This is a genomic window from Mycobacterium sp. NGS39, from assembly GCF_059812765.1.
The window spans coordinates 1-55,009 of the sequence record NZ_JCALDH010000003.1; the positions used below are offsets into that span (position 1 = coordinate 1).

Consider the following 55,009-nt stretch of genomic DNA (forward strand, 5'->3'; position numbering starts at 1 on the left):
ACCATCAACGTCCCGAACGCGGTGCTGGATCAACTGGACTACGGCAACGAGTGGCTCTTCGTCGGCTCCAATGCCGGACCTGTCCGTCTGTACTCATGGCGCGCGAACGTCTGGTATCCCTCGGTCGCGAAGGCGATGGAGAACGGCCTCAAGAAGAAGCCCCGTATCCACGACCTACGCCATACCTGTGCGTCGTGGATGATCGCGGCTGGCGTCCCGCTTCCGGTGATCCAACGTCACCTAGGACATGAATCCATCGAGACCACAGTCAACATCTACGGTCATTTGGACCGGGCCAGCGCGCAAGCGGCGGCTAACGCCATTGACGCGGCGCTCAGCAACGCCTAATCGCTAGTATGCGCCCGCGCGGTTGCACGCCAGAGAGCGTACTTCCCCGGTACGCCAGTCCCGGCGTACCGTCCGCGCATGGACAACCAAAACCTGCGCAAAACCGTCGATTACCGATTACACCGTCGAGCGCCCACTCCCGGCCGCAAGAGTTGAGCTATCGGAGCTGCTGCTTGAGCTGACACCCGAATGATCTGACCCCGAGTGAGGTCGGCATCGATCGTGACCCATACTTCGCGGCGTGAGGGAGCGGCTGCACGGCTGAGGGAGGCCACCTAGCGAGCTGCATCTATGACCTATCGACCCGGCCGCTACCCTTCGCGGATGCCGTCACGGCCAGTTCCCCTCGGTGGTAGAACGTGTCAATTGGAGCTTCTGAATCAGGATCGACCGTGACGAAGATGCGGTCTCCCCGGATATCCGTAACGACCGCGTCGTAGGACGATTCGCCGATACTTACACGAACTCGATCGCCACGCTTGTAGCTTCGCCTAGTCACCATGCGCTCACTCCCGTCAACGAGTACAAGTGTGCCCCGACCACGCCATCAACGCCATCCACCAGACGCTTGAGGGCGCTGCGCCACTTCTTGAAGGTTCGTAGTGTGAGCGGCTGGACCTGGCGGCACTGGTCGATCTCTTTGTCGTTACCGTGCGCGATCGCGTTTCTCGCTTCCATCAAACGCTGAACTGATTCCTGCCATTCCGTATAGCGCGCCGGATACGCCGATCGAAGTGACTGCGGCAGGTCTAATCCAATGCGCTTGAAGTCTTGGGTGAGGTTCGACCAATTGGGATTGCCTTTGTCGAGGAACCGTCCTTGAAGGAAGACGCCCCGGATAACGGCAACCAATCCCGAGCCGGGCGGTGCCAAGTTCTTCGTGATGTGGTCGATCGCCTCATCATGGAGGTCACGGCAGTAGCCCTGAAACTCTGCGGCTAACCGGGTAATGAGGGCGAAGTTCATATGCTCCGTTTGCCACTGACGCCCCGGCTTTCCCTGTGTAATCGTCCGGTGGCTTACGACCAGTCGATCGAGGGCGCTTTGCCTTGACGCTAGCCATGACGTCAGCGCCGAGGATGACATGCAGTCGTCATACCACAACACGTGGGCCGACGACGGATCGCCCTTCTTGAAGGAATGCTGTCAAATGGAGTGCCGGGGCAGGCAACAGAGGTATGTCACCTGCCCCGGCACCGTTGTCACCGTGCAAACCGCCACAAACCACGGCGAGGTAACGGCCTGCGCGCCAGCCGAAAGCGAAGCAGCGAAGCAAGATTATCTTTACGAAGCTGTTTGAGCAGACGGGCGTCACTACTCACGTTCTGCACGACTGCCCGGAGTAGGGGGTATCGAGTTTCTGCACCCGTAGGCGCAACGACTAGTGAATACAAATGCGTTACATTGATTGCGAAGTGATCGCTCCGCTCGGCGGTGTTGCTGGCGGGGTTGCCCCCGGTATCTCGCGTCTGCGACTCTCTCGTTCAGCTAGCTCTACCATCGTAGGGTGAAACCACGATCGTCGACGCAGGCAGAACTGCGTTAGGAATGCGCTCAGACGGAACGCATCCTCAAGATAGGTTTCGAAATATGATCGCGCTGACTCGTCGGTTCGAATTGAGGAGTCCTCTTGCGTGCGAAACTCCGTGTCTGCCGCATCCAAAAGCAGCTCCGCCATCGCGTTAAGCCGTAGACGGTTTTCCGGTGACAGGTCACTTAATGGCGGCGGTGCCATTTCGTCCTCATAGAAGTAGCTCCGTAGAAGGGGATAAGCGATGTATGCCTCACTAAGTGAGATCCACGCTTCCATCGACATGTTGCCGGTCGTCAAACGCAGCGCGGCCTGTGCTTTCGCGTTTTGACGACCTACAAGCCAGACACTCACCACCAAGGCAATGAACCCTGCGACCCCAACACATGCGTTGAGTACATCCATCTCGACGCCCCTCGATCCGCTCACGCCAACGCATCAAGCAAATAACAGGAGTTATCGTAAACGAGGTCGGGCTTCACGTATTGGGAAGCTAAGGGTGTCCATGCGGCTGCATTAGAGGCTTAGGTGAGCCGGGGCACCCAATGCCGTTTAACTGAATTCTTGCCGTCATGACAGCGGGGTGAAGGTCACGGTCCACTGGCCGTCGGTGTTGGACACGTGAAAGGTGGTGCGTCCGGTGGCGCGATATGTCGTAGTGCCGCTGACAGGGCCATCACCGCGAGCGCACTGGTTGACGACAACATCGCCGGGGCTGCCGTCGATTTGCACCGACACAACGATCAGGCAGTTGCTCGATGCCTGATAGCTGACGGTATAGCCGTGCGTCACCAGGTCGGCCGTTTTGACTTCGTCGCCGCTGCGGTGATGGTGACCGGGTAAGCTGGCACGGCAGTGGAAACGGTGGAGCTGAGGGGTGCCGGTTGCCCGACTGTACCGTGATAGTTCCTGTCGGTAATCGGTCCACAGGCGCCGACTGCAGCTACAGCTGCGCCTAACCCCGCCACCCCAAGCAACGGCTTATGGATTGTCGCGGCCGCCCTTCGCAATCTCATGGGACACCCTCTTTGTGCAGTCGTATCGCATCAGGGCTGGAAGGTTAGTCGGTGAAAGGCACTCGCCAATGCTGATCGACGGAAGTTAGATCATCCCGTTCGCGTTTTCTGAGCCGAGACAGGTGCCGAAGTCCCATTCACCGCGCCAATAATCTACAAACCGCGTGGCAAAGTCTTGGGTAGACCGGGGTCGACTGCTCGTCCACCTGGCGGGATAGACAAGTTTGTCGTCGGCTTCATCCCATTTTCTTGTAGCGAGAAAGCCGACCCCGGTCGGACCGCGACTCTGTTGCTGGATCCACTTAGCTGCAGAGTCGAATGAGCCGGCAACGGTTCTTACTTACGCGGGATAGGAAGACCGGACCGTTGCGGGTGCCGCGCCTGGGAATGGCAAGACCCGACGCGGATTCCTCTGTCCGCTTTGCCAGCGGACGGTAGAAGTGTCGTTAAGCCGACTCTTCGACCTCTTCGACCCGACCGTTAAGCAGCCAGTTGGCAGCGACCGACTCGGGAATCTCAGCGACGGCGTGAGGCCAGTACTGCACGCCGTCGGGAGCGACCAGGAACGGCGGCATCACCTTTACCCGCTTCAGCGGCTCGGGGGCTTTGGTGTCGTCCTGTGTGTCTTGCTCATCATCGTCACGGACACACCGGCCGCGCCTTCGTTTCGGTTCGTCTTCGGACTCGTCGACCGTGAACTCTAGAGTCATTGCGACGTCGGGAGATTCGAGATAGCCAGCACCGCAGCGGGGCGTTCGGCGGCCAGCACTAGGCGCTCTTCGAGCACTTATCGGATGAGGTTGCGGGTCAGGTCGTCGTTATTGGTGCCGGTGTGGATCGAATGTTCTCTCGCACAGGCACCTTGCCGAACTTCTGCGTGTCCAGCATCAGCCCCGTGCCGGCCGCAATCTGGGTGGTGACAACTACGTCGACACCGAAGATCCGATTAGCCTCGGCGTGCGAGGGGTCCGAGTCGCTGGTGATGAACACAGGAACCGTCCCGTGCTGTCCTTCAAGCGTCGAATGCCGCTCCACATCAGCGGGTTCAAGACGAGCAGGTCCGCTGTTGCCAGCGCTGAGCCAACGCGAAGCTGAGCAATCGACTTCTCGATGCTGTTGATGACCGTGACACCCGTCCCGTGTCGGCGCTGGCGTCGTGGGTCAAAATGCCGCTGGTCGACAGGACCACGTCGTCCCAGACTTGCGGTGCTGCGCCACTCGCGCACGGGAGTTTCCCACCTGACGTAGCGGGTATGGGGCGCATCGTGGATTCGGTCATCGATGTCGCCGCTGAGGACGACGCCGGCACGGATTCTCAGTCACGGCGACGCGCGTGGCGTCGTGCCGGATGGCTCGTCGGCTCACTTGTCGCCGTCGCCGCCTGCTCAGGCTACCTCGTACAAGCTGCGACCGGATACCTAATGGACCTTTCGGTCTTTCGGGATGCGGGTTCTGCCCTCAGCCACAATCTGCCGCTGTATCAAGGCTTCTCGAGCTCGTCGGGGTTTCCGTTCATCTACCCGCCGTTCGCGGCGGTCCTGTTCGCGCCGATGGCGGCCGTGCCGGCGACTGCGCTGCAGATCGGGTGGAGCGCGATCAACCTGCTCTTGGTGTGGTGGACGCTGCGCACCATCCTCAACCGCCTCGATGTCCCGTCGCACAATTGGACCGCGGTCGCCGCCCTCGGGCCGGCCCTCCTGCTGGAGCCGATTAGATCGAATTTTTCATTCGGCCAGATCAACATTGTGCTGATGGCCCTGGTCGTCGCCGACTGTCTCGGCGCGCTGCCTCGCCGACTTCGGGGCGCAGGCATAGGCATTGCGGCAGGCATCAAGATCACCCCGGCCGCGTTCGGCCTGCTGTTGCTGTTTCGGCGCGACGGTGCGGGGCTTGCCCGGGCGCTGGGCGCATTTGCCGCGACGGCAGTCATGGGTGTCGTCGCGAGCCCTGGAGACGCGAAATATTTCTGGGGAGTCGAGTTCTTCCGCACCGATCGTGGAGGCGGACCGGCAATTGACGGAAACCAGGCGGTCATTGGACTGATAGCAAGGTTTGGCTTCCACGGTGTCGCCATGGACGTGCTGTATGTGCTTGCCGTGGTGGCCGTCGCGGCCGCAGTGGTGTTTGCGGGACGGCGGTTCAGCCGGGCCGGACACCATGTCGTTGCCACCGGTGTCGTCGCGCTGGGCGCTCTGTTAGCAGCGCCGTTGGCGGTCACGCACCACTGGGTGTACATCGTGTTCTTGATACCGCTGGTGATCGCCCGGCAATACCGACGATGGCGACCGCTGCTGATCACCGCTCTTCTCGTCTTCGCGGCCGGTCCGCATTTCGCGCTGCCGGTTCACGTCCCGGGAGCAGAGACTGTCCTGCATCAAGCCATCGGTAACGCGCAAGCGATCACCGGTGTCGCATTGTTGATCGGCGCGGTGATTGCTGCGCGTGTCCTCCCGGCGGCCGAGGGCGCGATGGTGCCGCAAATCTCCGCGAGTGACGCCGCACTGTCTCGGACGTCGTGTGCGGCTTCAATGAGGTTCACCGGCCTCAGCGCTGACCTATCCCGCTCAGATTGCGAATCGCTTGAATTTCGGTGTCCTGATATGCCCGTCCATCGGGTCGAAGAAGGTCGTGAAACCACACTTTCGGAGGCGACGTGTACGGGTGATCCCACGAATCCCACGGGAAATACGTCTGGGTCTTACCGGCCACCAAGCCCCAGTTGAACGCACCGACGTTGTGTCGCTTGGCAATTGGCAAGATGCCCTCTACGGTGCTGCCCCTCGACCGAGCCAGATACTCGGTGCACAGGATCGGTCTGCCCAAAGGCGAGAGTTCAGCGATCCGCGCCTCGAAGGCCGACGGCTTGTCATAGCAGTGGAACGTGATCACGTCGGAGTTGTCCAGTTGAATCCCGCTGATTGTGCTGCGATTCCCTGCATCTCCCCAATTTCCTTGCCAGACAGCACTTGTCAACGGCTGAACAGGATCGACTGCGCGCGCCCACCGAAACACTTGGGGGAGTAGCGCCGCGACGAGCTCCTGCTTGTCTTTCCTCTCCACCTTGCGATACTCACGCGCGGGATTGTCGGGCTCATTCCACAGGTCCCAGCCCAAAACGCGATCATCGTTGCGGAATTGGCTCACCACACCCGTGACGTAGTCGCGCAGAACGCCGGCATAACGGCGGTCACCGAGGCGTTCGGCGCCGGGGCTCTGCACCCACCCGGAGTTCGTGACTCCAGGTGTCGGCGCTCGCTGTGGACCTGCCTTCGGGAATGGATCCCAGCAGGAGTCGAACAAGACAAAGAGTGGCTTGATGCGGTGGCTGGCCGCGATGCCGACGAACTGTGCGAGCCGGCTCTGAAAGGCTTGGGGCCCCTGAGCCCACAGCTGGTCGTGCAGGAAGACTCGAACGGAGTTGAAACCGGCTTGCCGAGCCAGGGCAAGCTCCCGGTTGATGCGTGCCGCGTCGTACGTGCCCGGCTGAAACATTTCCAGCTGATTGATGGCGGTTGCCGGGATGTAGTTCGCGCCGACAAGCCAACCTTGTGCTTGATACCAGCGGTCGGCGCGCTCACTCGACCACCGCCCTGGTTCGGCCGCGGCGCGGGGCATTCGCGCCAATGCCGCGCCTGCTGCGATGAGCAGGGGAAGCTTGATGGCCGTTCGACGGTGCACTTGGCAACAATAATTTTCCAAACGGTGCACTCAGGCCCGCGTACTGATTCGCAACCATTGAGGTTGGGAATCGTTATCGGCCGTAACGTCACTGACTCGGCGCGGCTCACTGCCGGTTGCACACAGGCGATAATCGCCGGGACTCATGCCGATCTGTCAGCGCCCACGACGCACGCGACACGGCGGCCGGAACTGATTGGCGTTCAGGTTCTTTCAGCTGAGCCACACACCGAGGGGAACGGCGCGATCCGACCGCCGCGGCAGCGCGGCGGGCTGATCACCGCCCATTGCTAGCGGATGTGCAGCCCGGTCAACGCCCGGGCCATGACGAGCCGCTGAATTTCGCTGGTTCCCTCGAAGATGGTGAATATCTTGGCGTCGCGGTGCATCCGCTCGACCGGGTAGTCGCGGGTATAGCCGTTGCCGCCGAGGATCTGGATCGCCTCGTCGGTGACGTACACGGCGGTCTCGCTGGCGTGCAGCTTGGCCATCGAACCCTCCGCCGACGAGAACGGCTTGTTGTTGCGGTGCATCCAGCCTGCCCGCCACACCAGCAGCCGCGAGGCGTCGATGCGCATCTTCATGTCGGCCAGCTTGAAAGCAATGGCCTGGAACTCGCCGATCTTGCGGCCGAATTGCTCACGCTGGCAGGCATAGTCGAGCGCATACTCGTAAGCCGCACGCGCGACGCCGAGCGCCATCGCGCCCACAACCGGACGGGTGCGTTCGAACGTCATCATCGCCGCGTGACTCGACGTGCGCTTGCCCTCGCGGGCCTTAGCGATTCGCCGCTCGAAGCGCTCGCGACCACCCAGAATCATGTTGCCGGGCAGCCGGACGTCGTCGAGGACCACCTCGGCGGTGTGTGACGCGCGAATGCCGTGCTTCTTGAACTTCTGGCCCTGCGACAGCCCCGGTGTGCCGGGCGGCACCAGAAACGTCGCTTGCCCGCGCGTGCCCAAATCGGGGTGCACCGAGGCCACGATCACATGCACATTGGCGATGCCGCCGTTGGTGGCCCACGTCTTGGTGCCGTTGAGCACCCACTCGTCGGCGCCCTCGTCGTAGCGTGCCCGGGTTCGCACGGCACCCACGTCGGATCCCGCGTTTGGCTCCGACGAACAGAATGCGGCAATCTTCGGGTCGCCGGGAGTGCCGAACATGTGCGGCAGCCACTCGCCGATCTGTTCGGGCGTGCCGCTGGCGGCCAGTGCCGCCGCGGCCAGGCCGGTACCCAGGATCGACAGGCCAATGCCCGCGTCGCCCCAGAACACCTCCTCGAAGACCGTCAGTAGGCCGAGCCCGCTGGGCTCGGCCGCCATCTCGGCGAACAACTCCGGGGTGTAGAGGCCGACCTTGGCGGCCTCCTGGATCAACGGCCACGGCGTTTCTTCGCGTTCATCCCACTCGGCGGCAGCGGGCCGGATCACTTCGGCGGCGAACTCGTGGACCCAGTCGCGCACGTGCGCGACGTCTTCGGGCACGTCGAGGCTAAAGGGCGTCTGCATGGTTGCTCTTCTCTTCTCAGGCCGCCACCGGCGGCCGGGCATGGGTCTGAATATCAGTCTCGCTGTTGTTGATCCGTCCGGCACCCCAGCACAGGGCTGCGACGACGCTCAGCGTGCAGGCCAGCACCACCAGGCAGCCCGCGGTCCACAGCCAGCCCGGCGCGCCGAGGTTGCGCTCACGTTGCAAGATCTTGGCTTCCTGCACGAAAGGCGTCGGCTTGCTCGGCGTGGCCAGTGGGGTGGAGACCGCCAGCCCTTCGGCCGGCTTGTCGATGCCCGAGTCCTGCGGCAGATAGATCGGGATGGCGGCCATCGTGCGGCCGTCCTGTACTCGCAGAAGCGTCTTCCAGCTGCCCCACACCGGGATGGGCTCGGTGGAGCGGTAATGACCCGGGCCGATGCGCTGCAAGTGGTCGACGATGATGCCGCGCTGGTTGGTCAGTCCGCCCTGCCACGACATGATCGAGACCCACTGCGGGTCGGCGCTGATCAGATCCGGCGGGTCGATCCGCATGTCGGCGGACACGGTGAGCTGTCCGGGCCTGGTCGGCTGGTTGGTCAATGTGATTGTGGCCGTGGCGTTTTCGGGCACGGTGTAGTGCAGGCCGTTGGCGGTCGCGGCGCCGATCGTCAGTACGGTCAGCGCTACGGTTCCGAGGGCGACCGCGCGGCGCGGCAACCGCCGGCCCGTCAGCACCATGCCGAGCATTCCGCCGCACATGCCGGCCAGCACGGCGACGGGCACGGCCATCGCCAGCGCCTCAGGCCACATCGACACCGGCCACGGGTAGGCGTACACGGCGTTGATCCACCACGACTCCAGCCACAGCCCCGCCGTGGCAGCGGCAAGCCCACCGATCGCGCCGAACAACAGTGGCCGTGCGAAAAGCGGTGTGAGAGCTAGCAATTCGATGACGATCGCCGGGCCGAGGTACAGCGGGAACCAACTGATCGGTGCACCGAGGATGGGACCGACCACCAGCGCCACGGCGCCGCGTATCACCACTGACAGCACTGCCGCGAGAATCGCCGCGCCGCGCCCGAAGCTGAGCCGTGCGGCCACCAGCGCCAGCGCGCCGGCCGCCGCAATCAGCATCGGCTGAAACACCAGCCGAAACTGTGGCACCCCGAAGTCGAATTCGATCTGAAACACCGACAGGCCGATGACCAGGCCGCCGAATCGGGTGTACTGGCGCATCCGCTGCCCGAAGGTGTCGTCGTCTGCGGTCGCGCCCGCAGCCTTACTCGCCTCGTATTCGAGAAGGAGAGAAGCCAGCGTCGACAGGCCGGCGCCGCCGATCATCATCAGATGCGTCGGGCCCCACAGTGTGACGTCCTGGCCGAACAGGCGGTGCCAGATGTCGTCGAGGGGAAACCCGATCAACGCGTACAGGCCGCACCCGGCGATCAGCAGCCCGCCGACCGGGGCGTACCAGTTGCGCGTGATGCGCACCGCCGCCGGCCCGGGTTTGTCATAGGGCAGCACCACGGCGAGCATGCCGCCGACGAACAACAAGAACAGGCCGATCAGGATGAAGTAGTGCGCAGGGTTGGCCAGCGGCCCCGGATCGCGGCCCTTGCCGATGTGCAGGCTCACATCCCAGATGAATCCGAACAGCGCGAAGATGATGTTCGCCGCGAACACCACGACCGGCAGCGCCACCCACGCCGGCCGGTTCAGCCGACGCGCGCACGCCTCGGCTGCGCGGTGCAGCCAGGTGATGCGCCGGGCACGGTGCAAATAGCCGATCCAGACCAGCGCCGCGGAGACCACCACAGCGGTGGCGGTCAGGCCGATCACTTGGTCAAGTGCCGCGCCGCCCCCTTCGGAGCCGGCGGCGGTGAAAGCCGTCATCGGTGCGCTCCCCATAACTCGTCGGTCGGGGCGGCGAAGCGTCCCCGCGTCGTCGAAAAGAGTAAACGTTTGTACACTCAAAGCGCAAATACGGCGCTACGGCATCTGTGCGTGGTGAAACACATGTTCACTGGTGTGACCACTGAGGCGCGAAGGTGCAGGTCTGTGCCATCCTCGGCGGAGGTCGTCAACGATTGCGGGCCCGGGCCCACCTGAGAGCAGCGAGGTGACACGCCGATGAGCACACCGGCCCAACTGATCGTGAAATGCCTAAAGAACGAAGGTGTTTCGGTAGTTTTCGGCATCCCCGGCGAAGAGAACATCCGGTTGGTGCAGGCGCTTGCCGACTCGTCGATCCGCTACGTGCTCACCCGCCATGAGCAGGGCGCAGCATTCATGGCCGAGATGTACGGCCGGGTCACGGGCCGTGCCGCGGTGGTGTCGACCACGCTGGGCCCAGGAGCGATCAACGCGCAGCTCGGCGTGGCCGATGCCAGCACCAACAGCACCCCGCTGGTCTTACTCTCCGCGCAGGTGGGCCACGACCGCGAGTACAAGGAATCCCACCAATACGTCGACTTGGTGGCGATGTTTCGTCCCATCACCCGCTGGGCCGATGCGGTCCCCACGCCGCGCGCCATCCCGGAAATGGTGCGCAAGGCGTTCAAGTTGGCCGAGACCGAGCGTCCCGCGGCGGTGTATCTGGCGGTGCCCGAACACATCGACGCGGACGACACCGACTACGACCTGTCCCCGCTGCCCCGCAACGTGGTCCGCCCCGACGCGCCTTCGCCGACCCAGGTGCAGCGCGCAGCCGCGGTGCTGCGCGACGCCAAACGCCCGATAGTGCTCGCGGGGCACGGCGCCGCGCGCGGGCAAGCCACCGCGGCGCTGATCCGGTTGGCCGACGAACTCGGGGTGCCGGTCGCGACCACCTTTCACGGAAAGGGCGTCATGCCCGACGACCATCCACACAGCATGGGTGCGATCGGGTTCATGGGCCACGACTACGCCAACTTCGGGTTCGACGCCGCCGACGCGGTCATCGCCGTGGGTTATGAGCTCCAGGAACTCGATCCGGCGCGAATCAACCCCACCGCCGACAAGGCCGTCATCCATGTGCACCGCTTCCCCGCCGAGGTCGACGCGCACTACTCGGTCGACGTCGGAATCATCGGCGACATCGGGGCCTCGTTGAACGCGCTCACCGACGAGATGGCCGGGCATCGCTACGATCGCGCCGACGCTCCGGTGGCCGGCCTGCTGGTCGACGAATTCGCCCGCGGCCAAGCGGATTGCCGTTTTCCGCTGGCGCCGCAACGCGTCGTCGCCGACACCCGGGCGGCGTTGGGCCGCGACGACGTGGTCCTCGTCGACACAGGCGCCGTCAAGATGTGGATGGCCCGGCTGTACCCCACCTACGCCAGCAACACCTGCCTGATCTCGAATGGACTGTCGGCCATGGGTTTTGCTCTTCCGGGCGCAATCGGCGTGAAGCTGGCCCGCCCGGACGCCAAGGTACTGGCCGTCGTTGGTGACGGCGCCTTCCTGATGAATTCCCAAGAAATCGAGACGGCCGTGCGCGAGCGCATTCCACTGGTCGTCCTCATCTGGGAGGACAGTGGGTACGGGCTCATCGAATGGAAGATGGACCTCGAGCTCGGCGACCACTACAACGTCAAGTTCACCAACCCGGACGTGATCGCATACGCAAAAGCGTTCGGCGCCAAGGGGTATCGGATCGGCAGCGCAGACGAGCTGCTGCCGACGCTCAAAGGTGCCCTCGACGACGACGCGGTGTCGATCATCGCCTGCCCGGTCGACTACGGCGAGAATCTACGGCTCACCGACCGGCTCGGCCAACTCGAGGAAACCCTGTAACGCGCTGCCGATCAGCGGTGCCCTTCTGCTACTGATCCGGCGGCGGTGCGGGCTCGCCGGCCGGCGCCGGCGCGGTGTCCGACGGCGCGGGTCCGTAGAGCAGATCGGCGGGAACTCCGTTGTGGAATTCGTGCCAAATCTCCCTCAGATAACTGAGCTGACCGTTCGGCTGTATCCCGTCCGGGTTTACGACGGGCGGCGTCGCGGCGACCGCATTCGGACACGACAGCACAGGCTGCGGTGTCATGGCGAGGCCCAGCGGATCACAAGGCGAGGCGGCCGCGTATCCCGGTCCGAACGATCCGGCGACGGCGAAGGCGCCCGCGATGACCCCCGGTATGACCAGTGCAGATGCTGCAGTCCGAAGCGAACTCGTCATAAGTGTGTCGCGCTTTCTTGCTGCCGGGGACCGACGGATTTGGTTGACCCTACTGCGTTGGCCGCTGCGCCGCCCCCCGACGGGCGGGATTAGCGTGGCATCGGCACGCGTTGCTTGCGCAAGATGGCCGGCGCAACCGGAGCGCCGGAACTGGACCGCCGCAACATAACCGTCGAAGAGGGTGCAGATGAAGTTCGGGATTTCCACATTCGTCAACGACGACAGCATTGACCCGGTATCGCTTGCCCGCGCCGTCGAGGAGCGCGGTTTCGCCTCGCTGGTGGTCGCCGAGCACACCCACATTCCGGCCAGCCGCGAGTCGGCCTATCCAGGCGGAGGCGAGTTGCCGTCTGTCTACTACCGGACACTGGACCCATTCGTCACGCTCGCCGCGGCGGCAGCTGTGACCTCCACCATCGAACTGTTCACCGGCGTTGCGCTGCTGATCCAGCGCGATCCCATCATCACCGCCAAGGAGGCCGCCAGCATTGACTTGATCTCCGGCGGCCGGTTCGTGTTCGGCGTCGGCGCCGGGTGGAACCTCGAAGAGATGCGCCATCACGGCACGGACCCGAAGACGCGCGGAGCATTGCTCGACGAACGCATCGAGGCGATCAAGGCGCTGTGGACCACTGAGCCCGCCGAATACCACGGCAAGTACGTCGATTTCGACGCTTCCTTCATTCGTCCGAAGCCGGTGCAGAAGCCGCACCCGCCGATCTTCATCGGAGGCGACTCCGACGCCACCGTCAAGCGGGTGGTCCGCCATGACGCGGGCTGGATATCGAACCCGCTGCCGGTGGACCGGCTCGCCAAGCGCATCGATCAGATGCGCCAGCTCGGTGGCCGCGACGTACCTCTGGCGATGTTCGGCACGCCCGTCGACCCCGGGTATTGGGCCTCCACCGACGAACTAGGGTTCGACCAGCTGGGCCTGCTGTTGCCCACCCGCCCGCACGACGAATCGCTGCGCTTGCTCGACGAATTCGCGGCACAGGTCGACCGTTACCGCCGCTGAGGGCCTGTGATAGACACAGCGCCATGTCCGCGGGCGACGGCGACCGGAGGCTGCTGACTCTGGGCCAGACATGCTGGCGCGTCGAGCGTGCGGAGCAGTTCGCGTTCATCGTGGACGCCGCCGACTACTTCCGGCACGTCAAGTCGGCGATGCTGCGGGCGCGGCACCGGATCATGCTGATCGGCTGGGACTTCGACGCCCGCACGGCTTTCGAGCGTGGCGCCAAGACATTGCCCGGCCCCAACCAGCTCGGCGCGTTCCTCTATTGGATGTTGTGGAAGCGACCGACCCTCGAGGTCTATCTCCTGAAATCCAACCTGCGCCTGCTTCCCGCCTTCGACGGCATCTGGTTCGGGCTCACCCCGGTGTCGTTCGTGAACCAAATCACCAGCAGGCGAATACATTTCGCCATTGACGGGGCCCGGCCCACCGGTGCCGTCCATCACCAGAAGATCGCTGTCGTCGACGATGCGGTGGCTTTCTGCGGCGGCATCGACCTCACGGTCGAACGATGGGACACCCGGGCGCACGAGCACGCAAACAGCGGCCGCCGGACGGTCGGACGTACTTATGGACCGCGACATGAGGTCGGCGCGGCGGTCGACGGTGCCGCGGCGCGGGCGCTCGGTGAGCTGGCCCGGAACCGCTGGCACGCCGCAACGGAGCAGGCCTTGGCGCCAGTGGAACCCAAACACGTCGCCTGGCCCACGAAGCTGACACCCATCCTGCGCGGCGTCGACGTCGGGATCGCGCGCACGCTGCCGGAACTCGACGGGCGCCCAGAGGTGCGGGAGGTAGAGACACTCAACCTCGAGGCCATCGCGGCAGCCCGCCACACCATCTATCTGGAGAACCAGTACCTGGCTGCCCGGCGCATCGTGGATGCGTTGGCCGCTCGTCTGAAAGAAGACGACGGCCCGGAGATCGTCATCGTCCTGCCCCGAAGAGGCAACAATCCCCTCGAGCGGGAAACGATGGACGGCGCGCGCCATCGACTCATTCAGGTGCTGTGGGACGCCGACGACCATCGCCGCTTGGGCATCTACTGGCCGGTGACAGACGGCGGCGCCCCGATCTACGTGCATTCCAAGGTGCTGGTGGTCGACGATCGGCTGCTGCGCATCGGGTCGTCCAACTTCAACAACCGGTCCATGGGCTTCGACAGCGAATGCGATGTGGCCATCGAGGCCCACCCGCACGCAGCCGAGCATGCCGACGTGCGCCGCCAGATCACCCGGGTGCGTGACGAGCTGTTGTCCGAACACCTGGCGACGACCATTGACGAATTCACCAGCGCGGCAGAGGAATTCGGGTCGTTGCTCAAGGCGATCGAGACGCTTCGCGGAGAGGGTCGAACGTTGCGGCCGTTCACCAAGCGCACCGTGGCCGGGGAAGCGAGCCCGCTGGCCGAAAACGAGCTGATGGACCCCGACCACGTACCGCGCTCGCTGACCAGAAGCGTGCAACGGTTCATCGCCGGGCTGCGGAGCAGCTGACTGGTCACCGGCGGACGGTCTGGGCGTCGAATCGCGTCTGAGGGGGTATGTCGGGCCAGACCCTCACGGGCAGACCTAGGCAGCATGGAGGCGCCATGGCATTGGAAGCGGGAACACACGAACAGGGTCCCGAGGCGTTCTCGGCGTCGAAGCTGGCGCGCAAGATCACCGGGCCGCTTCTTTTCCTGTTCATCCTCGGCGATGTCCTGGGCGCCGGCATCTACGCGTTGATCGGTGTGCTGGCGCAAAAGGTCAACGGCGTCGTGTGGGCCCCACTCGTCTTGGCACTTCTGCTCGCTCTGCTCACCGCCGGCTCGTATGCCGAACTCGTGACGAAATACCCGCGGGCAGGCGGCGCCGCAGTCTTCGCTGAGCGCGCTTTCAAGGTGCCGATCGTCTCGTTTCTGGTCGGCTTCTGCATGCTCGCGGCGGGGGTGACCAGTGCAGCGGGCCTTTCGCTGGCCTTCTCCGGCGAGTATCTAGCCACTTTCATCCACGTGCCGGCAATACCGGCCGCAGTCGTGTTCCTGGCGCTGGTTGGTTGTCTGAACGCCAGAGGGATCAGCGAATCCGTCAAGTCGAACGCGCTGATGACCGTCGTCGAATTCAGCGGTCTGCTCATCGTTGTCGCGGTCGCGGCCGTCATGCTCGGTGCAGGCGACGGCGACCTGACTCGGGCGGTGCAGTTGCCGCACGGAGCCAACCCGGCGGTTGCGATTCTCGGGGCCGCGATCGTTGCCTACTACTCGTTCGTCGGCTTCGAGACGTCAGCCAACGTCGTCGAAGAGATCCGCGACCCCAGCAGGGTGTATCCCCGGGCCTTGTTCGCGGCGCTCATCACCGCCGGGGTGGTCTACGTACTCGTGGGGCTCGCAAGCGTCATCGCGTTGCCGCCCGGTGAGCTCGCCGGGTCGTCGGGTCCGTTGCTGGCTGTCGTCGAGAAGTCTGGAGTGGCGATTCCAAGCTGGTTTTTCAGCCTCATCGCATTGATCGCGGTCGCCAACGGAGCGCTGTTGACGATGATCATGTCCAGTCGGCTGACCTACGGCATGGCCGAGCAAGGCCTGATGCCCGGAATCCTCGGCAAGGTGCTGCCGAAGCGGCGCACACCCTGGGCCGCGATCGTGACGACGACCGTGGCCGCCATGCTTCTGAGCTTGGTCGGCAACCTGGCAACCCTCGCCGAAACGGTGGTGCTGTTCTTGCTCTTCGTCTTCATCTCGACGAACCTTGCGGTGCTGGTGCTGCGGCGTGACACCGTCGAGCACGACCACTTCCGCGTGTGGACGGTGGTGCCGATTCTGGGTGTCGCATCGTGTGTGCTTCTGCTCACCCAGCAGAGCGCCAAGGTGTGGGGGTTCGCCGCCATCCTGCTTGCAGCGGGTGCGTTGCTTCACATCGTCGCCGGAAAAGTGAGCGATGGGGTCCGGAAAACCGCCGGCTGATGGCGGTACCGCTGGTATCGGCAACCTTGGTCGTGGGTAGTCTGCCCATGAGGGCAGTCACGCATGTGCGCCCGGAGGGAGACGTTCACCGATGAACGGCAACATGACCGCGACAGAGACGCCGCTACGCCCACCTCACGAGGATCTTCGCCTCGGACAGACGCCGTTGCCTCCGGAGCAGGACCCCTTCTACCAGCCGCCGAGCGGCTACCAGCACGTCGAACCGGGGACACTGCTGCGTTCGCGCGATGTCGAGCTCGGGTTCCTCGGTGTCATCCCGCAGGGGTTCACCGCGACACAGCTGCTCTACCGCAGCACCAACCTGCACGGCGAACCTGAAGTGGCGGTCACCACCGTGCTGGTCCCGCAGCAGCGCGACCCGGACGCGGGATGTCCGGTGCTGTCGTATCAGTGCGCGATCGACGCCGTGGCGTCGCGCTGCTTCCCGTCGTACGCGCTGCGCCACCGTGCGCGGCCCGTCGGCGCATTCGTCCAGTCGGAATTCCTGCTGATCGCCGCCGCTCTGGCCGAAGGGTGGGCGGTGTCGGTGCCCGACCATGAGGGGTGCCACGGGATGTGGGGGGCGCCGCGCGAACCGGGATACCGGATCCTCGACGGCCTGCGCGCTGCGCTGGACTGCGAGCGCCTCGGTCTGTCGTCGACGTCGCCGATCGGTCTGTGGGGCTATTCCGGTGGCGGTCTGGCGTCCGCGTGGGCCGCTGAGCTCCTCGCCGACTACGCCCCCGAACTCAACGTCGTCGGGGCGGTGCTGGGATCGCCGGTGGCCGACCCCGGCAGCGTGGCACGCCGGCTCAACCAGTCCTTCTTCGCCGGGCTGGCGGCGCTGATGATCTCAGCGCTCACCGACGTCTTCCCGGGCGCCCGGCGAGTGGTCGACGAGCACGCCACCGACGAGGGCAAACAATTGCTCGACGAACTGCGCACGATGACCACGGGTGGTGCCGTGTGGCGGCTGCGCCACACCGACATCGGTTCGTATGTCGACATGACCGCCGACGAGCTTTGGGATCTTCCCGAGGTCCGCCACATCTTCGAGGAAACCCGGCTGGGGAAGTCGGTGCCGAAGCCGCCCGTGCTCGTAGTGCAGGCCGTGCACGACCGCATCATCAGCGTCGACGACGTCGACCGCCTGGTCGACACCTATGTGCGGGACGGGGCAGCGGTGGTGTACCACCGCGACCGGTTCTGTGGACATCTGCTGCTGCACCCGATGTCGACGCCGATGGCGCTGCGCTGGCTGCGCGACCGGTTCACCGGACGACCGCTCAGTGAGCACCGCACCCGCACGGTGTGGCCGACGCTGCTCAATCCGTCGACCTACATCGGCATGGCGAAACTCGGTGTCATCACCGCGAAGGTGATCTTGGGTCGGCGCGTGGAACGGCGATCGGTCTCCGAGAGCTGAGCGGCGGTTACTTGCCGTTGCGCTCGCGGTGCTTGCAACCCGGCCAGCAGCACGGCCGGCGTTTGCCTTCCTCCAACTCTTCTTGAGTCCGGCGGATGCGGCGCTGGCGCGTCTTCTCCTGCTTGGCGTCCTCGACCCAGCAGATGAACTCGTTGCGGGCCAGTGGAGTGATGTCCTTCCAGGCGGCGAGGGCTGTGGCGTTGGCCGTCAAAGCTTCGCGCAGGTCGGCGGGCAGCTTGTGCACCACGCCACCAGGTACTTGTTGGCTGCTCACGACGACAGGCTAACCGGCGACCGGCCGGCGCTGCGGCACTGGCACAATCACCGCATGGTCGAGCGTTGGACCAAAGAGCGCCGTCTGGAGCACACTCGTTCGCTGCTGCTCGACTCCGCCGAAGATGTGTTTGCCGAAAAAGGTTACGCACCAGCGACTCTCGACGACATCGCCTACGCTGCCGGGTACACCAAGGGCGCCATCTACAAGCACTTCGCCACCAAGGAGGACCTCTTCCTGGCGGTGAGCGACCGGTATTGGCGACGCTACTTCGACAATTTCGCCGAGGTCATATCGGCGGCGAAGCAGCTCGGGGCGCGTGAGCTCGACGACATCGCCGCGAGGTGGCGTCAGCTGAGCCGTGACCGCGGAGCCGAACACGCCGCGCTGGGACACGAATTCACTCTCTATCTGCTGCGCAATCCCGAGGCGCGGGACAGGGTGGCGGCCAAGCGGTCAGAGGTCGTCGAGGCGCTGACCGAGTACATCGTCGAGGGCATCGACCGGCTGGGCGGAACGCTGCTGATTCCGGCGTCGACGTTCGCCCAGGTACTGATCGCCACCAGCGACTCCGTCGTCTTGGGCAGCGAGCTCGACGACATCGACCTCTATCGGCCTGCCGTACAGATGTACGTGTCGGTGATCAAGCTTCCATGAGCGCAGCGGTGACGATCGCCTACGACAGCGCACTGCGCGACCGCATCGCATCGCATCTGGCACGTCATGAGCGTCGAACCGTGACGGACCCCAGCAAGCGGCGGGCGGCGGTGGCGGTGGTGCTCGTCGACTCCGATGTGGGCGAGGACCGGGTCGATCCCGCGCCGGTGGACGACTGGATCGCCGGGCGGCCGATGGAACCGAGCTTGGACGGCCGCATGGTCGACGTGTCAGGTGGTGCTGCTTTTCTGTTGTGTCGCAGGACATCTCGGCTCTCGTCTCATGCCGCCCAGTGGGCGCTGCCCGGTGGTCGCCTCGATCCGGGCGAAACTGTGGTCGACGCGGCGTTGCGGGAACTGGACGAAGAGGTAGGGGTGACGTTGCCCCGGTCGGCTGTGCTCGGACTGCTCGACGATTACCCGACGCGCTCCGGTTACGTCATCACCCCGGTGGTGATCTGGGGCGGCGGGCGGCTCGAGCTCCACCCGGCGCCCGACGAGGTGGTTGCGGTGTACCGCGTCGGGCTGCACCAACTTCAGCGCGACGATTCGCCACGGTTCATCACGATTCCGCAGAGCCCGCGCCCGGTCGTGCAGATTCCGTTGGGAAACGACCTCATTCACGCGCCGACGGGTGCGGTGTTGCTGCAATTTCGGTGGTTGTGTCTGGAAGGTCGGCACGACCGCGTCGACGAACTCGAGCAGCCCGTGTTCGCCTGGAAGTAGCGACCGGTCTGCAACTGGCTCATAAGGTGGACCGATGGCTGGCGGGGAACAACGCGCGGGCATCGACCTGACGAACCTGGATCAACCGCTGAGTCCCGATGCCGGGGCGACCAAGCGCGACCTCGTCGACTATCTGGATGCGGTGGCCGACCGGATGTTGCCTGTGCTGGCCGACCGGCCGCTGACCGTGCTGAGGGTGCTGCGCGGTCGCGCGCCGTTCATGCAGAAGAACGTGCCCAAGTACACCCCCGAGTGGCTGCGCACAGTGTCGATGTGGGCCGAGGCGTCTCATCGGGAAGTCCGCTACCCGGTCTGCGACGACAAACGAACGCTGTTGTGGCTGGCCAACCAGCGCGCGGTCGAATACCACCCGACACTCGGGTTGGCCGACAACATCTACCGCCCGACGCATCTGGTGCTCGACATCGATCCGCCGGCTGGCGCGGACTTCGCCGCCGCGGTCGCGGCCGCCCAGCTGGTGCAGCAGGCGCTCACGGACTGCGGCCTCGCCGGTGCGGTGAAGACCAGTGGCGCCAAGGGAATTCACGTGTTCGTGCCTGTGGACGACAGCGCTGCCGTCGACGACGTCGCGGCGGCCACCCGCGCCCTCGCGGCCCGTGCCGAAGCGCTCGATCCGTCCACTGCGACAACGGCTTTCATTGTGGAGGACCGTGCAGGCAAAGTGTTCATCGACTCCACGCGTGCCGGTGGTGCGACGGTCGTCGCCGCCTACAGTCCACGCCTGCGGCCAGGTATCCCGGTGTCGTTCCCGGTCGCCTGGTCGCAGCTGAGCCAAATCAGGCCCACCGACTTCACACTTCATACCGCCGTTGGCGCGCTTTCCGGTCGCGACCCGTGGGCGGAGGCGATGCCCGCCCCGCAGCGCCTGCCATCCGATCTCATCGAGCAGGGGCGCACCATTCCGGTGGCCCGGGTGGCCGCCATGCATGAAGGCAAACGGCGCGCCCGGGCACGGCGGGCCGGCGGCAGTTGATCAGGCGGGGATCCGCTGGGGGTGTCGAGTCAGAAACAGCAGCGCCGCCGCCGCGACGGCCGCACTGACCACCATGGCGACCGCCATCGGAATCGCGGTGTGGGCGCCGCCGATTCCGACCAGAGGCGCCACCACCGCCGCGCATCCAAACTGTAAGGCCCCCAACACAGCTGAGCCGGAACCCGCCGCGTGGCGCACCTCATCGAGCGCGAGCGACGTCGCGTTGGCCACCACCAGTCCCAAGCTCGCCACTGTGCACCACAGCAATGCCAGCGTGGCCCACAGCACCGGCCCGACGACCGCGTCGACCAGAAGCAGGACCGAGAATAGTGCGAGTAGCCCGACACCGATGTGCAGCAACCGGCGCTGGCCGAACCGGCTGACGATCCGCGCGTTGACCGCATTCATGACCACCAGGCCCACCGCGTTGGAGGCGAAGGCGAACGAGTAGCCGACGACGGGCAGGCCGAGCACGTTCTGTAGCACGAACGGCGACGCCGAGATGTAGGCGAACATCACCGTGAAGCCGAACGCGAATGTCATTGTATAGCCGACGTATCGGCGGTTGGTCAGCACCGAGCGGGCGTCGCGCAACATCGCCAGCGGGCCGCCGGTGCTCCGGCGCTCCGGCGGATGCGTCTCGGTGAGTACGACGCTCACGCCGGCGAACATCAGGACGGCCAGGCCGGTGAGGATCCAAAACACACCGCGCCAGCCGATCAGGTCCATAAGCGATCCACCGATCAGCGGTGCGATTACCGGTGCGGCTCCGTTGATGATCATCATGAGACTGAACACCCGCGCGGCTGCGGCACCGCGCGCCCGATCCGCCACGACCGCCCGGCTGAGCACTACGCCGGCCGCACCGCTGAAGCCCTGCAAGAAGCGAAAAGCGGTCAGGAATGCGATGTTAGGCGCGAGCGCACACGCCGCGCTTGCCAGCACGCAGACTGCGGTGCCGGCCAGCATGAGCGGGCGCCGGCCGAAGCGATCCGACAGCGGGCCGATGAAAAGCTGCCCAAGGGCCAGACCGACCATAAACGTGGTCAGGGTCAACTGAATCGCCGACGCAGTGGTTCCGAACTGCTTGGCCATCACGGGAAAGGCCGGCAGGTACATGTCGATGGACAACGGTGCGACGGCAGTCAGTAAGGCAAGCACGCCAAGCCAACTCAGCGGCACGGCGGGCGACCGCTTGTCTTCCTTGTCTGTCTTGTCGACGGCAATGGAGCTCATAGGGATCCTGACAACGTAGATTTACATATGAAGTTATATGTATTGTAGGTGATGTGCCGAGTGTCCGAAAAGCGGTCCCCGTTCAGGCTGCTCGCGAAGTGGCGGCGGCTGTGCGAACGGTCGTGTGGTCGCTGCGCCGTTTCGGCGAACGACAGGTCGGGCTCGAGCCGTTGCCTCAGTCGGAATTCGAGGTCATCCGCACGGTGGCGGACCATCCAGGAATCACCATTTCAGACGTTGCTCGCATGCTCGGCCTGCAGCAGAGCAACGTGAGCACCACGGTGCGGCGGCTCGTCGAGCGCGGCTTGATCGACCGCACCGCCGATACGCGTGACCGCCGTTCGGCCCGGTTGCGGCTCACCGCAAAAGCGGTGCGGCACAAGCGGATGATCGAAGACGCGTGGGTCGCCGATATCCGCGCGCAGCTGGCCCAGATGACCGACGAGGAAGCCGCGTTACTGGTCGACGCAGCGCCGTTGTTCAAGCGGCTCGCGTCGATGTCGCAGCCCTGACGCGCGTCTTGTGGCTCAGCCGTCTTCGGCTTCGCCGACGCCCTCTGGTGGGGGAGTGGAATAGGCGGGGGACGCCGATGGCGGCTGTTGGGAGCTTTGCTCCGTTTGGTCGACGGACGTGGCTTGGGGAGGTTGATCGTCCTGGCTGGGCTGTTCCGCGGTGGTCATGTGTTCTCCGTTCGATGGTCTCCGCGTCGCCTACCCGGATCGTCGGCGCGGAAAACGCATGCCGTCGGCGCGCGCCCGCAGTGGCGACAGCAGGGCTTGGAGGCCGTATTCGAAAACGGCGTCATAGTCGGTCGGCGACCTGAGTGCCTCGACCAGCGACTGGTCGGGCCAGTCGGATGGCCACAGCGACGGGTCCTCTTCCTCGTGGGCGGGACGGCGGATCGTCGAGAACTGCATCAGCGCCGACGAAATCACGTGCACCTGCACCGCTCGCAACACCAGCGCGGCATCGGCTCCGTGGACGCCGAGTTCGGCCAGCTGGGCCGCCAGCGTCTTCTGGATCGGCAGGAACAGCAGCGGAGTGCGATCACGCTCGTGTGCGATCGCAAGCAGATGCTGCCGTTCGATCAATGCCCTCCGCTGCGAGCGGGCAAGGGACGCAATTCTTTCCACCGGTGTATCGCCATCGACGGCGAGGTCCGCCATTTCACTCAGCAGCCGGTCGACCAGCCTGTCGAACAATGTGTCGCGGCCTCCGACATGCCAGTAGATCGAGGTGACCGCGACGCCGAGTTGTTCGGCGAGCGCGCGCATCGTGAACGCCTCGACCCCTTCCCGCTCGATCAGTCGCGCCGCGGCATCGAGGATCATCTCTGCGCTGATGACCTCCTGCGGGCGTGAGGTTTTGGCGCTGTTACGGATCCTGCGCTGCCGAACCGCCATGTGTCTCACCCCCTGTGATGCGTTGTGCCTCGGGCACCTTCCGGTGGCGATTTCGGTGCGCAAACGTGCGCTGAGCGCCGTTTTGCGCACCGAAATCGCTCAGTCAGCGCTCTGTAACGGTGTTACAGTGAGCCACTGTAGCGGCTGGCACGGCATGTGTAGGGAGCAATCGTGTTCGACCTCAAAATCACTGGTGGCACCGTGGTGGACGGCACGGGTGCGGCGCGGTTCGGCGCCGACGTGGGCGTCAAGGGCGGCAAGATCGTCGAGGTTCGCCGCCGCGGACCGGCCGATCCGCCGCTGGAGGGTGAGGCGGCCGAGACCATCGACGCGACCGGAAAGATCGTCGCGCCCGGCTTCGTCGACATCCACACCCACTACGACGGCCAGGTCAGCTGGGACGATCTTCTCGAGCCGTCGAGCACCCACGGGGTCACCACCGTTGTCGCCGGTAACTGCGGTGTGGGCTTTGCGCCGGTTCGGCCCGGCACCGAGGAATGGCTCATCGAACTCATGGAAGGTGTCGAGGACATCCCGGGATCGGCGCTGTCCGAAGGGATTACGTGGGGCTGGGAAAGCTACGCGGAGTACCTCGACGTGATCGGCAGCCGCAAGCTCGCCATCGACATCGGAAGCCAGATCGCGCACGGCACCGTTCGCGCCTACGCGATGGGCGAGCGGGGCGCCCGCAATGAGCCGGCCACTCCGGAGGACATCGCGACGATGAGCCGGCTGGTGCAAGAGGCGGTGGAGGCCGGAGCGCTGGGGTTTTCGTCGTCGCGCACGCTCGCTCACCGCGCGATGGACGGGGAACCCGTGCCCGGGACGTTCGCGGCCGAGGACGAGCTGTTTGCTCTCGGCCGAGCGATGGCAGCAGGCGGCGGAGCGGTGTTCGAACTGGCGCCGCAGGGCGCGGCCGGGGAGGACATCATCGCGCCGAAGAAGGAACTCGAATGGATGCAGCGGCTCGGCGCTGAGATCGACTGCGCGTTGAGCTTCGCGCTGACCCAAGTGGACGCCGACCCCAACCTCTGGCGTGAGCAGCTCGACATCTCGGCCGCGGCACACGAGAAAGGCAGCCGCTTGCACCCGCAGGTCGCGGCGCGCCCCTTCGGGATGCTGCTGGGCTTTCCCGGTCATCACGCCTTCACCCACCGCCCGACGTATCGTCGGCTGAAGGCCCAATGCAGCCGTGAGGAACTCGCCGCCCGGCTCGCCGAGCCGGCCGTGCGCGCGGCGATCCTCGCGGAAGACGATCTGCCGGCCGATCCAAATGTGTTGTTCGACGGCATGTTTGCGTTCGCGCAGCATTCGGTGGAAAGGCTGTACGCGATCGGCGAGCCGCCCGATTACGAGCCGACACCAGACCGTACCGTCGCTGCGATCGCTCGGGAGCGCGGCGAGGATCCGCTGACGACGATGTACGACTTGATGTTGGAGAACAATGCCGGCGCGATGCTGCTGCTGCCGCTCTACAACTATGCGGAGGGCAACCACGACGCAATCCGCGAAATGCTCACCCATCCCGCCGGTGTCTGCGGGCTGTCCGACGGCGGCGCTCACTGCAGCATGATCTGTGACGCCTCGTATCCGACGTTTCTACTGACGCATTGGGCGCGCGACCGTCGGCGCGGCGACAAGCTGCCGCTGGAGTACGTGATCCGCAAGCAATCTCATGACACCGCGCAATTGTTCGGTCTCACCGACCGCGGAGTGATCGCGACCGGAAAGAAGGCCGACCTCAACGTGATCGACATGGACGCGCTGACCCTTCACGCGCCGCGGATGGCCTACGACCTGCCCGCCGGTGGTCACCGGCTCGTCCAGGGCGCTTCCGGTTACACCGCAACGATTGTCAGCGGTGCGGTGACGCGGCGCGACGGCGTCGACACCGGTGCGCGGCCCGGTCGGCTGGTGCGCGGCGCGCGCTGACGCAGCACTCTAAGCGTGCAGCTTCGCCAGCAATTCGTGACAGCGCTGTGCCCGCTCGGAGTCTTGAGCCATGACTTCTTCGAAGAAGGACGCCACGTCGTCCAGCCCCGCGTTCTTCGCGTCGCGCACGTACTGGCCGTAGTCGTGGCCGGCCTTCAGCGAGTGGTATTGAACGGAAATCAGATCGAAACTGACGTCGTCGAAACCGGTTTCTCCCGTAGCCACAATTCCTCCTGAGCAATTAGTCGTCACCTATAGGTCAGCGGCTACCCGGCAGCGCCGGCCATAAACGACGGAACCGGATCGCGTCGTTTCGCCGCCGACGCCGGCGGGTATCAACCGCGGCAGGGTCGTCGCGAATCGAGGGGCCGGGTTTCTGGCCGGATTATGAAGTAACCGCGGGGCAATCACAAACGTCAGGAGGCGCGCATGCGCGCGATGGTCTACCGCGGGCCGTACAAGGTGCGCGTTGTCGAGAAGGACGTGCCGCCGATCGAGCACCCCAACGACGCGATCGTGCGCGTCACCCTTGCCGCGATCTGCGGATCTGACCTGCACCTCTATCACGGCATGATGCCCGACACGCGGGTCGGCATGACATTCGGGCACGAATTCATCGGTGTGGTCGAACAGGTCGGTCCGTCCGTGCAGAACCTCAAGCCCGGCGATCGTGTCATGGTGCCGTTCAACATCTACTGCGGGTCTTGTTACTTCTGCGTACGCGGCCTGTACTCCAACTGTCACAACGTGAACCCGAACGCCACCGCTGTCGGTGGCATCTACGGCTACTCGCACACCTGTGGCGGTTATGACGGCGGGCAGGCGGAATACGTGCGCGTCCCGTTCGCCGACGTGGGGCCGTCTGTGATCCCGGACTGGCTGGCCGACGAGGACGCGTTGATGTGTACCGATGCGCTCGCGACCGGCTACTTCGGCGCGCAATTGGGCGACATCGTCGAGGGCGACACGGTCGTGGTTTTCGGTGCTGGGCGGTCGGGCTGTACGCCGCGAAGTCGAGCTGGTTGATGGGCGCCGGCCGAGTCATCGTGATCGACCACCTGGAATACCGGCTGGAGAAGGCGCGACAGTTCGCCCAAGCGGAGACCATCAATTTCGCCGACTGTGCCGACATCGTCGTCGAGATGAAGAAGCAAACCGACCATCTGGGCGCCGACGTGGCGATCGACGCCGTCGGCGCGGAAGCCGACGGCAACTTCCTGCAGCACGTGCTGGCAGCCAAGTTGAAGGTGCAGGGCGGCTCACCGATTGCGCTGAATTGGGCGATCGATTCTGTGCGCAAAGGTGGAACGGTGTCGGTGATGGGCGCATATGGCCCCATCTTCAGTGCCGTGAAGTTCGGTGACGCCATGAACAAGGGCCTGACATTGCGGACGAACCAGTGTCCGGTGAAGCGTCAGTGGCCGCGGCTTCTCTCGCATATCAGAAACGGCTATCTGAAGCCGAATGACATTGTCACACACCGTATTCCGCTCGAGCACATTGCGGAGGGCTACCACATCTTCTCCGCCAAGCTCGACGGCTGCATCAAGCCGGTCATCACCACCAACGCAGCTTGAGAAGGGACACCCGCCATGGCCTATACCGCAGAAGGGCCCCCGCGGCCCAACAGCGACGATTTGCGTGCACGGATCCCGGGGTGGGGCGTAGACCTGGACCCCAGCGATCGACCGTCGGTGCCGAAACTCAGATACGACCCGTCAGCGACCGGAGCGCATTGGGACTTTCCCGAACGCCAGCCCGAGAAGTGGCCACGGGAACGCTCGAACGAGCACAAGTTCCTCACCCCCGTCTTCGGTACGTCTACGCCGCCGACCGGCCTTTCCGGCAAGATTCGGCGTGTTGCTTACAAAATACAGCGAGGCCCGTGCGGCGCACTGGTTGCTGCTGATCGCCGCAGACCGGGTGAATTCCGTTGAGGCTCAACTTGTTTCGCTACTGACCGGCCACCCTGACAACCCGATCACGGAAACGGGTGTCAAGAGCGAGTTCACCCATCACGGGCTCACGTCGCGGTTCGGAACCAACCGGGTGGACCGCAACCACATGTGGATAGACCCGATCCTGATCGGCGGGCCGTACATCCTCGCGGCGGTGGGGGCCGGCGCGGCACTACGGCGGATACGTCGACTCCGCCGCAGCCACTAGCCCCTAGAGGATGTCGACGATCTGGTTCTTCAAATCCTCGGCCGCAGTTCCGAAGACCGCTTGCACGCTGCTCCCCACCTCCACCACCCCGGCCGCTCCGAGACTGCGCAAGCGGGCACGGTCCACCTTGGTCGGGTCGCAGACCTCCATCCGCAGCCGGGTGATGCAGGCGTCGACGTTCACCACGTTCTCGCGGCCGCCGAACGCGGCAATGACCTGCTCGGCCGTGCTGGGGGGCGTGGCGTTCACCGACGTCGCCGAGTCGCGGCCCTCGCTGAGGTTCGCGTCTTGCTCGGCCTGGAACTCGGCGTCGGGCTCGCACCCCGGAGTCCGCAAGTTCCACTTCGTGATCGCGAACCGAAACAGAGCGTAGTAGACGGCGGTGAACACCACGCCAACGACGACGAGCACCGGGATGTTCTTCGCGGCCGGCGCCGTGCCGTAGAGCAACAGGTCGATCAAACCCGCCGAGAACGAGAAACCGAGATGAATGTCGAGCAGGTACGCGACGGCCAGCGACACTCCGGTGAGAACGGCGTGGATGAGATAGAGCGGGAACGCGACGAACATGAACGCGAACTCCAGCGGCTCCGTCACCCCGGTGAGGAATGCGGTGAGCGCCGCCGCGGACAGGATGCCGACGGCAACCTTGCGCCGGCGTTTGTCGGCGACGTGGATCATGGCCAGGGCGGCGCCGGGCAGCCCGAACATCAGCACCGGATAGAAGCCCGAGGTCAATATCCCGGCGGTCGGGTCGCCGGCAGCGAACCTGGTGAGTTCGCCGGTGGCGACAGTTCCGTCGTGCGGATAGCTGCCGTAGATGAACCAGACGTACGAGTTCAGGATGTGGTGCAGGCCGAACGGGATCAACATCCGGTTGGCGAACCCGTAGACGAATGCGCCCAGCGCGCCCGAGCCGCCGATGAACGCCCCGAGGCCTTTGAGCCCGGCGTCGAACAGCGGGTAGAAGTAGCTCATCGCGAACGCGATCACCAGGCTTGCCAGCGACACCACGATCGGCACGAACCGGCGCCCGCCGAAGAACCCGAGATATGACGGCAGCGCGATCGTGTGATAGCGGTCGAACAGCGCGGCCGTCAGCAGCCCGACCACGATGCCGCCGAAGACGCTGTAGTTGATCTGAGCCTGTTCGCCTGCCTTGTCGAGAACGCCGGCGAGCACGATCGGCGACATGGTCTTGAACACGGCCTGCATCACCAGGTAGCCGACGACGGCGGCCAGCGCGGTCGACCCGTCGGCCTTCCGTGCGAAGCCAATTGCGACGCCGACCGCGAAAAGCAGCGGCAGATTGGTGAACAGGGCCCCGCCGGCGGCGCTCATCGCACTGAAAAACGATCCGATCACTGGGGAATGGATCCGGCCGAGCAGATCGTCCTGGCCGAGCCGCAGCAGGATACCGGCCGCGGGCAGAACGGCGATCGGCAACATCAAGCTCTTGCCCAGCCGCTGCAACTGCGCGAACCCGGGCACCCGAAGACCCGACTTCGCCGGTGGCTCTTGCGCTTTGGTCATGTCGCTCATCATCTGCACCTTCCCGCGCACGGCTGTCAGCCCGGCACAGCTCAGCGGAAGCTTAGACCAGGAGTTCTCGAGGTCCTGCCGGCTTCCGGCACGGTGCACGTCGGCGACTATCTATCCTCCTGATGTGACTGAGACGGCCGTCGCCGCGCCCATCGGGGGCCGCGTGGTTGCGCTTGCCGACGTGCCGGATCCGGTCTTCTCAGCAGGAATGGTGGGCTACGGCGTTGCCATCGACCCGCCCCGAAGGATCATCCACGCAGTAGCACCGGTGGCCGGAAAGATCGTGAAGCTGCTGCCGCACGCCTTCGTCGTGGTGACGGCCGATGCAGGAGGCATCCTCGTCCATCTCGGCCTCGACACGGTCCGGTTGAACGGCGAGGGTTTCACCGTGCATGTGAGGCAGGGCGACGACGTCGCGGCGGGCCAGCTCGTCGCCACTTACGACGTGCCGGCGGTGCGATCCAAGGGGCTCAATCCCGTGGTGCCTGTGGTGGTGATGGATGAACGCGAGTCCGGCAACGTCATCCCTGCCGTTTCGGCCGGTACTGAAATCACAGCCGGCGCAGCACTTTTCACAGCGGTGAAATAGATGGAAGCTCGTCGCTGGTGTCGCGCAGCAGGATCAAGACACTCACCACCCGTCAGCGCGATGTGGCCGGCGACCATACTTCAGCACCACCCGCACGCGACCGCGTTGCCGAACAAGGCTGCCGCACAACGGCTTCGGCGTGCCGGCTACTACCGCGAGGCATACCGCGCGAAGCCGTCCTGGCAAGGGTTGTGACACGCGGCATGTTGATCACCGCTGACACCGTGCTGACCGGCTGGAGTTTGTTGCGGCCCGGGTGGATCGAGGTCGACGGCGGCACAGTGGCTGCGCTCGGTGCCGGGGCGCCGCCGCGACCTGCCGACCGTGACCTGGGCGCAGTCACGGTGGTGCCCGGGTTCGTCGACACCCACGTGCATGGCGGCGGCGGCGCGCACTTTTCCGCCGCATCGCCTGCCGGCACCGCCGTCGCCGCGCAACTGCACCGCCGGCACGGCACCACGACGCTGGTGGCCTCGCTTGTCACTGCGGGTCCGGCACAGCTGCTTCGCCAGGTCGAGGCGCTGGCCGAGGACGTCCGGCAAGGCACGATCGCCGGGATCCACCTGGAAGGCCCATGGCTGGCCGCCGAGCGGTGCGGTGCCCACGAGCCGTCCCTGATCCGCGACCCGGACCCACGCGAACTCGATCGGCTACTCGCCGCGGGTGACGGGACGATCAGGATGATCACCCTGGCGCCGGAGCGACCCGGTGCGCTGGCGGCGATCCGTCGCATCGTCGACGCCGGCGTCGTCGCCGCGGTCGGGCACACCGAGGCGACTTACGAACAGACGCGGGCGGCGATCGACGCGGGCGCGACGGTGGGGACACATCTGTTCAACGCGATGCGCCCGATCAACCATCGAGAGCCCGGGCCTGTGATTGCGCTGCTCGAAGATGCCCGTGTGACAGTCGAATTGATCACCGACGGTGTGCACATCGACCCTGCCTTGTACCGGCATGTGTTCCGAAGCGCCGGCCCCGACCGGGTGTCGTTGGTCACCGACGCGATCGCCGCGGCCGGAATGCCCGACGGCGCTTACCGACTCGGGCCGGTGGCGGTGGACGTCGTGGACGGCGTGGCCCGAGTCGCGGGCACCCACACCATCGCCGGCGGCACTGCCACCATGGACCAGGTGTTCAGATTCGCGGTGGCGCACAGCGGATTACCCCGTGACGAGGCGTTGATGTCAGCGGTGCGGCAGGCCTCGGTCAACCCCGCTCGCGCACTGGGCCTGCCGTGCACCGGGTTGGCGGTCGGAGCGAGCGCCGACCTGGTGGTGCTCGGCCCAGAGATGGACATCGACGGCGTCATGCGCCAGGGCCGAATGTTGGCTTAAGCCACGGCGCGCGCCCGGAAGCGTGGATCAACCCCACACTCGGCACGCCACTACTCGTCAGTGAGCAGAAACTCGACCAGCACCCGGCTCATCGACGGAATCGCCTCGCGCGCAATCACTTCGTAGCCGTGGGTGCTCAGCGTCGGCAGGCTCAGCAACCCTGCGCGCGGCGTGATGCCTTGGGCTTTCGCGTGCGATGCGTCGGACTCGAACGCACCCAGGGTGGCGGCCTGGGGTGACAAGCCCAATTCCCCGGCAATGTCCATCAATCGGTCAGCGACGTCCTTGTCGTAGACACAGAGCGCATCGCCGTACGCGACGATCGGGCCGCCGCCGACGCTGGTGGTGTATTCGGCTTCCGTCGGGCCTACCTCCAGCGCCAGCGTGAGGTCGCCGGGAAGGGTCCGACTCGCGTAGGAGCCACCCACGCCGCCGATTTCTTCGTTGGTTGTGAACACAAGGTAGGCATCGCGTTTCGGGCGCTGTCCGCGTTGCCGGATCATCTGCGCCACCTGCAGCAGTGCCGTTATCGCCGCCCGGTCGTCCATGAAATAGCAACCGAGGTAATCGCCGACCTCCACCAACGTGCGCTTGCTTCGATCCACGCACACCCTGGTCCCGGGCCGCACGCCGGCTTCGGTGAGTTCCTCCGGCGTGCGCCCGGTGAAGACGTACACATGCGGCCAGTCCAGTGACTTGTCTCCGCCGTCCGGCTTGGTCTGCCAGATCCGCTGGCTCTCTGTGGTCGTGTGCTCCGAACCCAGCGCCAAGACGCCGATCAGCTTCTGCTGGTTGCCGAGGACCGCGACCGGACCCAGCCCGAAGTTGCCCGGGTACATCGTGCCCAGCGGCGTCAGGTGCAGGGTGCCGTCCGGCTCCACCCGCTTGACCACCATCGACAGCTCGTCCATGTGTGCCATCACCCGAGTGGCCGGTGCATTTTGCGCGTCACTGCGAATGAGCCCGATGAGGTTTCCCGCTTCGTCTACCCAGGTTTCGTCGACCAAGGGTTGCAATTCGCGGCGGCAGATGTCGCGGACCTCGTCCTCCTGCCCGCACGGACCGTACGTGTAGAGCAGCTCTTGCAACAGCTCCCGCCGAAACCCGTCTGTCATACCGCTTTCTGCGCGATCACCCATGCGTGCACGATGTCATGCTGTCCTAATCGTCGTCGGCGTCGGGCGGATACGGCATGCCGAATTCGTCGGCCAGCAGGCTTTGCACGATGATCATCGCCGCCTGCGAACCTGCCGCGATGGCGCCGGCCACGTACGGCTGCTCGGTGCAGACGTCACCGGCTGCGAACACCGAGCCGGCGCTGGTGCGATGCAGTGAATCCACTCCGATGGTGTCTGGCGCAAGCGGGCCGGGCGTGCAGGTGGCGCCGAGCTGTTCGGCGAGCTGGGAGTGCTGCCGCAGCGGCGCCTCCACCAGCAGGCCGTCTCGTTCCAGGCGAGTGCCGTCGGCGAACGCGATCGCGGTCAGCTGCCCGTCGTGCCCGATCAGTTCGACGACCCGCCGCTCCTCGATGGTGATCTTGGCCGCGTCCAGTAGCCGGCGTTCCTCAGGGCCGAGTTTCGGCGGCCCGTCGGTGAGCAGCACGACGTCTTCGCTCCACCCCCGCAGCATCAGGGCCGCATGCACGGCCTCTTCGCCGGCCGCCAGCGAAGCCAGCCGCTTGTCGCGCATCTCCCAGCCGTGGCAGAACGGGCACTGGAACACCGACTTGCCCCACATGTCGGCCAACCCGGGCAGCTCTGGGGGGCAATAACGCATGCCGGTGGTCAGCAGCACGCGTTTCCCGTGGACCAGTTCGCCGTCGTCGAGTTCGAGGTCGAAACCGTCGTCGACGGGAGCGCCTCGGATGACCCGGCCGTCGCGGATCTCCACGCTGGGGTAGGCGGACAGTTCTCGCCGGCCGAGTGCGTACAGCTCTGCAGGTGGACGTCCGTCATGGCCGAGCAGCCCACCGACGCCCTGCGATGCCAAGTTGCTCTGCTCGCCGGCGTCGATAAGCAATGTGCGACGACGGGCTCGGCCCAGCACCAGCGCCCCACTCAACCCGGCCGCGCCGCCGCCCACCACGATGCACTCCCAAACCATGAGGGGTCTAATTGCGCGTGGCGGCGGAGCTCAAACCTCTGTCCGACAGTTGTGAGACGATCCGAGATGCGCATCGCCAGGATCTATGACCCTATGCAACCCGGCGACGGTGTGCGGGTGCTCGTCGACCGGCTCTGGCCACGCGGCGTCCGCAAAGACGATCCGCGGATTGACCGCTGGATCAGAGACGCCGCGCCGTCGTCGGAGCTACGTCGTTGGTACCACCACGATCCCGCTCGCTACGACGGGTTCGTCGCCCGCTACGAACACGAGCTTGCGCAGCCGCCCGCCCAGCACGCGCTCGATGAGCTCCGAAACCTCGCCGACGCGGGGCCGGTTACGCTGCTCACGTCCGCAAAGGATGTCGAGCACAGCCATCTCGTGGTGCTCGCACGATTGCTGGAAAGGACTTCATGACCGCACCCTGGGCGGTCGCCGTGGCGGCGATTTTCGTCTGGCTCGGCATGGTGCTGGCGATCTCGTTCCTGGAGGCGCCGTTGAAGTTCCGGGCGCCCGGGGTCACGCTCAAGATCGGGCTGGGCATTGGTCGGCTGGTGTTTCGTGCGCTCAACGGCACCGAAGTCGTGCTGGCCGCGGTGGTGCTGGTGGCGCTGGCGTTCAAGTCGCCGCCGCTGGCGATGCTCGTTGCCGTGTTCGTCGCGGTCGCTGCGCTGGCTGCGCAGCTGGTGGGCGTCCGCAGGTACTTGACGCGGCGGTCTGACGCCGTGCTGGCGGGGGAGGACGGGCAAGGTGGGCGCTCGCGCGCGCACTACGTTTACGTCGGGTTCGAAGGGATCAAGGTGATCGCGTTGCTGGTGTCCGGCATCCTGTTGCTGGCCGCGTGACGCCGACGAGGAGGAACGATGGAATCGTTGTCATTGACGGCAGTCGCCGACGAACAGCTGGCCCGGGCGCGCCAGTCCAACAGCGGGCGGTCGGCCCAGACCATCTACGGGGGCCACGAACACTTTCTGCGGCAGACGGTGATGGCGATTCTGGGCGGCCACGAGATGGCCGAGCACAACAGTCCCGGCGAGGCAACGTTGCAGGTGCTGCAGGGCGAAGTGAAGGTGACCGCTGGCGACGACTCCTGGCAGGGCGCCATCGGCGACTTTCTGGTCGTCCCGCCCGTCCGGCACAGTCTGCAGGCCGTCGAGGATTCGGTCGTGCTCCTGACCGTGCGCGCTGACAGCCGGGAACGGATTCAGTAGCGGTAGTCGGCCAGCTGTGTGCCGCCGATGCGCTCGTCGCCGTCCACGAGGACGAGCGCCGGCACCATCTCGCTGGTCACCAGCCCGTGCTCGCCCGTGAAGCTGTCGATCACGTCGAAGCTGCGGGCGATGCGGTCTGGGGTGTCGACGACGACGGTGGTCACCGGAACGCGCCGACTCACCTGAAACAGCTTGTCGCCATGGGGTTTTCGCGAACCGTGAAATCCCCAGACGCCGCGCAGCACCGTCGCGCCGCTGGCCGCTCCGCCCGCGCGGAGTTCACGGACCAGCGCGCGGTGTACCGGCGCGCCGCGGTGAAGTGCCGCAGACGACGTGTAGACCGTCAGCTTCTGCCACAGCGGCCTGCCGTGGCCGTCGGTCGTCGGCAACGGTTCAGGGCGAGCCAGCAGCGTGCCGTCGCGTTTGCATACGCGAACGCGCTCGACGGTGAACAGCGGATGGCGCACCATCGCGGTGAGCCGAGGCAGCACGTCGGCGATGGCGTCGGCGCTGCCGACCGCGATGACCATCATCGGCACGTCGACGTTGCGGCTGAAGAAGCGGGCACGCCGGCGCTCGCCGCGCACGGTGCCGTCGACGCCGAGGAACGCCGACGCGCCGGCCAGTCCTCCGCGGTAGAGCATGTCGCAGATCGCGATGTATGCCGGCACGCCGTCCACGCGTTCTTGACGGCCGACGTAAACCGTGAGCTTCGCGGCATCAGTGGCCGGCGGCGGCGGTTCCGTGAGGCTGGTGAGTAGCCGGGCCCGCTCCAGCGTGATCAGCCCGGTCGGCGTCAGCTCCACTACGTCGTCGACAAGCGCTGAGATCTTCTCGCGTGCGTCCACCGCCGCCACCGCCACCGGCGGGTCCTCCGACAGGCTCAGCCACTCGTCGCTGCGCAGCTGTTTGCGCGGGCCGAACGACGCGACGCCGCGCAGCATCACGCTGGTGGCAACGGCTCGCTCGGCGTACAGCGCCAGCAGCTGCTCGGCCAGAAACCGGCCGTCGACGCGTTGGCGCTCGCCGAAGTAGGCGGTCAGCTTCAACGCGTCGCTCACAGCCGGCCCGCGATCCATTGGCCTGCCACCGCCGCGGCGACGCCGAGCACCATGCTGACGACGATGTTGGCCGCGGCCGGCCAAATCTGCCGCTCCTCGGCGAGCCGCTGAGTTTCCAGCATCCAGGTCGAGAACGTGGTGTAGGAGCCGACGAAGGCGGTGCCGGCCAGAAGCGAGACGTGATGGCTCAGCGTCAAACCCGAGAGCAGACCGAGCAGCATGGCGCCGGTGAGGTTGACCGTCAGCGTGCCGAACGGAAACGGCTTGACGACCCTCCGGGCGACCGCGCGGTCGACCAGGAAGCGCAGAACGGCGCCGGCGCCGCCGAGCAGCACGACGCCCGTCCACACTGCGACCGTCATGCCCGAACCCGCACCCGGCGCACCAGGGCGGTGGCCACGTAGACCGCGAGCAGCCCCGCCGCGATGCTGGCGCCGGTGTAGCCGGCCGCCAAGCCGTAACGGTGGTCTTCGAGCATGCGCAGGGTCTCCACTTGCATGGTCGAGAACGTGGTCAGCCCGCCGCACAGGCCGGTGCCCAGAAGCGGCCGCCGGTAGCTCGACAGCGGCAGGCGTTCCAGCAGCCGGGTGGTGAAGTAGCCCAATAGGAATGCGCCGACGATGTTGACGACGAACGTCGGCCACGGCCACTGCCCGGGGCGTGGATCGGCCAGCGCCGTGAGACCGGCGCGGGCCAGGGTGCCGAGTGCTCCTCCGGCGAACACGGCCAGCAGCTCGCGTCGGTCGAAGGCCATGGGGCAAAGTATCCACGACCGCTCGACGAGGTCCGCGGTTCTGCGCTGTCGCCGCTGGAGCAGAATCGCACCCATGGCGGCCAATCCCCGTGCCGGTCAGCCGGCGCAACCCGAGGACCTCATCGATGTGGCGCATGTGGTGACCGCGTACTACACCATCGAGCCCGATCCGGACAATGTGGCCCAGCAAGTGGTGTTCGGCACCTCGGGGCACCGCGGATCGAGCCTTGACGGCGCGTTCAACGAGGCGCACATTCTGGCCACCTCTCAGGCGATCGCCGAGTACCGGGCCGCGCAGGGCACCACCGGCCCGCTGTTCATCGGTCGAGACACCCATGCGCTCTCTGAGCCGGCGTGGGTGTCGGCTTTGGAGGTTCTCGCCGCCAATGATGTTGCGCTGATGATCGATTCGGCCGACCGCTACACGCCGACACCGGCGGTCAGTCACGCGATCCTCACCTACAACCGCGGACGGTCGGACGGTCTGGCCGACGGGATCGTCGTCACCCCGTCTCACAACCCGCCTCGCGACGGGGGGTTCAAGTACAACCCGCCCAACGGCGGCCCTGCCGACACCGACGCCACTGGGGCGATTGCCAAGCGCGCCAACGAGATTCTGCGTGGCGGCCTGGACGAGGTGAAGCGCGTACCGCTGGCCCGCGCGCTGAAGTCCGTGCAGCGGCATGACTATCTGGACGCCTATGTGGACGACCTGCCCAATGTCGTTGACCTGCATGCCATTCGCGCCGAGGGCATCCGCATCGGCGCCGATCCGCTCGGTGGTGCGAGCGTGGACTACTGGGCGGCGATCGCCGAGCGGCACAACCTCGACTTGACGGTGGTCAATCCGCTGGTCGATGCGACGTGGCGGTTCATGACGCTCGATACCGACGGCAAGATCCGGATGGATTGCAGTTCGCCGAACGCGATGGCTGGGCTGATCGCCAATCGCGACAGGTACCAGATCGCGACTGGAAACGACGCGGACGCAGACCGGCACGGCATCGTGACGCCGGACGGCGGCCTGCTCAACCCGAATCACTACCTGGCGGTGGCGATCGACTACCTCTACAGCTACCGAAGGTCGTGGCCGTCGTCGACCGCAGTCGGCAAGACGGTGGTGAGCAGTTCGATCATCGACCGCGTGGTGGCCGGGTTGGGCCGCAAGCTCATCGAGGTTCCGGTCGGATTCAAGTGGTTCGTCGACGGATTGATCGGCGGCAGCATCGGTTTTGGAGGCGAAGAAAGCGCGGGCGCGTCGTTCCTGCGGATGGACGGTACGGTGTGGACCACCGATAAGGACGGCATCATTCTGGCGCTGCTGGCATCGGAGATCTTGGCGGTCACCGGGAAGACACCGTCGCAGCGGTATGCGGAACTGGCCGAAAAGTACGGTGCGCCAACGTATGCGCGTACCGATGCGCCAGCCGACCGGGAGCAGAAGGCGCGGCTGTCGAAGCTGTCGGCTGATGAGGTGACGGCGACCGAGCTGGCGGGGGAGAAGATCACGGCCAAGCTGACCACCGCGCCGGGCAACGGCGCTCCGCTGGGCGGGCTGAAGGTGACGACGGCCAACGCGTGGTTCGCCGCGCGGCCGTCGGGAACCGAGGACGTGTACAAGATCTACGCGGAGTCGTTTCGCGGGCCGGACCATTTGCGTGAGGTGCAGGAGGCCGCGCGCGAGGTGGTGGCGAAGGCGCTGTCGTGAGTGCGACGCCTGCGGAGGGCGAGTGTCGGACCCAGCCTCGACTGCCCCCTGAGGTCTGGATCCTCATCACCGCCAACGCGGTGATCGCCCTCGGCTACGGCGTGGTGTCGCCGGTGTTGCCGCAGTACGCGCGCAACTTCGGGGTGAGTATCAGCGCGGCGACCTTCGTGATCACCGCGTTCGCGGCGATGCGGCTGTGCTTCGCTCCGGTCAGCGGTCTGCTGGTGCAACGGCTCGGCGAGCGGCGCATCTACGTCAGCGGGATTCTGATCGTCGCGCTGTCGACCGGTGCCTGCGCGTTCGCTGAAACATATTGGCAGCTCTTGGTTTTCCGATCGCTCGGCGGGGTCGGGTCGACGATGTTCTTCGTGTCGTCGCTGGGATTGATGATCCGCGTCAGTCCCGAGGATGCACGTGGCCGGGTGGCGGGCATGTTCTCGTCGGCGTTTCTCGTCGGGTCGGTGGCCGGGCCGGTGCTGGGCAGTTTGACGGCGGGACTTGGGCTGTCGGCACCCTTCGTGATCTACGGCATCGCGTTGGTGATCGCGGCGGCGGTGGTGTTCTTCAGCTTGCGGCACTCGTCGCTGGCCGCACCGGAGCGCCAGACGGAGCCGGACGTGACGTTGCGGGAGGCCCTGCGGCAGAAGGCATATCGCGCGGCTTTGGTATCGAACTTCGCGACTGGGTGGTCGGTCTTCGGCTTGCGCATGGCGCTGGTGCCGCTGTTCGTGTCCGAGGTGCTGGCGCACGGTGCGGGGATGGCAGGGCTGGCATTGGCGACGTTCGCCGTGGGCAATGTGTCGGCGGTGATTCCCAGCGGCTATTTGTCCGACCGGGTGGGCCGGCGGACACTGCTGATAGTCGGGCTGTCGGTGTCGGGGATCGCGACAGGCATGGTCGGGTGGGCGTCGTCGTTGCCGCTGTTTCTGGCCGGCGCCTATGTTGCCGGCGCGGCGGCGGGCATGTTTAGTTCGCCGCAGCAGGCCGCCGTCGCGGACATCATCGGCAGCAAGTCGCGGGCGGGAACCGCGCTGGCGACGTTTCAGATGATGGCCGACCTCGGGTCCATCACCGGCTCGCTGGCCGTGGGGCAGATCGCGCAGCATGTGTCGTTCGGCGCGGCGTTCGCGATCAGCGGGGTCATCCTGCTGATCGCTGCCGCAGGCTGGGTGTTGGCGCCCGAGACGCGCGGGCATCGGCCGGCAGCGCCGACACCGGCGCGGGCACTGGGTCCGGAGGCCGGCGGCGAAGTGCCCTGACGCGGCGTTCTCAAGGCAACAAGGAGATGCGCGGCGATCAGGAGCCGGCCGTAGGGCGTCGGCCCGCGCGCTGGCCTCTTAGCTGCGACTTTGAGCAGCCTTCGCTGGTGGTGTAGCTTCGATGGGCACGTGTCTCGGGGCTATGGCGCAGCTGGTAGCGCACCACACTGGCAGTGTGGGGGTCAGGGGTTCGAGTCCCCTTAGCTCCACCATGACGGGCTTACTCGAAACGCCGGAAGAAAAAACACCGGCCAGAGTGAGTGAGTCCGTCTTAGTGAATGGATTCGTACCACCGTCACGTTCCGCCTTCGGCTGTTTTTCATCGGACGGTCTGCTAATCGAGGCTCGCCTCGCCTCGTGTAGCTCCGCGAATAGTGGTGTCAGCTCGCCCTCAGCCACTTCGCAGTCGTCGATGTAGAACTTCTGAAAGAAGGTCTGGTTAAGGTTCCTCCGTACCGTGTCGCTGCCATCGCTATAGAGACGGTGTGGGTCGGCGACGAGACGAAGTGCGTCACGAAGCACGCCGGCGCCAATGGACATTTCCTCGGTCGTGTTGGTCAGTCCCGCCTCGATGCGGGCGCGTTCGAGCTTGATTTCATTCAATTTGGCCCGAATTTTTGCAGTTGGAAGGCTGCCATCGGCCGCGAGGTCAATCAGGCGTGATTCTTTCTCGTCCAGTTGTTTAAGACGTCGGCTCAATGTGGCGTGCAGGTCGCGGACGCTACCCTCGGCATCGGCGAGGGCGTCGTCAAGCTGTTGGTGTACTTGATCGGTGAAGTCGTTCGGCAGGTGAAGGGTTGCATAGTGGTCAATGATGGCCTGTTCGACTCGAGCAGCGGCCAGATGCGGTAGGTCGCACAGTCCTTCCTGCCTTGCCCGACAAAGGAAGTAGCCGTACCGCCTTCCGCCTCTGCCCGTCGCTACGGTGTAGATAAGCCGTGCACTGCGTCCCTTTTTGTGGCACCGTTGGCAGAACAAGGCACCTTTGAGGTAGTGCTGCAAGACTCTGTCACGCTGTCCGCGGGCACTCCTGGCGTCAAGGACTTCTTGGACGCGGTCGAAGAGGTCCTGATCGACGATTGCTTGGTGCCGCCCCGGATATATATCTCCTTTGTAGACAACGTATCCGGCGTAATACGGATCGCGGAGCATCCTGTGCAACTGGCTTTCGGATATTGGTTTTCCGGTTGGCCAGCGTGTTGTCGGCTTGCTGGTCAGGCCGAGGTCGGCCATCGTGGCAGCCAGCCGGTCGATCGAGTACTCGCCGGTTGCGTATAGCTCCCAGGCCTTGCGGACCAGCGGCGCGCGGTGTGGGTCGATGCTGACGGTGTTGATCTGTCGTCCTTCGACTTCGGCGCGAGTGTTGAGGTAACCAATGCGTGCGCGGCCGATAGTTCCACCGTTGATGGCCTTGTGTTGCATCTTGATTCGGATGTCTTCGCCGCTGAGCTTGTTCTGAACGTCGTTGAAGATGTCGGTTACGGCTTCCATCATGTCGGCGTACACGCCGTCGCCGAAGTCCTCCCGAGCGGATACCAGCCGGACGCCGAGCTTGTCGAGCAAGCGTTTCGTAATTGCGGCGTCGACATAGTTGCGGAAGGCGCGCGAGCGGGCATACACGATGACCGACTTGACTTCTCGGTTCTCTCGCAAGAACGTGAGCATCTCTTGAAACACCTGCCGTCGCTCAATTGTCGACGCTGACACGCCCGGCTCGATGAACTCCTTCACGACCGCCGCGCCCATGGATGCTGCCTTGCGGAGGCCGACCTCTCGTTGCGTCGCGATCGAATTACCCTCGGGGTCGATATCAACCGCAGTGTCCATCTGACGCTTGCTTGAAACGCGAAGATAGAGGACCGCCTTGCCCACCGTTTCGGTCTTGGTGGCCGGATATGTCACTGGTTCAGCGTTTGGCTTCATGCTGGCCGCTCCTCGTGATTTCCCGGAACGTTGGGACGGTCGCCCAGGCCTACGCCCCATCTACCGGCGACAGCCGCAAAATGCGCCTCAATGTCCCGTAGTGCTCCCTCGGGCAGCTGGCGATACTTCGCGCGAAGGTAGGGCCCGATGGAGGGCAGCTCGCGGCTCGGTATCCATCCAACGACCGCGAACAGGTCAACCGCAGGAATGCCGAGGACTTCCCCAATAGCCTTGAGGCTCTCGGCTTTTGGCGTGGGAATCAAGCCTTGCTCGATACGCCACACTGTTCCCGGGTCGACAAGTGCTCGCCGTGCGACTTCATTGACGCTGAGGCCTGCCTCCGCCCGCTTCTTCGAGAGCAGACTTACTAATTGCCGCGTTTGTTCTGGCGTCATAGGAATTGTCTCCTTTGCTATATCCAATTGTACAATGAATCGTTGAATTAATTCAATGACAGGACACAATTCCACAACATTGAAAACCGTGCAGAGCCTTGGCTTACGCGGGTAATCGCTCACGAATATTGTTACGGCCATTTCAGTCGGACCGCTACCCATTTGAATTGAAAATCCAAACACCGCCTGCCGGGTCGGCGACCACGTAGATGTCGCCGGACAGCTCCATGTCGCGTGCCAGTGCTTCAATGTCGAAACGCACGTATGGGTGCAGCGACTCGGGCAGCTTGGCCAGTTCCTGGGTGTAGCCGAGATCATCGGCGAACTGTTCGACGTAGTGCTGCACGGAGTCGTAGTGCCCGAGGTAGACGTCTTCGAAGTCGTCCCAGCGGTCGGGGCTGCCTTCGTGGACGTCTGCCCAGGCGGAAAAGGCGTAGCCGTGTTCCTGGATGCCACGGGCAAGGCGGGCGACAAGGTCGATCGGGTCGTGTTCGTGGATGCGGCAGCGGCCGAAGTGGTCGTAGTCGAAGATGGCGTATTCCTCGGCATGCGGCTCGCGCGATTGCGCCAGCATGGCGTCGATGTCGGCCTTGATGTCTGCCAGGTCGCGGGCAGCATCGATCCAGGCGCCGTGCAGCACGCCGTTGGTGTAGTCGGCGAGGCTGGCGACGTAGATCGCCGGTGACGGCCGCCCCTCTGCTTCGTGACTTGGGCGTTCTTGGTTTGGCTCGTTGTCGTTGTTCGGGTTGTGCGGTGGTTTCTCATGCATGCTCACCTCCTTTCGTGATTACTGATTTCTGGGTTAGTGGGGCCGGCGGGAGGCAGGGAGTGCGCTTTGCACTCGATCTGCCTCCCGACCGGCCACCTACGCACCGGAGATCGCTGACACGCGTCCTATGCGGGCACGGTCAGCGCTCCGACTAGCTGTCGCCCCCCTTCTGGCTCCGGCGGTTTGGCCGGGACCGGGTGGTGTCGCCTTCGGCGTCCGCGCTCTGCGGACTGTCGGCGAACAAGGTGGCGATGGCTTGCTGCCGGGCGGCTGCTTCACGCTCGATTTCGGCGCGGGCTTCAGCGGCGCGGCTGGCCAGATCCGGATCGTCTTTCGCCCGGGCGATGTGCTCGGTGATCGCGATCAGGATCTCGTCGGTGATGGTGCCCTCGCGTAGTTGAGCGATGAAGCTCAGCTGGGCGTGGACGTCCGGTTGGAGCCGGATGCCAAGGGTCTTAACGCCTTTGGCCTCGTTGGGTGTGGACATAGCATCCTCCTCGGTGCTGTGCGGCCGGTAAGCGCGGGATGCGCTTACGGGAACGGCCGCATGACACCGACGAGGGCGGCCGCGGCTCATGCGGCCTTCCTCTCGGGTGCGGGTGCACGTGGGTGAGCATCGGTCGGCTCGCTCGTCGGGGGACGCCGCCGCACCCGCGCGTCGGCGATGCGCCGCTGGGACAGCGCGGCGAAATCCGGATTGAGCTCGATGCCCAGCCAATCGCGCTGGAACTGTTCGGCGGCAATGGCCGTGGTGCCGCTGCCGAGGAACGGATCGAGAACCAGCCCGCGTTCTGTCGCCGCCTGACAGTCACAGGTGGCGGATAGGGCCGCCCGTACCGCCGTCCCGCCGATCGCTCGAATCACTCGACGCTGCCACGGTTTCCGGCATGCACCACAGCGCGCCTCGGGGCAGCCAGCTTGTATCGCTCTGCTTGCCAGGGTGATCGGATACACGGCGTGGTGACCCGGTACGGCGCCAGTGGCGATCGTCCACACGTCACCCGGATTCTTGCCCAACGGATGGCCAACACGCCCTTCGGCTTTCAGCGCATTGAGGCCTTTGGTGGTGTCACTGTTCGGGCCGCGCCAGGCGTCTTGCCCGGGTTCTTTGAATGCCCGCGGCTTGGTCCCCTTGGAGCGGTGCGGCACGCGAATGGCGTCGAGGTCGAAGAAGTAGCCAGGCTGCTTTGCAAGGACATAGACGAACTCGTGGGTGCAGTTGAGCCGGTCCTTGATACTGGTCGGCATCGGGTTCGGTTTGGCCCACACGATTTTGTTGCGGATGATCCAGCCGGACTGCTGCAGCCGGAGCGCCAGGCGTTCGGGTGCCATGAGGAAGCTCTTGCGGGCGGCGCCGTCGGAGGTGCGGGCGGCGTACGTGTCGCCGACGTTTAACCAGAAGGTGCCGGTCGGGACGAGGATGCGGCGGATCTCGGCGCTGACCTGATCCAGTTGTTCGACCCACTGGTCGACGTGGGTCTCCAGACCAAGCTGGCCGTCCGCCGCGTAGTCCCGGAGCCGGAAGTAGGGCGGGCTGGTCAGGACCATGTCGACGGAGCTGTCCGGCAATTGGCGCAGACCGGCGAGCGCGTCGCCGAGCAGAATCGCGTTGCGCATGACGTCGACCTGGCCCGTCATGACGCGCCTCCTGACTGCAGCAGCGGCACAAGCTGATCGGGTGAAATCATGCGAAACAAAGCGGGCGTGAGGGAGCGGTCGCGCTCGATTCCCCGTCGCAGGTCTAACCGCCGACGTTCAGCTGTGCGGGGATCACCGTGCGTCATGCTCCAGATGACGAGCGGGAAGCCGCCCTGCTCTTGCTCGATGCCGGTTTGCCGGTAGGCCTCATAGTCGCGGCACTTCTTCAGCAGCGTTGGAATGTGTTCGGTGCCTAGGTCCACTTCGATGAACCAGGCGTTCACCAGGGCGCTGCCTCCCGCCGTCGCCGTTTCGGCGTATAGGTCAGCTTTCAGCATCAGGCGGGCACCTCCCATGCCGGTGTACCTGCGCCACGATGCGGACTCCACCGCACATTCAACGAGTTCCAAATGTCCTCGCCGGGCAGCTTGAACGAGCGCGACGTGAGTGTCTGCTATGGCCACTCGGTGGTTCACGAAACGCTGTGACGGCTCGCGGAAGCCACGTAGGTGCCGTCCAGGTCGGCCAGTCAGCAGTTGGTAACCGACAACGTCGACGTAGTGGACCATGCCTGCCGAGCCGCCGCGAACGCCACCAATGCGTCGGTTCAAGGCGCCGAGCACCCGCAGCTGACGCAGCCGAGCTAACGCACGCCGAGCGAGTCGGCCGCCGGCTCCCGTCGGATGCTCGGCGAAATGGAAAGCCTCGATCTGCCGGACAGTGAGGAACTGATGCTGGGCAACCGATTGCAATATCGCCAGATCGCGTTCGCTCAATCGTTCGGCTAACGCTGCGATGTCTTGAGGCTGTCTACGCCGCTGGCTGGGCTGCTTGGAGCCTGTGGTGCCCGTATGGGCACCATCATTCCGCGCGCCTATTTGGCCGTTGATTGAGGTAAGAGGCCGTTTGTTACTCAAGCCGATCGGATCACCGATCGGACCGCCAGCGTGGAGGTAATTGTCCGCCCTGCTCATGGCTGCCTCCGCCGCCGCTTCGGCGCGCCAATGTCATCTTGGCTCGTTTGTCCGCTAGTGCCGCTGAGAAGTTCGGCAAAGCTGGCTTCGATCTCGTCGACGGGCTGGCCGTAGCGCTGTCGGCTCCGTCGTCGGATGTCTTCGGGATCGCTTGTGGGTTCCGGCGCTGGCTTGGTGACGCCGGACGCCCACGGTTGGACCGCGTTGTCGCGGACAAGGCTGGCGTAAATGTGATGGGCCGGCAGGCTGGTGAAGTCCTCGACCGACAGCACCGATTGTCCGGCGGTCATCTCCTTGGCATCACCGGCCTGGAGTTGGAAGCAGATACGCGAGCGGGCGTTGTTGCGGAAGGCATCAGCCATGGCGGGCGGCAACTGCTTCTCGTACTGGTGCGCCAGATGAAAGCCAGCGCCGAGGCTGCGCGCCGTCGCCAGGGCATCGCCGAGGTCGGTCGGCAGTCGCAGGTAGTCTTGTACCTCGTCGATGTAGATCATCACCGGCGTGCGGGACTGCTCCGGTGTCCCGGCTCGTTCGCGAATGGCTTGCCATAGCTCGGCCACTACTAGAGCTCCAACGAGTTGGGCGTTCTCGGGGCCGAGTACACCTTTCTGGAGCGGCACCAGCAGCACTTTGCGCTTCTCCAGCACCTGGCGGATGTTGAACTTGGGCGAGCGTTGGGCCAGCACGCCGCGTAGCTGTTTGGTCAGGAGCGGGCGCAGTTTGTTGCTGAGCGGCGCGACGACGGTGGCGACCGCTTCGGGCGACAGGCTGTCGAACCATTGCCAGAACGGACCGGCGGCGAACGGATCGTCGCGGATGGCCCGCTGAACCAGTGAGCGGCGGAAGCCCGGGTTCGTCAGCAGCAGCGGCAGCATGACCAGTGACGCGTCGTTCCGCTGCGCCAGCACAGTCAGGCAGTTGCGCAGAATGTCCGCGCTACGCGGGCCCAAGCTGTCGCCGTAAAGCGCCTTGAAGGTGCCGAACAAGCTGTCAGCAACCACGTCCGGTGGCCTGTTGCCGGATACGAGCGGGTTGATACCAACCGGCGCTTCGTCCAGCGGATCGAGCATCACAATGTCGTCGCGGCGGTGGGCCGGGATGCGCTGCAGCAGGTCGGAAATCAAGTCCTTGGGCTCGATCACGACGACCGGCCGGTTGGCCTCGAGGTCCTGCACAATCAGGTTGAGCAGCAAGGTGGACTTGCCCACCCCGTTGGGCCCGATGACCCAGGTGTGGCGCAGGGAGTCTGTGACGTTGTAACCGAGCATCGCTTCTGACCCGGGCGCATTTCCAATCGCCACGACCCGCTCACCGGACTGCAGCGCGGCGCTGGGACGCACCGGCCGCGGATGCCGGGGTGGCTGGCCGGGGAATGGCTCGTCGCGATCAGAGATTGGCCAGCCGGAGAGGCGGGCGATCTCGATGATGTTCAACCGTTGCGACGGCAGGAACACAGACCACGAGGAGCGCGGCGCGTTCAGCCGCGGGGCCTTCTCGCCCTTCAATTTCAGGCGCACGCCGGCTGACTCGGTCGTGCCGATGGCCGCCGCCAGCCCGAGGAGCAGCGTTCGTCGGCGTTCGGCGGTTGCCGCGTCGACGCCGATCCGGACGACTGCTTCAAAGGCGTGCTGGCCGAGCTTGCGGATGACGGCATGGCGGTCGTCCGCGCGCTTCTCTATCAGCACGCCGTACAGCACCTTGGAGAGCGTCGATTGACCCTCCCGCGGTGACGCCATCGGTCCGAGCTTCGGCGCGTGGCGCGGGCCAAGGACGACTTGGATGGTCAGGCGCTCCCCGCGCCCGACAGCCGTGAGCGCGTGCAGAATTGAGCGGCCCGACGCCACGGGGTCCTGTGGTTCCAGCTGCCGCGCCGTGGTATTCAGCCGCAGCCGCCGTGCCGTAACAACCTGTGCGCGATCGTCCGGATCAAAGCCGGTCACGATCGCGCCGTCGACGAGTTGCTCGACAGCCCGGCGCACCGCTGAAGCGTGTCGCACCTGGCTGCCGACGAGGTACTCCACGCCGGTGACATCGGCGCGCGCCTCGAAGATCAACTGTGGCGCGTGCGTCTGGGCGGCGAAGTGGCGCAGCAGCCCGAAGGCGGCGGCTTCCGGAAACGGCTGCGGCCAGAACAACTGCTGCCACACCAGCGAATCGGCGGTAAGTGGCGATGCCGGAGCAGCGGTCATGTCGACATCTCCCGCTCGTCATCGACCAGCGGATCGGCCGACGTATCGAGCACTTCGGCGCTTTTCATGGCAGCGCGCGCTTCGGCCTTGGCTTCGGCGTCGCGCAGCGCCATGGCGATAACCGCCCTGCTCAATTTGCGCAGATCCGGCGGATCACGCCGTTCGCCACGAACGCTGATGTACCGCTCGGCTTTCCGGCTGCCGCGCGGACCGCGACGGTAGTTGGGTCTTCCTGTTTTAGACATAGGTATCCTCCTTTCGGAATTGATGGCTATTCGGATCGGCTATTGAATCAATTCAAAGCCGTGGCGATATTATGTATTGAATTGATTCAATAGTCAATAGTATTTTGTTGCCTCGCAACATATTTGGTTTTTGTCAATAGAGGTAGAAGCGCACATTTTTGTCACCATTTCCTTGATGTGAAATAAACAACGAGACGAATAATTAGAGCTAATATCGCCGTGATGCCGACGATGACGACCAGCGTCGGCCAGATGGCTTCGAGCACCTTGACCGCGCACCAGAGCGCGACCGTCGCGGCCAAGATGCCGAAGCACCAACCGATCACGCGGTCGATCCAGCGGCCGGGATTGGCACCGTTCACGATGCCCTCCATCGGTGATCCGCGTCGGCCTGGTCGCGAATGAGCCGCTGAGCGACCATGAACGCGGAGTTGATCCGCTGGACTGAGGCAACGGCCTCTCCGTCGATCCGCATCAGCTCGTCGGCAACAGCGCGCCGGTGCTGGCGCATGCGCAGATACCGGCGCCACCACTGCCTGAGCTGCTCGACGGTGACGAGGAGTCCGATGTAGATGACCATCAGCAGCGCCCAGGTGACCAGCCAGGCCACCAAGAACTGGAAGACGGCGGCGATCACTTCGGCCACTCCTCCAGCCAGTCGAAGAAAGCGCGCGAGATCGCCGCGTCGAATTCCCCAACGTGAGCGCTGCTCTCCGGAGCGGAGTCGAACTGCTTGTTCGCGATGGCGCTCAACTGGTCGCTCCAAGACCGCATGGCCTCGAGAACATCGTTCAGAACCGCGCTGGCGGCATCAGGATCGTCGCCCTTCGGCACACGCGGACGCCATTTATCTGCGAGGCCGATTTGGCTATATCCAGGCATGGGTGACTCCTCTCGGTTCAGTGCCCGAACCGGGCGATCTCGCCGCCGACGAAGGTGGCGTACTGGTCGACAATGAAGTTGAGGCGATTCGCCGTGGCGGGATCGCCGTCAGCTTGGAAGGCGGCCTCGCGGCTCAGCATCGCGGTCGTCTGGAGGCCGACCGTGGCCACCATGCCGGCGGCTTGGACCCGAGTCGCCTTGACGAGGCCGTGGGTCAGTTCGCGGTTCTGCAGACGCATGAGGGTCTTGCCCTCGGTGCGGCTGAAGCCCTCCGGGATTTGTGGGGCCAGTTCGGTGCTCGGGCGGGGGATCAGGTTCGACATGGTCGGTGCTCCTTTCCTGATTCGGTACGGGAGACCGAAGGTAGGAAGGGCGTTTGATGTTTGGCGAACTCCAAACGATGCTCGTGATATGGCTTCGGATGCGGCGCTCGTCGCGCTCGGTCAGCAACTGCACTATCTGCGCGAGGTCGCCGGTATGTCGTTGGGGGAGACAGCTCGTCAGCTCGGAGTGAGTAAGAGCCACCTCAGCAATGTCGAGAGGGGCCGAGATCGCCCGAGCACCAAGATCGTCGGGTTCTACGAGGAGCAGTTCCAAGGCAACGGCCAGGCGTGGGGACTCTATGAAGCCCTCGTCACGGCCGATCGGCCGCCACGGCGCTTGCCCCTCACGGACTCCTGGCCATATCCGATACCCGGCGATGCGTCGACCTTCGTGGCCGACGTAACCGTCCCCGACGGCACCGTTATGCCGCCGTTCTACGAGTTCGAGAAGGTCTGGCGCATCCGCAATAGCGGCACGGTGCCGTGGGACGGGCGCTGGCTGGCACGGGTAGGAACACCGAGCGGCCATGGCATACCGACCTCACCGCGTCGCGTCCGAATTCCTGACACGGAGCCAGGGGAGGAAGTGGACATCGTCGTACCGATGCAGGCCCAAGCGCTCCCGGGCAACTCGCAGGCCCACTTCAAGATGGTCGATGACGACGGCCGGGAATACTTCCCGGACCGCTACCCGCTTGGCCTCGTGGTGTCGATCGTCGTCGCCGAGGGTGCTCCGCCCCGGACGACGAGTTAGCCGCCGACCAGTAGAGGAGCGACTCACATACGGCACTTTCCGTCGACAAGTGCGAACCCGCCAGCCTATTTGCTGCTGTCAAGTCGTTGGGTCAGCGAAGCGCTTGGGTTGGATACAGATGTGCCCCCGCGCCGATTGGTCGCATGTAATGCGAGCGGCAGATGGTAGTACCGGAATTTAGCACCGAATGTAGTAGCGCCTCTTAGCCTAGTTGAGAAACGCGCAACTTCCCGGGATGTTGCGTCTGGGGCGTATCGGAATGACGTAATCAAGCCACCCACGGTCATTGTCATTTTATAGTCGCTGCCACATGCGTGGCGTAATCTGCAAGCATTTGTTGCGCAACCTCGATCAAGTCGCCAGATTCAGGGTAAACGAGCGCGTTGGGGCTAATCGCAGAGTCTATATCCGAAAACTCCCGCAAGGCCTTTAATACCAGGCGAGAGTCCCGAGCATCCAACTTAATCGAAGGATTTTCGTTAGAGAGTGCGGCACATGCCCCGAGGAGCCGAACCACTTTGTTCTTGCGTCTGAAGGGAAGCTTTTCAAAGAGACGGTCGCCGCGCATCTGGGACACGGCGTGAGCTGCGACCCACGCCTCGTGATTAGTCTCAATCAAAACAATCTCTTTGCCTTTCGTGTCCTGTTCATATCGCATATGTCACCTCCTTACTAATTGTGAGTCGCTTGGCATTATTGCGGTAAACCGATAGCACTCAACCGTTTCATTTTGATCTCTTTTGCTCCTTTTTTCAATAGCGGATGGGTATATCGTTGCGCCGAGGTAGGCCCATGCGATAATGTCCGCAACCCAGTCAAGATGGAGGTAGAGCCCAAGTGACGCACCCAGTGGCAGGATCCACTCCACTGCCGCCGTCCTTTGCACCCTTCTATGCAGAACTTCGCGCGATGCATGAGCTTCTCCTCGAGCTGCGTGGCGCGAAGGACCCGACACCGCGTTTGCCAGAGTTTGAGAGCCGCTTGAACGAGTTGAGGGCACGCGCGAACGATTGCGACGCGGAGGTCTCGACGCGCCGGAGGCAATGGGCTCTCAACGAAAGTTACGCCGCTCGGTGGGCCGTGGTGGAGAAGTTCAACACGAGACACGCTGACTGGGTGTGGGAACGCGATCTCGTTGCCCAATTCTTCACCGAGCAATTGATGAAGAGAATGAATCGCGCGGCAAAGACCCGCATCTCCAAGGGATCGGGTAAACGCGAGAAGTACGGTGGGGTCCTTGTAGATGACGCACCAGTCAGCGGTCTCGTCAATCAATTGGTACCATATCGGGATTACCAGCGTTCTCGCCAACGGCCGCAGCATTATAAGCGGTTGAATATAAAGAAGTGGACATCTGCACAACTCAGAATTGCAAAAACTCTTGCTGTTCTTATCTGCGACTGCATCCACTACGACGCAAATGACAATGTTCGTGAGTTGCGGGCAAGGAAGACATTCGCACTGTCGTACGCGCTGGCAATTGGCGCGAGCGAATCTTTTTGGAGTCCGGTTTGATATGAATTTGCTTCCGCGATTTGAAGGTCTGCGATGACTGCTGCGGTAGGCGTGGCAATATTCGTGGCGGGTGTTGGCGTGGCGACCTTCTGCTTCACCGTTGCCTCTTTTTTCTTGAATATGGGCGGTACTGTCGTCGATCAGGCTGTACGCGTTCTCTTGGTGAAGAATCAAGGCTGTAATACTTGGATACTTCACAACCTGTCGGAGGTTCCGATTTCGGCGATAAGGTTTCAGTATCGTACGCAGGGTGAGGTACCACATACCGGTGGCAACTTCGCAAAGCCCGATGAAAAGGTCGAATGCCAGTACGGTCCCGGACAAACATCTGACGATTCGGTCATCGCTGAGTATATTGGTGTGCGCGGCCTGCCTTGGCGGGTGTACGGTGACGGCAGAATAGAACTCGCTGTCAGCGACAAAATGCGCAGTTTTGTAATTCGTTGGATGACATGGCCGTGGTACCACGACAAGCTCCGCCGCGGCTAGGAGGATGATTTCGGTACCCTCCACTGGCGGCTCCTGCCACGGCTGCTCGCTTTGCGCAGAGCTTAATTGAGTGGAGGGCGAACCGGCGGAATGGATGTCCGCGTGTCGGCAGACAACATCCACAAGAACGCCAGACTGCCGCTCAATCAGCCACGGGCCTCATCACCGGGTAACTGGAGAGTGCCGCAACATGACCGACCACCATCACGACGGCAAGACCAATCAATAGCGTGCAGGTCAAGGTCGAAGGGCCGGTTTGATCGGCTGTCTTTCCAGTACTCGGCCGGAGATGCGATGTGATCGGAACCGTTGTGTCCACTTGCGGCTTTGCTTAACCAGTGCCGGGTCGCCGTCCTTCGCCGGATCGAACCCTCGCTGGACGCGCGGAGGTACCTCCTGCACTCACGCGGCGGCCGTGACCGAACGGTACATCCAAAGAAACGCCGCCACTTCCCCTTCGAGCCAGGTATCGTAACCCCGTCGTCGCCGGCCGCGCGGCTGATGCAGGCGACCACGGCGGATATCGAGAGCCGCCGGGCTGCCAAGGTCTTCGGAATACGTCCGCTGAAGGATGCGGATGGCCGCCTGGGCAGCATCCGCCGAGAGCTCGCGTTCTTTGTAATAAATCCATACCAAGTGCCGACGGTCACCGCGCTGCAACCATTTGAACCTCGGCGACACTTGGATCTCGAGCGATTGCGTTCGCCACTGGCGCGGCTGCTCGAAAAGTTCGAGGTTCTTGCGGCGTCGCCATGTTTCCCAGCCAGCGGTAATGGCTTGGTAGTGGTCCTGCTTGGAAACGCTGGCATCATCGATGACACGCCGAAGACGCTGCGCGTCATCACCGGACATGATGCCGTCGCGGAGGGCTTCCCTCACCGGCTTGTAGAAGTCGCGGCCGGGGTTGTACTCAGACCTGTGCAGCTCAGCGACGTTCTGGACGACTGCGATGCGCTGGCTGGACGCCGCGGTAACGAAGTCGGCGAAACTGCCCAAGCTGATTCGGAGATCGCGCGGAGTCGTCACGCGTTCTAACCCTTCGGCGGATACGGATCATTGCCAGGCGCCACGGTGTTCGAATCCCGAATCTTGCCGTCGCGGCCTTGAACTCGGACCTCTCCGCCGCCGCTGTTGCGCACGATTTCGGTGGCACGCTGCGTCGCTTCCTTTTGCGTGTCGGTGTGCGCGCTGGAGCGGGCGGCGCCGGGCTTCTTGACGTCCCATCCGCCAGCCGGATTCGGCACCACATGACGGGCGTTGGGCTTCGGTTGACTTGGCACTTGAGGTTCCTTTCCATCGGTTGCGGCACGGACCATCCCTGCCACACAACGAAGTCCAAGGTCGGACATCGGCGGGTTGCCGACGTCCCCAACGAGTGCCGGTGCTACCGTCAAGGCCTGCCTGCCAGAGCAGCCAAGCGGTCCAGACCGAGGACTCCGTATCCAAACCCTTGGTCTGGACGCTTGGAATCTTATTCGACGCTGACGACACCACCGGGGATCTCAAGTCGACGACATTGCAGCAACGGAACAATTGCAGTTCCCTAATGCTCTTGCGGGCACTGAGCAGTGCGAAGAATCCGCTGATCAGAGCCTCTTAAGACCAACTACACGAGTTTAGTTCGTATGCATGGCCTGTCCGGGAAATCGGGCAGCCCGGCGTGTCGCGCGCGGCGCGGTTGGGTCAATTCTCGCCTTGCCGACGCTTGACGGTTTGTTGACACCAATGAAGTGAAGCGCAACCGATCCGCTCGCATGCTCAAGCTGCCTAGCGGACGGGTGCGTTTCGTCAAGTGGTTTGGCCCCGGCAGTCGTCACGAATTTCGACCCCACCGGTTGACTTGGTTCCATGGCGCGAGCGTGACAGACGGCAGACCCGTCAGTGCGCGCTGTATTATTCGATGAATGCTGACATGTGAGACGCGGGAGTCGGCCTTGGCTCGGCTGGGTCGCGCGTTGGCGGACCCGACGAGGTGCCGCATCTTGGTGGCGTTGTTGGATGGGGTGCGCTACCCAGGCCAGCTCGCCGTCCAGTTGGGTCTGACGCGATCCAACGTGTCCAATCACCTGTCGTGTCTGCGGCGGTGCGGCCTAGTGGTAGCGACCTATGAGGGACGACAAGTCCGTTACGGTCTCGCTGACGTGCGTCTGGCCCGCGCCTTGAGCGAGTTGGTTCAGGTGGTGCTCGCGGTGGACTCGGAGCAACCGTGCATCGACGACGACCTGCCGGCCGCTGAAGCGGGACCGCGGCGATGACCGACCGCATCGACGGTGGGGCTGGTATCCCGATCACGGCTCCGGTGCCTGCCGACGGTGGCTGTACTGACGGGTGCTGCACTTCGCCGGCTGCGAATATCGTCGAGCCGCAACGAGTCTCGGTGTTGTCGCGACGAGTGCGGTTATTCGTCGCGATGACGATCAGCTACAACGTGATCGAGGCGATCGTCGCCATCGCGGCGGGAACGGTGGCGTCGTCAACGGCGTTGGTCGGGTTCGGTGTGGACTCGGTCATCGAGGTGGCCTCGGCAGCGGCGGTGGCGTGGCAATTCTCCGGCAAGGACCCTGGGGCCCGAGAACGCAGGGCGCTGCGGATCATCGCGGCTTCGTTCTTCGCGTTGGCGGTCTATGTCAGCGTGGAGTCCGTGCGCTCCCTGTTGGGAGCCGAGGCAGCGCAGCACTCCACGGTCGGGATCGTGCTGGCCGCGGTGTCGCTGGTGACCATGCCGGCGCTGTCCTACGTGCAGTGCCGAGCGGGACGTGAACTTGGCTCGGCCAGCGCCGTCGCCGATTCCAAGCAGACCTTGTTGTGCACCTATCTGTCCGGAGTGTTGTTGGTCGGGTTGGTGGTCAACAGCATGTTCGGGTGGTGGTGGGCTGATCCGCTGGTCGGGTTGATCGTTGCGGTGGCCGCGATCCGGGAGGGCCGTCACGCGTGGCGCGGCGCGCCCTGCTGTTGAACAGCGGCGATAGCGTGCTGGTGCTGCCGGCACGACCCCGGAGATGCGCAGGTAACCCGCTGTGCGGCACAGGATTACGCTAATGCGGGGATGGAGTCAGCGACGACGGCTGGGATTCGTCTTGGCCCTGAACATGGTGATGATCCTCGGTCTCGTGGCGATTGGGGTGTCGGCCCATTCGCTGGGGGTGCTCGCCGCTGCCGGTGACTTCGCCGCGGACTCGGTGGGCCTGATTCTGGGTCTGCTGGCCGTCACGGTGCGGGACCGGTCCGCCCGGACCGGGGACCGTCGGTCCCGGGCCACCACGGTGGTCGCGCTGATCAACGGGACCGTGCTGCTGGCAGTGAGCGTGCTGGTCGTCGTCGAGGCAGCGCGTCGACTATGGCAGGGAACCCCGGTGGTGCAGGGACTACCCGTGTTGGTGGTCAGTGTCATTTCCACGATCGTCATGCTGCTCGGCGCCGCCATCCTTGGCCTAGGGGCGGGCGCGGAGGATCTGCACATGCGCTCGGTGCTGCTGGACACCTTGGCCGATGGCGCGGCGGCCGCAGGAGTGGCGATCGCCGGTGCGGTCATCGCCGTCATGCACCGCTTCTACTGGCTCGACCCCGCCTTAGCCACGGTGATCGCAGTCGTGATCGCCGTGGCCGCCATCAAACTCCTGATGGACGGGGCTCGCGACATGCGCACAACCTACGCCAATGAGCGTCGTCCGATGTGATGCGCGAGGCGAATTCAACCATGAAACGGTCAGCCGGCGCGCTTGCGGCGCGCGGAGGTCTTGGAGGTCCGCAGCCGATAGGACTGGGTGCCCGTTTCCAGGATGTAGGTGGCAGGTCCGCTTCACACCCACGCCTTGGAAGATGGGTTCATCTATGTGCTTTCGGGGCGTATCGGTGCACAAGTCGGAAGCAAGACCGTGGAGGTGGGCCCAGGCGGCGCGGTCGTGGTGCCGCGGCGCGTGAAGCATACATTTTGGAATCCGACGGCTGCCGACGCCGCCGCGCTCGAATTCTTTTCACCCGCCGGATTGGAGGGCTGGTTCCGCGAACTTGCGGTACTCATTCGTGGCGGCTCTCCCGACGTGAATGAAATCGTGGCCAGTGCGCAGCGCTTCGGGACGGTTCTAGATCTGGACTCGCTGCCTCGCCTACTTGAGCAGCACGGACTGCACCTACCCGGGTTGTAGCGATGGGATCTAGCCGCTGCCATTAGCTTTTTGCTGTTGATTCACTTACCTTTTCCCAAAATCTCCTAGCGCGGTGGCGCCAACATGTCAACGACCGGCCATACGAGACATGCCAGCCGCCGGGACCACCGGGAGACAAACTCCAGCAGACGGCTCGCAGAGAAACCATTCCTGCTCTGGCGGTATGGCCCTACTATCTGAGTGCGGAGATCGATTCAGGAGAGGCAGCGTTGGGT

General features: G+C 64.6%; 59 protein-coding genes, 1 tRNA gene and 5 pseudogenes. 32 read left to right on the forward strand and 33 right to left on the reverse strand.

The window, feature by feature from the left end; translation table 11 throughout:
• Positions 1-348: tyrosine-type recombinase/integrase (locus tag AC5Y39_RS04560; RefSeq protein WP_500048145.1), on the forward strand; the 348-nt coding region annotated here is incomplete at its 5' end.
• Positions 349-843: 495 nt separating this feature from the next.
• On the opposite strand, the gene AC5Y39_RS04565 is transcribed toward AC5Y39_RS04560, so the two are convergent.
• The 4 genes from AC5Y39_RS04565 to AC5Y39_RS04580 all read right to left on the reverse strand — a co-directional run bounded on the left by AC5Y39_RS04565 (position 844) and on the right by AC5Y39_RS04580 (position 3,885).
• Positions 844-1,314, reverse strand: coding sequence for a HEPN domain-containing protein (locus AC5Y39_RS04565; RefSeq protein WP_500016133.1), 471 nt, complete (start codon positions 1,312-1,314; stop codon positions 844-846).
• Positions 1,315-2,449: 1,135 nt separating this feature from the next.
• Positions 2,450-2,671, reverse strand: a complete 222-nt coding sequence (locus tag AC5Y39_RS04570; protein WP_500016134.1) for a hypothetical protein — start codon at positions 2,669-2,671, stop codon at positions 2,450-2,452.
• A gap of 670 nt (positions 2,672-3,341) precedes the next feature.
• Positions 3,342-3,605, reverse strand: a complete 264-nt coding sequence (locus tag AC5Y39_RS04575; RefSeq protein WP_500016135.1) for a hypothetical protein — start codon at positions 3,603-3,605, stop codon at positions 3,342-3,344.
• Positions 3,606-3,702: 97 nt separating this feature from the next.
• Entirely contained in the window at positions 3,703-3,885 is a 183-nt protein-coding gene (locus AC5Y39_RS04580) for a hypothetical protein (RefSeq protein WP_500016136.1), read from the reverse strand.
• Positions 3,886-4,316: 431 nt separating this feature from the next.
• Here AC5Y39_RS04580 and AC5Y39_RS04585 point away from each other — a divergent pair.
• Positions 4,317-5,090, forward strand: a pseudogene (locus AC5Y39_RS04585) (glycosyltransferase family 87 protein); the annotation flags it as partial.
• A gap of 349 nt (positions 5,091-5,439) precedes the next feature.
• Here the strand turns inward: AC5Y39_RS04585 and AC5Y39_RS04590 are convergent.
• The 3 genes from AC5Y39_RS04590 to AC5Y39_RS04600 all read right to left on the reverse strand — a co-directional run bounded on the left by AC5Y39_RS04590 (position 5,440) and on the right by AC5Y39_RS04600 (position 9,951).
• Positions 5,440-6,573: a glycoside hydrolase 5 family protein gene (locus AC5Y39_RS04590; protein ID WP_500016137.1), complete on the reverse strand. Its 1,134-nt coding sequence runs from the start codon at positions 6,571-6,573 to the stop codon at positions 5,440-5,442.
• Between the two features lie 290 nt (positions 6,574-6,863).
• Complete coding sequence (locus AC5Y39_RS04595) at positions 6,864-8,081, reverse strand: acyl-CoA dehydrogenase family protein (RefSeq protein ID WP_500016138.1); 1,218 nt, start codon at positions 8,079-8,081, stop codon at positions 6,864-6,866.
• 16 nt (positions 8,082-8,097) lie between these two features.
• Positions 8,098-9,951 (reverse strand): hypothetical protein, encoded by a 1,854-nt coding sequence (locus AC5Y39_RS04600; protein WP_500016139.1) that lies wholly within the window; start codon positions 9,949-9,951, stop codon positions 8,098-8,100.
• Between the two features lie 222 nt (positions 9,952-10,173).
• On the opposite strand from AC5Y39_RS04600, the gene AC5Y39_RS04605 reads away from it, so the two are divergent.
• Complete coding sequence (locus AC5Y39_RS04605) at positions 10,174-11,817, forward strand: acetolactate synthase large subunit (RefSeq protein WP_500016140.1); 1,644 nt, start codon at positions 10,174-10,176, stop codon at positions 11,815-11,817.
• A 28-nt stretch (positions 11,818-11,845) separates the two neighbouring features.
• On the opposite strand, the gene AC5Y39_RS04610 is transcribed toward AC5Y39_RS04605, so the two are convergent.
• On the reverse strand, positions 11,846-12,064 hold the full coding sequence (locus AC5Y39_RS04610) for a hypothetical protein (protein WP_500016141.1): 219 nt from the start codon (positions 12,062-12,064) through the stop codon (positions 11,846-11,848).
• Positions 12,065-12,383: 319 nt separating this feature from the next.
• On the opposite strand from AC5Y39_RS04610, the gene AC5Y39_RS04615 reads away from it, so the two are divergent.
• The 4 genes from AC5Y39_RS04615 (at position 12,384) to AC5Y39_RS04630 (ending at position 17,581) form a co-directional block, all read left to right on the forward strand.
• A complete protein-coding gene (locus AC5Y39_RS04615; RefSeq protein ID WP_500016142.1) occupies positions 12,384-13,214 on the forward strand; it encodes an LLM class F420-dependent oxidoreductase in 831 nt (276 codons plus the stop codon).
• Positions 13,215-13,237: 23 nt separating this feature from the next.
• On the forward strand, positions 13,238-14,710 hold the full coding sequence (locus AC5Y39_RS04620) for a phospholipase D-like domain-containing protein (protein ID WP_500016143.1): 1,473 nt from the start codon (positions 13,238-13,240) through the stop codon (positions 14,708-14,710).
• A 95-nt stretch (positions 14,711-14,805) separates the two neighbouring features.
• Positions 14,806-16,155, forward strand: coding sequence for an APC family permease (locus tag AC5Y39_RS04625; protein ID WP_500016144.1), 1,350 nt, complete (start codon positions 14,806-14,808; stop codon positions 16,153-16,155).
• 103 nt (positions 16,156-16,258) lie between these two features.
• Entirely contained in the window at positions 16,259-17,581 is a 1,323-nt protein-coding gene (locus AC5Y39_RS04630; protein ID WP_500016145.1) for a lipase family protein, read from the forward strand.
• A gap of 7 nt (positions 17,582-17,588) precedes the next feature.
• On the opposite strand, the gene AC5Y39_RS04635 is transcribed toward AC5Y39_RS04630, so the two are convergent.
• On the reverse strand, positions 17,589-17,855 hold the full coding sequence (locus AC5Y39_RS04635) for a YdeI/OmpD-associated family protein (RefSeq protein WP_500016146.1): 267 nt from the start codon (positions 17,853-17,855) through the stop codon (positions 17,589-17,591).
• A gap of 54 nt (positions 17,856-17,909) precedes the next feature.
• Between AC5Y39_RS04635 and AC5Y39_RS04640 the strand changes: the two genes are divergently transcribed.
• Genes AC5Y39_RS04640 through ligD form a run of 3 tightly spaced genes read left to right on the forward strand, consistent with a single transcriptional unit; the run spans position 17,910 to position 20,231 of the window.
• A complete protein-coding gene (locus tag AC5Y39_RS04640) occupies positions 17,910-18,512 on the forward strand; it encodes a TetR/AcrR family transcriptional regulator (RefSeq protein ID WP_500016147.1) in 603 nt (200 codons plus the stop codon).
• Positions 18,513-18,520: 8 nt separating this feature from the next.
• On the forward strand, positions 18,521-19,237 hold the full coding sequence (locus AC5Y39_RS04645; RefSeq protein ID WP_500016469.1) for an NUDIX hydrolase: 717 nt from the start codon (positions 18,521-18,523) through the stop codon (positions 19,235-19,237).
• Positions 19,238-19,271: 34 nt separating this feature from the next.
• Entirely contained in the window at positions 19,272-20,231 is a 960-nt protein-coding gene (gene ligD / locus AC5Y39_RS04650; protein WP_500016148.1) for a non-homologous end-joining DNA ligase, read from the forward strand.
• Here the strand turns inward: ligD and AC5Y39_RS04655 are convergent, their stop codons facing one another.
• On the reverse strand, positions 20,232-21,467 hold the full coding sequence (locus AC5Y39_RS04655; RefSeq protein WP_500016149.1) for a multidrug effflux MFS transporter: 1,236 nt from the start codon (positions 21,465-21,467) through the stop codon (positions 20,232-20,234).
• Between the two features lie 110 nt (positions 21,468-21,577).
• Here AC5Y39_RS04655 and AC5Y39_RS04660 point away from each other — a divergent pair, with 110 nt between their 5' ends.
• Entirely contained in the window at positions 21,578-21,979 is a 402-nt protein-coding gene (locus tag AC5Y39_RS04660; RefSeq protein WP_500016150.1) for a MarR family winged helix-turn-helix transcriptional regulator, read from the forward strand.
• Between the two features lie 15 nt (positions 21,980-21,994).
• Here the strand turns inward: AC5Y39_RS04660 and AC5Y39_RS04665 are convergent, their stop codons facing one another.
• Together AC5Y39_RS04665 and AC5Y39_RS04670 are read right to left on the reverse strand one after the other, a co-directional pair.
• Entirely contained in the window at positions 21,995-22,147 is a 153-nt protein-coding gene (locus AC5Y39_RS04665; protein ID WP_500016151.1) for a hypothetical protein, read from the reverse strand.
• A gap of 30 nt (positions 22,148-22,177) precedes the next feature.
• The gene (locus tag AC5Y39_RS04670) at positions 22,178-22,870 is read right to left on the reverse strand and encodes a TetR/AcrR family transcriptional regulator (protein ID WP_500016152.1); all 693 of its coding nucleotides are present in this window, start codon (positions 22,868-22,870) and stop codon (positions 22,178-22,180) included.
• Positions 22,871-23,041: 171 nt separating this feature from the next.
• Between AC5Y39_RS04670 and AC5Y39_RS04675 the strand changes: the two genes are divergently transcribed.
• A complete protein-coding gene (locus AC5Y39_RS04675) occupies positions 23,042-24,802 on the forward strand; it encodes an N-acyl-D-amino-acid deacylase family protein (protein WP_500016153.1) in 1,761 nt (586 codons plus the stop codon).
• Between the two features lie 9 nt (positions 24,803-24,811).
• Here AC5Y39_RS04675 and AC5Y39_RS04680 read toward each other — a convergent pair whose 3' ends face one another.
• On the reverse strand, positions 24,812-25,027 hold the full coding sequence (locus tag AC5Y39_RS04680) for an acyl carrier protein (RefSeq protein ID WP_499948127.1): 216 nt from the start codon (positions 25,025-25,027) through the stop codon (positions 24,812-24,814).
• 204 nt (positions 25,028-25,231) lie between these two features.
• Here AC5Y39_RS04680 and AC5Y39_RS04685 point away from each other — a divergent pair.
• A pseudogene (locus tag AC5Y39_RS04685) lies at positions 25,232-26,379 on the forward strand (zinc-dependent alcohol dehydrogenase).
• A 15-nt stretch (positions 26,380-26,394) separates the two neighbouring features.
• Positions 26,395-26,968, forward strand: a pseudogene (locus AC5Y39_RS04690) (hypothetical protein).
• A gap of 3 nt (positions 26,969-26,971) precedes the next feature.
• Here AC5Y39_RS04690 and AC5Y39_RS04695 read toward each other — a convergent pair.
• The gene (locus tag AC5Y39_RS04695) at positions 26,972-28,510 is read right to left on the reverse strand and encodes a PTS transporter subunit EIIC (RefSeq protein ID WP_500016154.1); all 1,539 of its coding nucleotides are present in this window, start codon (positions 28,508-28,510) and stop codon (positions 26,972-26,974) included.
• 124 nt (positions 28,511-28,634) lie between these two features.
• On the opposite strand from AC5Y39_RS04695, the gene AC5Y39_RS04700 reads away from it, so the two are divergent.
• The 3 genes and pseudogenes from AC5Y39_RS04700 (at position 28,635) to nagA (ending at position 30,436) form a co-directional block, all read left to right on the forward strand.
• A complete protein-coding gene (locus AC5Y39_RS04700; RefSeq protein WP_500016155.1) occupies positions 28,635-29,099 on the forward strand; it encodes a PTS sugar transporter subunit IIA in 465 nt (154 codons plus the stop codon).
• A 51-nt stretch (positions 29,100-29,150) separates the two neighbouring features.
• Positions 29,151-29,294: pseudogene (locus AC5Y39_RS04705) on the forward strand (glucosamine-6-phosphate deaminase); the annotation flags it as partial.
• 8 nt (positions 29,295-29,302) lie between these two features.
• Positions 29,303-30,436, forward strand: coding sequence for an N-acetylglucosamine-6-phosphate deacetylase (gene nagA / locus AC5Y39_RS04710; RefSeq protein WP_500016156.1), 1,134 nt, complete (start codon positions 29,303-29,305; stop codon positions 30,434-30,436).
• Between the two features lie 50 nt (positions 30,437-30,486).
• Here the strand turns inward: nagA and AC5Y39_RS04715 are convergent, their stop codons facing one another.
• The gene (locus AC5Y39_RS04715; protein ID WP_500016157.1) at positions 30,487-31,575 is read right to left on the reverse strand and encodes a M42 family metallopeptidase; all 1,089 of its coding nucleotides are present in this window, start codon (positions 31,573-31,575) and stop codon (positions 30,487-30,489) included.
• A 22-nt stretch (positions 31,576-31,597) separates the two neighbouring features.
• Positions 31,598-32,539: an NAD(P)/FAD-dependent oxidoreductase gene (locus tag AC5Y39_RS04720; RefSeq protein WP_500016158.1), complete on the reverse strand. Its 942-nt coding sequence runs from the start codon at positions 32,537-32,539 to the stop codon at positions 31,598-31,600.
• A 66-nt stretch (positions 32,540-32,605) separates the two neighbouring features.
• On the opposite strand from AC5Y39_RS04720, the gene AC5Y39_RS04725 reads away from it, so the two are divergent.
• Genes AC5Y39_RS04725 through AC5Y39_RS04735 form a run of 3 tightly spaced genes read left to right on the forward strand, consistent with a single transcriptional unit; the run spans position 32,606 to position 33,750 of the window.
• Positions 32,606-32,956, forward strand: a complete 351-nt coding sequence (locus AC5Y39_RS04725) for a DUF488 domain-containing protein (RefSeq protein ID WP_500016159.1) — start codon at positions 32,606-32,608, stop codon at positions 32,954-32,956.
• Complete coding sequence (locus AC5Y39_RS04730; protein ID WP_500016160.1) at positions 32,953-33,384, forward strand: hypothetical protein; 432 nt, start codon at positions 32,953-32,955, stop codon at positions 33,382-33,384. Before AC5Y39_RS04725 ends, AC5Y39_RS04730 begins: the two co-directional genes overlap by 4 nt.
• A gap of 18 nt (positions 33,385-33,402) precedes the next feature.
• The gene (locus AC5Y39_RS04735) at positions 33,403-33,750 is read left to right on the forward strand and encodes a cupin domain-containing protein (RefSeq protein ID WP_500016161.1); all 348 of its coding nucleotides are present in this window, start codon (positions 33,403-33,405) and stop codon (positions 33,748-33,750) included.
• On the opposite strand, the gene AC5Y39_RS04740 is transcribed toward AC5Y39_RS04735, so the two are convergent.
• From AC5Y39_RS04740 to crcB (AC5Y39_RS04750), 3 genes are read right to left on the reverse strand one after another with little or no spacing between them, the layout of a single operon-like run.
• Entirely contained in the window at positions 33,744-34,829 is a 1,086-nt protein-coding gene (locus tag AC5Y39_RS04740; RefSeq protein WP_500016162.1) for a DUF190 domain-containing protein, read from the reverse strand. The genes AC5Y39_RS04735 and AC5Y39_RS04740 overlap by 7 nt on opposite strands.
• The gene (gene crcB / locus AC5Y39_RS04745) at positions 34,808-35,173 is read right to left on the reverse strand and encodes a fluoride efflux transporter CrcB (protein WP_500016163.1); all 366 of its coding nucleotides are present in this window, start codon (positions 35,171-35,173) and stop codon (positions 34,808-34,810) included. The genes AC5Y39_RS04740 and crcB (AC5Y39_RS04745) overlap by 22 nt, the downstream gene beginning before the upstream one ends.
• Positions 35,170-35,565, reverse strand: a complete 396-nt coding sequence (gene crcB / locus AC5Y39_RS04750; RefSeq protein WP_500016164.1) for a fluoride efflux transporter CrcB — start codon at positions 35,563-35,565, stop codon at positions 35,170-35,172. Before crcB (AC5Y39_RS04750) ends, crcB (AC5Y39_RS04745) begins: the two co-directional genes overlap by 4 nt.
• 73 nt (positions 35,566-35,638) lie before the next feature.
• On the opposite strand from crcB (AC5Y39_RS04750), the gene pgm reads away from it, so the two are divergent.
• The 5 genes from pgm (at position 35,639) to AC5Y39_RS04775 (ending at position 39,384) form a co-directional block, all read left to right on the forward strand.
• A complete protein-coding gene (gene pgm / locus AC5Y39_RS04755) occupies positions 35,639-37,273 on the forward strand; it encodes a phosphoglucomutase (alpha-D-glucose-1,6-bisphosphate-dependent) (RefSeq protein ID WP_500016165.1) in 1,635 nt (544 codons plus the stop codon).
• Entirely contained in the window at positions 37,270-38,532 is a 1,263-nt protein-coding gene (locus tag AC5Y39_RS04760; protein ID WP_500016166.1) for an MFS transporter, read from the forward strand. The genes pgm and AC5Y39_RS04760 overlap by 4 nt, the downstream gene beginning before the upstream one ends.
• Before the next feature lie 136 nt (positions 38,533-38,668).
• Positions 38,669-38,744 (forward strand) — tRNA-Ala (locus tag AC5Y39_RS04765).
• Positions 38,745-39,015: 271 nt separating this feature from the next.
• Positions 39,016-39,195, forward strand: coding sequence for a hypothetical protein (locus tag AC5Y39_RS04770; RefSeq protein ID WP_500048146.1), 180 nt, complete (start codon positions 39,016-39,018; stop codon positions 39,193-39,195).
• 42 nt (positions 39,196-39,237) lie between these two features.
• A complete protein-coding gene (locus AC5Y39_RS04775) occupies positions 39,238-39,384 on the forward strand; it encodes a hypothetical protein (RefSeq protein WP_500048147.1) in 147 nt (48 codons plus the stop codon).
• Positions 39,385-39,624: 240 nt separating this feature from the next.
• Here AC5Y39_RS04775 and AC5Y39_RS04780 read toward each other — a convergent pair.
• From AC5Y39_RS04780 to AC5Y39_RS04830, 11 genes and pseudogenes are all read right to left on the reverse strand, one after another.
• A pseudogene (locus AC5Y39_RS04780) lies at positions 39,625-40,515 on the reverse strand (recombinase family protein); the annotation flags it as partial.
• Positions 40,452-40,973 (reverse strand): helix-turn-helix domain-containing protein, encoded by a 522-nt coding sequence (locus AC5Y39_RS04785; RefSeq protein ID WP_500048148.1) that lies wholly within the window; start codon positions 40,971-40,973, stop codon positions 40,452-40,454. The pseudogene AC5Y39_RS04780 and the gene AC5Y39_RS04785, both read right to left, overlap by 64 nt.
• 31 nt (positions 40,974-41,004) lie before the next feature.
• Entirely contained in the window at positions 41,005-41,619 is a 615-nt protein-coding gene (locus AC5Y39_RS04790; protein ID WP_500048149.1) for an antirestriction protein ArdA, read from the reverse strand.
• Positions 41,620-41,770: 151 nt separating this feature from the next.
• A complete protein-coding gene (locus AC5Y39_RS04795) occupies positions 41,771-42,106 on the reverse strand; it encodes a hypothetical protein (RefSeq protein ID WP_500048150.1) in 336 nt (111 codons plus the stop codon).
• 86 nt (positions 42,107-42,192) lie between these two features.
• The gene (locus tag AC5Y39_RS04800) at positions 42,193-43,257 is read right to left on the reverse strand and encodes a DNA-methyltransferase (protein ID WP_500048151.1); all 1,065 of its coding nucleotides are present in this window, start codon (positions 43,255-43,257) and stop codon (positions 42,193-42,195) included.
• Positions 43,254-44,231 (reverse strand): replication-relaxation family protein, encoded by a 978-nt coding sequence (locus tag AC5Y39_RS04805; RefSeq protein ID WP_500048152.1) that lies wholly within the window; start codon positions 44,229-44,231, stop codon positions 43,254-43,256. Before AC5Y39_RS04805 ends, AC5Y39_RS04800 begins: the two co-directional genes overlap by 4 nt.
• Positions 44,228-46,420 carry a type IV secretory system conjugative DNA transfer family protein gene (locus AC5Y39_RS04810; RefSeq protein WP_500048154.1) on the reverse strand — a complete coding sequence of 731 codons (2,193 nt, stop codon included), beginning with the start codon at positions 46,418-46,420 and terminating at the stop codon, positions 44,228-44,230. The genes AC5Y39_RS04805 and AC5Y39_RS04810 overlap by 4 nt, the downstream gene beginning before the upstream one ends.
• 406 nt (positions 46,421-46,826) lie before the next feature.
• Positions 46,827-47,039 carry a hypothetical protein gene (locus AC5Y39_RS04815; RefSeq protein ID WP_500048155.1) on the reverse strand — a complete coding sequence of 71 codons (213 nt, stop codon included), beginning with the start codon at positions 47,037-47,039 and terminating at the stop codon, positions 46,827-46,829.
• On the reverse strand, positions 47,024-47,302 hold the full coding sequence (locus AC5Y39_RS04820; protein WP_500048156.1) for a hypothetical protein: 279 nt from the start codon (positions 47,300-47,302) through the stop codon (positions 47,024-47,026). The genes AC5Y39_RS04815 and AC5Y39_RS04820 overlap by 16 nt, the downstream gene beginning before the upstream one ends.
• Positions 47,299-47,547 carry a hypothetical protein gene (locus AC5Y39_RS04825; protein WP_500048157.1) on the reverse strand — a complete coding sequence of 83 codons (249 nt, stop codon included), beginning with the start codon at positions 47,545-47,547 and terminating at the stop codon, positions 47,299-47,301. Before AC5Y39_RS04825 ends, AC5Y39_RS04820 begins: the two co-directional genes overlap by 4 nt.
• Positions 47,548-47,564: 17 nt before the next feature.
• Positions 47,565-47,870, reverse strand: coding sequence for a hypothetical protein (locus AC5Y39_RS04830; RefSeq protein WP_500048158.1), 306 nt, complete (start codon positions 47,868-47,870; stop codon positions 47,565-47,567).
• Positions 47,871-47,958: 88 nt separating this feature from the next.
• Here AC5Y39_RS04830 and AC5Y39_RS04835 point away from each other — a divergent pair, with 88 nt between their 5' ends.
• The gene (locus AC5Y39_RS04835; RefSeq protein ID WP_500048159.1) at positions 47,959-48,624 is read left to right on the forward strand and encodes an NBR1-Ig-like domain-containing protein; all 666 of its coding nucleotides are present in this window, start codon (positions 47,959-47,961) and stop codon (positions 48,622-48,624) included.
• A gap of 289 nt (positions 48,625-48,913) precedes the next feature.
• Here AC5Y39_RS04835 and AC5Y39_RS04840 read toward each other — a convergent pair whose 3' ends face one another.
• Entirely contained in the window at positions 48,914-49,282 is a 369-nt protein-coding gene (locus tag AC5Y39_RS04840; RefSeq protein WP_500048160.1) for a hypothetical protein, read from the reverse strand.
• 251 nt (positions 49,283-49,533) lie between these two features.
• Between AC5Y39_RS04840 and AC5Y39_RS04845 the strand changes: the two genes are divergently transcribed.
• Both AC5Y39_RS04845 and AC5Y39_RS04850 read left to right on the forward strand, forming a co-directional pair.
• Positions 49,534-50,139, forward strand: coding sequence for a hypothetical protein (locus AC5Y39_RS04845; protein ID WP_500048161.1), 606 nt, complete (start codon positions 49,534-49,536; stop codon positions 50,137-50,139).
• 33 nt (positions 50,140-50,172) lie between these two features.
• A complete protein-coding gene (locus AC5Y39_RS04850) occupies positions 50,173-50,628 on the forward strand; it encodes a hypothetical protein (RefSeq protein ID WP_500048162.1) in 456 nt (151 codons plus the stop codon).
• A gap of 402 nt (positions 50,629-51,030) precedes the next feature.
• Here AC5Y39_RS04850 and AC5Y39_RS04855 read toward each other — a convergent pair whose 3' ends face one another.
• Together AC5Y39_RS04855 and AC5Y39_RS04860 are read right to left on the reverse strand one after the other, a co-directional pair.
• The gene (locus tag AC5Y39_RS04855) at positions 51,031-51,654 is read right to left on the reverse strand and encodes a hypothetical protein (RefSeq protein WP_500048163.1); all 624 of its coding nucleotides are present in this window, start codon (positions 51,652-51,654) and stop codon (positions 51,031-51,033) included.
• Positions 51,655-51,659: 5 nt separating this feature from the next.
• Positions 51,660-51,908: a DUF2188 domain-containing protein gene (locus AC5Y39_RS04860; protein ID WP_500048164.1), complete on the reverse strand. Its 249-nt coding sequence runs from the start codon at positions 51,906-51,908 to the stop codon at positions 51,660-51,662.
• A 624-nt stretch (positions 51,909-52,532) separates the two neighbouring features.
• Between AC5Y39_RS04860 and cmtR the strand changes: the two genes are divergently transcribed.
• The 4 genes from cmtR to AC5Y39_RS04880 all read left to right on the forward strand — a co-directional run bounded on the left by cmtR (position 52,533) and on the right by AC5Y39_RS04880 (position 54,773).
• Positions 52,533-52,883 (forward strand): Cd(II)/Pb(II)-sensing metalloregulatory transcriptional regulator CmtR, encoded by a 351-nt coding sequence (gene cmtR / locus AC5Y39_RS04865; protein ID WP_500048165.1) that lies wholly within the window; start codon positions 52,533-52,535, stop codon positions 52,881-52,883.
• 155 nt (positions 52,884-53,038) lie between these two features.
• Entirely contained in the window at positions 53,039-53,584 is a 546-nt protein-coding gene (locus AC5Y39_RS04870; protein WP_500048192.1) for a cation efflux transmembrane domain-containing protein, read from the forward strand.
• Positions 53,585-53,666: 82 nt separating this feature from the next.
• Entirely contained in the window at positions 53,667-54,305 is a 639-nt protein-coding gene (locus AC5Y39_RS04875; protein WP_500048166.1) for a cation diffusion facilitator family transporter, read from the forward strand.
• 108 nt (positions 54,306-54,413) lie between these two features.
• Positions 54,414-54,773: a cupin domain-containing protein gene (locus tag AC5Y39_RS04880; protein ID WP_500048167.1), complete on the forward strand. Its 360-nt coding sequence runs from the start codon at positions 54,414-54,416 to the stop codon at positions 54,771-54,773.
• Positions 54,774-55,009: the final 236 nt, after the last annotated feature.

Coding starts and splice junctions, on each gene's coding strand:
- AC5Y39_RS04850 (WP_500048162.1), top strand. CDS start 50,173: ATGACTGCTGCGGTAGGCGTGGCAATATTCGTGGCGGGTGTTGGCGTG.
- AC5Y39_RS04810 (WP_500048154.1), bottom strand. CDS start 46,420: ATGACCGCTGCTCCGGCATCGCCACTTACCGCCGATTCGCTGGTGTGG.
- AC5Y39_RS04825 (WP_500048157.1), bottom strand. CDS start 47,547: ATGCCTGGATATAGCCAAATCGGCCTCGCAGATAAATGGCGTCCGCGT.
- AC5Y39_RS04840 (WP_500048160.1), bottom strand. CDS start 49,282: ATGCGATATGAACAGGACACGAAAGGCAAAGAGATTGTTTTGATTGAG.
- AC5Y39_RS04875 (WP_500048166.1), top strand. CDS start 53,667: ATGCGGGGATGGAGTCAGCGACGACGGCTGGGATTCGTCTTGGCCCTG.
- AC5Y39_RS04795 (WP_500048150.1), bottom strand. CDS start 42,106: ATGTCCACACCCAACGAGGCCAAAGGCGTTAAGACCCTTGGCATCCGG.
- AC5Y39_RS04845 (WP_500048161.1), top strand. CDS start 49,534: ATGCATGAGCTTCTCCTCGAGCTGCGTGGCGCGAAGGACCCGACACCG.
- AC5Y39_RS04670 (WP_500016152.1), bottom strand. CDS start 22,870: ATGGCGGTTCGGCAGCGCAGGATCCGTAACAGCGCCAAAACCTCACGC.
- AC5Y39_RS04835 (WP_500048159.1), top strand. CDS start 47,959: ATGGCTTCGGATGCGGCGCTCGTCGCGCTCGGTCAGCAACTGCACTAT.
- pgm (WP_500016165.1), top strand. CDS start 35,639: ATGGCGGCCAATCCCCGTGCCGGTCAGCCGGCGCAACCCGAGGACCTC.
- AC5Y39_RS04735 (WP_500016161.1), top strand. CDS start 33,403: ATGGAATCGTTGTCATTGACGGCAGTCGCCGACGAACAGCTGGCCCGG.
- AC5Y39_RS04805 (WP_500048152.1), bottom strand. CDS start 44,231: ATGAGCAGGGCGGACAATTACCTCCACGCTGGCGGTCCGATCGGTGAT.
- AC5Y39_RS04665 (WP_500016151.1), bottom strand. CDS start 22,147: ATGACCACCGCGGAACAGCCCAGCCAGGACGATCAACCTCCCCAAGCC.
- AC5Y39_RS04715 (WP_500016157.1), bottom strand. CDS start 31,575: ATGGGTGATCGCGCAGAAAGCGGTATGACAGACGGGTTTCGGCGGGAG.
- crcB (WP_500016163.1), bottom strand. CDS start 35,173: ATGACGGTCGCAGTGTGGACGGGCGTCGTGCTGCTCGGCGGCGCCGGC.
- crcB (WP_500016164.1), bottom strand. CDS start 35,565: ATGGCCTTCGACCGACGCGAGCTGCTGGCCGTGTTCGCCGGAGGAGCA.
- ligD (WP_500016148.1), top strand. CDS start 19,272: ATGGCTGGCGGGGAACAACGCGCGGGCATCGACCTGACGAACCTGGAT.
- AC5Y39_RS04615 (WP_500016142.1), top strand. CDS start 12,384: ATGAAGTTCGGGATTTCCACATTCGTCAACGACGACAGCATTGACCCG.
- AC5Y39_RS04870 (WP_500048192.1), top strand. CDS start 53,039: ATGACGATCAGCTACAACGTGATCGAGGCGATCGTCGCCATCGCGGCG.
- AC5Y39_RS04610 (WP_500016141.1), bottom strand. CDS start 12,064: ATGACACCGCAGCCTGTGCTGTCGTGTCCGAATGCGGTCGCCGCGACG.
- AC5Y39_RS04695 (WP_500016154.1), bottom strand. CDS start 28,510: ATGAGCGACATGACCAAAGCGCAAGAGCCACCGGCGAAGTCGGGTCTT.
- AC5Y39_RS04575 (WP_500016135.1), bottom strand. CDS start 3,605: ATGACTCTAGAGTTCACGGTCGACGAGTCCGAAGACGAACCGAAACGA.
- AC5Y39_RS04630 (WP_500016145.1), top strand. CDS start 16,259: ATGACCGCGACAGAGACGCCGCTACGCCCACCTCACGAGGATCTTCGC.
- AC5Y39_RS04625 (WP_500016144.1), top strand. CDS start 14,806: ATGGCATTGGAAGCGGGAACACACGAACAGGGTCCCGAGGCGTTCTCG.
- AC5Y39_RS04720 (WP_500016158.1), bottom strand. CDS start 32,539: ATGGTTTGGGAGTGCATCGTGGTGGGCGGCGGCGCGGCCGGGTTGAGT.
- AC5Y39_RS04830 (WP_500048158.1), bottom strand. CDS start 47,870: ATGTCGAACCTGATCCCCCGCCCGAGCACCGAACTGGCCCCACAAATC.
- AC5Y39_RS04565 (WP_500016133.1), bottom strand. CDS start 1,314: ATGAACTTCGCCCTCATTACCCGGTTAGCCGCAGAGTTTCAGGGCTAC.
- AC5Y39_RS04595 (WP_500016138.1), bottom strand. CDS start 8,081: ATGCAGACGCCCTTTAGCCTCGACGTGCCCGAAGACGTCGCGCACGTG.
- AC5Y39_RS04790 (WP_500048149.1), bottom strand. CDS start 41,619: ATGCATGAGAAACCACCGCACAACCCGAACAACGACAACGAGCCAAAC.
- AC5Y39_RS04655 (WP_500016149.1), bottom strand. CDS start 21,467: ATGAGCTCCATTGCCGTCGACAAGACAGACAAGGAAGACAAGCGGTCG.
- AC5Y39_RS04740 (WP_500016162.1), bottom strand. CDS start 34,829: ATGGATCGCGGGCCGGCTGTGAGCGACGCGTTGAAGCTGACCGCCTAC.
- AC5Y39_RS04730 (WP_500016160.1), top strand. CDS start 32,953: ATGACCGCACCCTGGGCGGTCGCCGTGGCGGCGATTTTCGTCTGGCTC.
- AC5Y39_RS04605 (WP_500016140.1), top strand. CDS start 10,174: ATGAGCACACCGGCCCAACTGATCGTGAAATGCCTAAAGAACGAAGGT.
- AC5Y39_RS04620 (WP_500016143.1), top strand. CDS start 13,238: ATGTCCGCGGGCGACGGCGACCGGAGGCTGCTGACTCTGGGCCAGACA.
- cmtR (WP_500048165.1), top strand. CDS start 52,533: ATGCTGACATGTGAGACGCGGGAGTCGGCCTTGGCTCGGCTGGGTCGC.
- AC5Y39_RS04640 (WP_500016147.1), top strand. CDS start 17,910: ATGGTCGAGCGTTGGACCAAAGAGCGCCGTCTGGAGCACACTCGTTCG.
- AC5Y39_RS04600 (WP_500016139.1), bottom strand. CDS start 9,951: ATGGGGAGCGCACCGATGACGGCTTTCACCGCCGCCGGCTCCGAAGGG.
- AC5Y39_RS04815 (WP_500048155.1), bottom strand. CDS start 47,039: ATGGAGGGCATCGTGAACGGTGCCAATCCCGGCCGCTGGATCGACCGC.
- nagA (WP_500016156.1), top strand. CDS start 29,303: ATGTTGATCACCGCTGACACCGTGCTGACCGGCTGGAGTTTGTTGCGG.
- AC5Y39_RS04725 (WP_500016159.1), top strand. CDS start 32,606: ATGCGCATCGCCAGGATCTATGACCCTATGCAACCCGGCGACGGTGTG.
- AC5Y39_RS04800 (WP_500048151.1), bottom strand. CDS start 43,257: ATGACGGGCCAGGTCGACGTCATGCGCAACGCGATTCTGCTCGGCGAC.